49 protein-coding genes and 3 tRNA genes are annotated in these 52,728 nt (G+C 49.3%); 37 read left to right on the forward strand and 15 right to left on the reverse strand.

Annotated features, from left to right (window positions below; all coding sequences use genetic code 11):
• Nucleotides 1-264: 264 nt before the first annotated feature.
• Nucleotides 265-341: transfer RNA gene (locus OGX86_RS01760), tRNA-Asp, on the forward strand.
• A gap of 164 nt (nucleotides 342-505) precedes the next feature.
• Complete coding sequence (gene dkgB, locus OGX86_RS01765) at nucleotides 506-1,309, forward strand: 2,5-didehydrogluconate reductase DkgB (protein ID WP_286639153.1); 804 nt, start codon at nucleotides 506-508, stop codon at nucleotides 1,307-1,309.
• A gap of 21 nt (nucleotides 1,310-1,330) precedes the next feature.
• On the opposite strand, the gene yafC is transcribed toward dkgB, so the two are convergent.
• Entirely contained in the window at nucleotides 1,331-2,245 is a 915-nt protein-coding gene (yafC, locus tag OGX86_RS01770) for a DNA-binding transcriptional regulator YafC (RefSeq protein WP_008783768.1), read from the reverse strand.
• A 104-nt stretch (nucleotides 2,246-2,349) separates the two neighbouring features.
• Here yafC and OGX86_RS01775 point away from each other — a divergent pair, with 104 nt between their 5' ends.
• The 3 genes from OGX86_RS01775 to OGX86_RS01785 all read left to right on the forward strand — a co-directional run bounded on the left by OGX86_RS01775 (nucleotide 2,350) and on the right by OGX86_RS01785 (nucleotide 5,304).
• The gene (locus OGX86_RS01775) at nucleotides 2,350-3,525 is read left to right on the forward strand and encodes an MFS transporter (protein ID WP_003830796.1); all 1,176 of its coding nucleotides are present in this window, start codon (nucleotides 2,350-2,352) and stop codon (nucleotides 3,523-3,525) included.
• Between the two features lie 131 nt (nucleotides 3,526-3,656).
• Nucleotides 3,657-4,457 carry an endonuclease/exonuclease/phosphatase family protein gene (locus OGX86_RS01780; protein ID WP_008783770.1) on the forward strand — a complete coding sequence of 267 codons (801 nt, stop codon included), beginning with the start codon at nucleotides 3,657-3,659 and terminating at the stop codon, nucleotides 4,455-4,457.
• Nucleotides 4,458-4,533: 76 nt separating this feature from the next.
• Nucleotides 4,534-5,304, forward strand: a complete 771-nt coding sequence (locus tag OGX86_RS01785; protein ID WP_168978589.1) for a class I SAM-dependent methyltransferase — start codon at nucleotides 4,534-4,536, stop codon at nucleotides 5,302-5,304.
• A gap of 49 nt (nucleotides 5,305-5,353) precedes the next feature.
• On the opposite strand, the gene mltD is transcribed toward OGX86_RS01785, so the two are convergent.
• Nucleotides 5,354-6,712 carry a murein transglycosylase D gene (gene mltD, locus OGX86_RS01790; protein WP_032942416.1) on the reverse strand — a complete coding sequence of 453 codons (1,359 nt, stop codon included), beginning with the start codon at nucleotides 6,710-6,712 and terminating at the stop codon, nucleotides 5,354-5,356.
• Nucleotides 6,713-6,783: 71 nt separating this feature from the next.
• Complete coding sequence (gloB, locus tag OGX86_RS01795; protein ID WP_008783773.1) at nucleotides 6,784-7,539, reverse strand: hydroxyacylglutathione hydrolase; 756 nt, start codon at nucleotides 7,537-7,539, stop codon at nucleotides 6,784-6,786.
• A 33-nt stretch (nucleotides 7,540-7,572) separates the two neighbouring features.
• Here gloB and OGX86_RS01800 point away from each other — a divergent pair, with 33 nt between their 5' ends.
• The gene (locus OGX86_RS01800) at nucleotides 7,573-8,295 is read left to right on the forward strand and encodes a class I SAM-dependent methyltransferase (protein WP_048214878.1); all 723 of its coding nucleotides are present in this window, start codon (nucleotides 7,573-7,575) and stop codon (nucleotides 8,293-8,295) included.
• On the opposite strand, the gene rnhA is transcribed toward OGX86_RS01800, so the two are convergent.
• Entirely contained in the window at nucleotides 8,292-8,759 is a 468-nt protein-coding gene (gene rnhA, locus OGX86_RS01805) for a ribonuclease HI (protein WP_003838896.1), read from the reverse strand. The two genes, OGX86_RS01800 and rnhA, sit on opposite strands and share 4 nt — an antisense overlap.
• Nucleotides 8,760-8,823: 64 nt before the next feature.
• On the opposite strand from rnhA, the gene dnaQ reads away from it, so the two are divergent.
• Both dnaQ and OGX86_RS01815 read left to right on the forward strand, forming a co-directional pair.
• Nucleotides 8,824-9,552 carry a DNA polymerase III subunit epsilon gene (gene dnaQ, locus OGX86_RS01810; RefSeq protein WP_095533177.1) on the forward strand — a complete coding sequence of 243 codons (729 nt, stop codon included), beginning with the start codon at nucleotides 8,824-8,826 and terminating at the stop codon, nucleotides 9,550-9,552.
• Between the two features lie 133 nt (nucleotides 9,553-9,685).
• A tRNA-Asp gene (locus OGX86_RS01815) sits at nucleotides 9,686-9,762 on the forward strand.
• A 155-nt stretch (nucleotides 9,763-9,917) separates the two neighbouring features.
• On the opposite strand, the gene OGX86_RS01820 is transcribed toward OGX86_RS01815, so the two are convergent.
• On the reverse strand, nucleotides 9,918-10,436 hold the full coding sequence (locus tag OGX86_RS01820; RefSeq protein WP_003830806.1) for a FidL-like protein: 519 nt from the start codon (nucleotides 10,434-10,436) through the stop codon (nucleotides 9,918-9,920).
• A 1-nt stretch (nucleotide 10,437) separates the two neighbouring features.
• Complete coding sequence (locus OGX86_RS01825; protein WP_008783775.1) at nucleotides 10,438-11,121, reverse strand: winged helix-turn-helix domain-containing protein; 684 nt, start codon at nucleotides 11,119-11,121, stop codon at nucleotides 10,438-10,440.
• 750 nt (nucleotides 11,122-11,871) lie between these two features.
• Between OGX86_RS01825 and OGX86_RS01830 the strand changes: the two genes are divergently transcribed.
• From OGX86_RS01830 to OGX86_RS01870, 9 genes are all read left to right on the forward strand, one after another.
• A complete protein-coding gene (locus OGX86_RS01830; RefSeq protein WP_286639158.1) occupies nucleotides 11,872-12,420 on the forward strand; it encodes a fimbrial protein in 549 nt (182 codons plus the stop codon).
• 69 nt (nucleotides 12,421-12,489) lie between these two features.
• Nucleotides 12,490-13,038, forward strand: a complete 549-nt coding sequence (locus OGX86_RS01835; protein ID WP_020996612.1) for a fimbrial protein — start codon at nucleotides 12,490-12,492, stop codon at nucleotides 13,036-13,038.
• A gap of 41 nt (nucleotides 13,039-13,079) precedes the next feature.
• Nucleotides 13,080-15,551 carry a fimbria/pilus outer membrane usher protein gene (locus OGX86_RS01840; protein ID WP_048214876.1) on the forward strand — a complete coding sequence of 824 codons (2,472 nt, stop codon included), beginning with the start codon at nucleotides 13,080-13,082 and terminating at the stop codon, nucleotides 15,549-15,551.
• 26 nt (nucleotides 15,552-15,577) lie between these two features.
• Nucleotides 15,578-16,354, forward strand: coding sequence for a fimbrial biogenesis chaperone (locus OGX86_RS01845; RefSeq protein ID WP_100247262.1), 777 nt, complete (start codon nucleotides 15,578-15,580; stop codon nucleotides 16,352-16,354).
• A gap of 12 nt (nucleotides 16,355-16,366) precedes the next feature.
• Nucleotides 16,367-16,972: a fimbrial protein gene (locus tag OGX86_RS01850; protein WP_048214874.1), complete on the forward strand. Its 606-nt coding sequence runs from the start codon at nucleotides 16,367-16,369 to the stop codon at nucleotides 16,970-16,972.
• Nucleotides 16,969-18,033 (forward strand): fimbrial protein, encoded by a 1,065-nt coding sequence (locus OGX86_RS01855; protein WP_020996610.1) that lies wholly within the window; start codon nucleotides 16,969-16,971, stop codon nucleotides 18,031-18,033. The genes OGX86_RS01850 and OGX86_RS01855 overlap by 4 nt, the downstream gene beginning before the upstream one ends.
• A gap of 9 nt (nucleotides 18,034-18,042) precedes the next feature.
• Complete coding sequence (locus OGX86_RS01860; protein ID WP_003830815.1) at nucleotides 18,043-18,585, forward strand: fimbrial protein; 543 nt, start codon at nucleotides 18,043-18,045, stop codon at nucleotides 18,583-18,585.
• Between the two features lies 1 nt (nucleotide 18,586).
• Nucleotides 18,587-20,254 carry an O-antigen ligase family protein gene (locus OGX86_RS01865; RefSeq protein WP_286639160.1) on the forward strand — a complete coding sequence of 556 codons (1,668 nt, stop codon included), beginning with the start codon at nucleotides 18,587-18,589 and terminating at the stop codon, nucleotides 20,252-20,254.
• A gap of 1 nt (nucleotide 20,255) precedes the next feature.
• Nucleotides 20,256-20,975: an EAL domain-containing protein gene (locus tag OGX86_RS01870; protein ID WP_008783783.1), complete on the forward strand. Its 720-nt coding sequence runs from the start codon at nucleotides 20,256-20,258 to the stop codon at nucleotides 20,973-20,975.
• A 15-nt stretch (nucleotides 20,976-20,990) separates the two neighbouring features.
• On the opposite strand, the gene OGX86_RS01875 is transcribed toward OGX86_RS01870, so the two are convergent.
• The 3 genes from OGX86_RS01875 to fadE form a co-directional block, all read right to left on the reverse strand.
• On the reverse strand, nucleotides 20,991-21,401 hold the full coding sequence (locus OGX86_RS01875) for a Spy/CpxP family protein refolding chaperone (protein ID WP_003830819.1): 411 nt from the start codon (nucleotides 21,399-21,401) through the stop codon (nucleotides 20,991-20,993).
• Between the two features lie 179 nt (nucleotides 21,402-21,580).
• The gene (locus OGX86_RS01880) at nucleotides 21,581-22,348 is read right to left on the reverse strand and encodes an amidohydrolase (protein WP_048214872.1); all 768 of its coding nucleotides are present in this window, start codon (nucleotides 22,346-22,348) and stop codon (nucleotides 21,581-21,583) included.
• Between the two features lie 110 nt (nucleotides 22,349-22,458).
• Nucleotides 22,459-24,903 carry an acyl-CoA dehydrogenase FadE gene (fadE, locus tag OGX86_RS01885; protein WP_003830821.1) on the reverse strand — a complete coding sequence of 815 codons (2,445 nt, stop codon included), beginning with the start codon at nucleotides 24,901-24,903 and terminating at the stop codon, nucleotides 22,459-22,461.
• 239 nt (nucleotides 24,904-25,142) lie between these two features.
• Here fadE and lpcA point away from each other — a divergent pair, with 239 nt between their 5' ends.
• Nucleotides 25,143-25,724: a D-sedoheptulose 7-phosphate isomerase gene (lpcA, locus tag OGX86_RS01890; protein WP_003031390.1), complete on the forward strand. Its 582-nt coding sequence runs from the start codon at nucleotides 25,143-25,145 to the stop codon at nucleotides 25,722-25,724.
• 111 nt (nucleotides 25,725-25,835) lie between these two features.
• Nucleotides 25,836-26,603 carry a class II glutamine amidotransferase gene (locus tag OGX86_RS01895; RefSeq protein WP_003031388.1) on the forward strand — a complete coding sequence of 256 codons (768 nt, stop codon included), beginning with the start codon at nucleotides 25,836-25,838 and terminating at the stop codon, nucleotides 26,601-26,603.
• Here the strand turns inward: OGX86_RS01895 and dpaA are convergent.
• Nucleotides 26,574-27,314 carry a peptidoglycan meso-diaminopimelic acid protein amidase gene (dpaA, locus tag OGX86_RS01900; RefSeq protein WP_003830823.1) on the reverse strand — a complete coding sequence of 247 codons (741 nt, stop codon included), beginning with the start codon at nucleotides 27,312-27,314 and terminating at the stop codon, nucleotides 26,574-26,576. The two genes, OGX86_RS01895 and dpaA, sit on opposite strands and share 30 nt — an antisense overlap.
• A 331-nt stretch (nucleotides 27,315-27,645) precedes the next feature.
• Here dpaA and dinB point away from each other — a divergent pair, with 331 nt between their 5' ends.
• Nucleotides 27,646-28,701 carry a DNA polymerase IV gene (gene dinB / locus OGX86_RS01905; protein ID WP_048226436.1) on the forward strand — a complete coding sequence of 352 codons (1,056 nt, stop codon included), beginning with the start codon at nucleotides 27,646-27,648 and terminating at the stop codon, nucleotides 28,699-28,701.
• Between the two features lie 151 nt (nucleotides 28,702-28,852).
• On the opposite strand, the gene pepD is transcribed toward dinB, so the two are convergent.
• Nucleotides 28,853-30,310, reverse strand: a complete 1,458-nt coding sequence (gene pepD, locus OGX86_RS01910; RefSeq protein WP_008783788.1) for a cytosol nonspecific dipeptidase — start codon at nucleotides 30,308-30,310, stop codon at nucleotides 28,853-28,855.
• A gap of 261 nt (nucleotides 30,311-30,571) precedes the next feature.
• Between pepD and gpt the strand changes: the two genes are divergently transcribed.
• The 3 genes from gpt to crl all read left to right on the forward strand — a co-directional run bounded on the left by gpt (nucleotide 30,572) and on the right by crl (nucleotide 32,834).
• Nucleotides 30,572-31,030: a xanthine phosphoribosyltransferase gene (gene gpt / locus OGX86_RS01915; RefSeq protein ID WP_003031380.1), complete on the forward strand. Its 459-nt coding sequence runs from the start codon at nucleotides 30,572-30,574 to the stop codon at nucleotides 31,028-31,030.
• 100 nt (nucleotides 31,031-31,130) lie between these two features.
• A complete protein-coding gene (gene frsA, locus OGX86_RS01920; RefSeq protein WP_286639162.1) occupies nucleotides 31,131-32,375 on the forward strand; it encodes an esterase FrsA in 1,245 nt (414 codons plus the stop codon).
• A 57-nt stretch (nucleotides 32,376-32,432) separates the two neighbouring features.
• A complete protein-coding gene (crl, locus tag OGX86_RS01925; protein WP_008783790.1) occupies nucleotides 32,433-32,834 on the forward strand; it encodes a sigma factor-binding protein Crl in 402 nt (133 codons plus the stop codon).
• Nucleotides 32,835-32,890: 56 nt separating this feature from the next.
• Here the strand turns inward: crl and phoE are convergent, their stop codons facing one another.
• The gene (gene phoE, locus OGX86_RS01930; protein ID WP_003830831.1) at nucleotides 32,891-33,946 is read right to left on the reverse strand and encodes a phosphoporin PhoE; all 1,056 of its coding nucleotides are present in this window, start codon (nucleotides 33,944-33,946) and stop codon (nucleotides 32,891-32,893) included.
• Between the two features lie 289 nt (nucleotides 33,947-34,235).
• Between phoE and proB the strand changes: the two genes are divergently transcribed.
• The 14 genes from proB (at nucleotide 34,236) to gapS4b (ending at nucleotide 50,687) form a co-directional block, all read left to right on the forward strand.
• Nucleotides 34,236-35,339 carry a glutamate 5-kinase gene (gene proB / locus OGX86_RS01935; RefSeq protein WP_003031373.1) on the forward strand — a complete coding sequence of 368 codons (1,104 nt, stop codon included), beginning with the start codon at nucleotides 34,236-34,238 and terminating at the stop codon, nucleotides 35,337-35,339.
• Between the two features lie 11 nt (nucleotides 35,340-35,350).
• The gene (gene proA, locus OGX86_RS01940) at nucleotides 35,351-36,601 is read left to right on the forward strand and encodes a glutamate-5-semialdehyde dehydrogenase (RefSeq protein WP_286639165.1); all 1,251 of its coding nucleotides are present in this window, start codon (nucleotides 35,351-35,353) and stop codon (nucleotides 36,599-36,601) included.
• A gap of 278 nt (nucleotides 36,602-36,879) precedes the next feature.
• The gene (locus OGX86_RS01945; protein ID WP_048226431.1) at nucleotides 36,880-37,599 is read left to right on the forward strand and encodes a Crp/Fnr family transcriptional regulator; all 720 of its coding nucleotides are present in this window, start codon (nucleotides 36,880-36,882) and stop codon (nucleotides 37,597-37,599) included.
• Nucleotides 37,600-38,197: 598 nt separating this feature from the next.
• Nucleotides 38,198-38,785, forward strand: coding sequence for a common pilus major fimbrillin subunit EcpA (gene ecpA, locus OGX86_RS01950; protein WP_003830835.1), 588 nt, complete (start codon nucleotides 38,198-38,200; stop codon nucleotides 38,783-38,785).
• 52 nt (nucleotides 38,786-38,837) lie between these two features.
• Nucleotides 38,838-39,515, forward strand: a complete 678-nt coding sequence (locus tag OGX86_RS01955) for an EcpB family pilus assembly chaperone (RefSeq protein ID WP_048226429.1) — start codon at nucleotides 38,838-38,840, stop codon at nucleotides 39,513-39,515.
• A 58-nt stretch (nucleotides 39,516-39,573) separates the two neighbouring features.
• A complete protein-coding gene (locus tag OGX86_RS01960) occupies nucleotides 39,574-42,066 on the forward strand; it encodes a CS1-pili formation C-terminal domain-containing protein (RefSeq protein WP_048226427.1) in 2,493 nt (830 codons plus the stop codon).
• Nucleotides 42,067-42,076: 10 nt separating this feature from the next.
• Nucleotides 42,077-43,684: a fimbrial adhesin EcpD family protein gene (locus OGX86_RS01965; protein WP_168978582.1), complete on the forward strand. Its 1,608-nt coding sequence runs from the start codon at nucleotides 42,077-42,079 to the stop codon at nucleotides 43,682-43,684.
• A complete protein-coding gene (locus OGX86_RS01970) occupies nucleotides 43,681-44,376 on the forward strand; it encodes a fimbrial biogenesis chaperone (RefSeq protein ID WP_128317737.1) in 696 nt (231 codons plus the stop codon). Before OGX86_RS01965 ends, OGX86_RS01970 begins: the two co-directional genes overlap by 4 nt.
• Before the next feature lie 517 nt (nucleotides 44,377-44,893).
• On the forward strand, nucleotides 44,894-46,342 hold the full coding sequence (locus OGX86_RS01975; protein WP_168978581.1) for an EAL domain-containing protein: 1,449 nt from the start codon (nucleotides 44,894-44,896) through the stop codon (nucleotides 46,340-46,342).
• A 265-nt stretch (nucleotides 46,343-46,607) separates the two neighbouring features.
• On the forward strand, nucleotides 46,608-47,072 hold the full coding sequence (locus OGX86_RS01980) for a methyltransferase family protein (protein ID WP_048214862.1): 465 nt from the start codon (nucleotides 46,608-46,610) through the stop codon (nucleotides 47,070-47,072).
• A gap of 165 nt (nucleotides 47,073-47,237) precedes the next feature.
• Nucleotides 47,238-47,313 (forward strand) — tRNA-Thr (locus tag OGX86_RS01985).
• Between the two features lie 162 nt (nucleotides 47,314-47,475).
• On the forward strand, nucleotides 47,476-48,651 hold the full coding sequence (locus tag OGX86_RS01990) for a tyrosine-type recombinase/integrase (protein WP_286539752.1): 1,176 nt from the start codon (nucleotides 47,476-47,478) through the stop codon (nucleotides 48,649-48,651).
• A 4-nt stretch (nucleotides 48,652-48,655) separates the two neighbouring features.
• Nucleotides 48,656-49,573 (forward strand): GapS4a family protein, encoded by a 918-nt coding sequence (gene gapS4a / locus OGX86_RS01995; protein ID WP_286639171.1) that lies wholly within the window; start codon nucleotides 48,656-48,658, stop codon nucleotides 49,571-49,573.
• Entirely contained in the window at nucleotides 49,554-50,687 is a 1,134-nt protein-coding gene (gene gapS4b, locus OGX86_RS02000) for a GapS4b family protein (RefSeq protein WP_286539747.1), read from the forward strand. Before gapS4a ends, gapS4b begins: the two co-directional genes overlap by 20 nt.
• A 323-nt stretch (nucleotides 50,688-51,010) precedes the next feature.
• Here gapS4b and OGX86_RS02005 read toward each other — a convergent pair whose 3' ends face one another.
• Genes OGX86_RS02005 through sid form a run of 3 tightly spaced genes read right to left on the reverse strand, consistent with a single transcriptional unit; the run spans nucleotide 51,011 to nucleotide 52,645 of the window.
• Nucleotides 51,011-51,586 (reverse strand): phage polarity suppression protein, encoded by a 576-nt coding sequence (locus OGX86_RS02005; protein ID WP_286639174.1) that lies wholly within the window; start codon nucleotides 51,584-51,586, stop codon nucleotides 51,011-51,013.
• Nucleotides 51,587-51,602: 16 nt separating this feature from the next.
• Nucleotides 51,603-51,845, reverse strand: a complete 243-nt coding sequence (locus tag OGX86_RS02010; protein WP_181595824.1) for an ogr/Delta-like zinc finger family protein — start codon at nucleotides 51,843-51,845, stop codon at nucleotides 51,603-51,605.
• Entirely contained in the window at nucleotides 51,842-52,645 is an 804-nt protein-coding gene (sid, locus tag OGX86_RS02015) for a capsid size-determining scaffold Sid (protein WP_286639180.1), read from the reverse strand. The genes OGX86_RS02010 and sid overlap by 4 nt, the downstream gene beginning before the upstream one ends.
• Nucleotides 52,646-52,728: the final 83 nt, after the last annotated feature.

Consider the following 52,728-nt stretch of genomic DNA (forward strand, 5'->3'; position numbering starts at 1 on the left):
CTCAGAAGTGAAACGCCGTAGCGCCGATGGTAGTGTGGGGTCTCCCCATGCGAGAGTAGGGAACTGCCAGGCATCAAATTAGAAGTATGGCACTGACTTTCGAGGCAGTTCACTACTCGATAGAGAGTAGGACAAAAGCGAAAGCTTTTGAACGTTGCGAAGCAACGGCCCGAAGGGTGAATCACAAAGTGATTCATAAACTGCCAGGCATCAAATTGCAGTAAACCGGGATGAAGAATCCGGGTAGTGACAAAGAAATTCGGTGGAGCGGTAGTTCAGTTGGTTAGAATACCTGCCTGTCACGCAGGGGGTCGCGGGTTCGAGTCCCGTCCGTTCCGCCACTTATTAAGAGCCCTGAGCTAACGCTCAGGGCTTTTTCTTTGTCTGCAATTTAATTATTGCTGAATCCGCAAATATCCTCTGCATTTTTCACTCTTTTTCTATAAAGAGCTAAAGCTCATAATCCTCTCAGTTAACGAACATAGTGATTATAAAGAGGAATTCTATGACTATCCCTGCATTCGGTTTAGGTACTTTCCGCCTGAAAGACGACGTGGTTATCGCTTCTGTTAAAACGGCGCTTGAGCTAGGCTACCATGCTGTCGACACTGCACAAATCTATGATAATGAAGCGGCTGTTGGTCAGGCGATTGCCGAAAGTGGCGTACCGCGTAACGAGCTGTATATCACCACCAAGATCTGGATTGAAAATCTCAGCAAAGAAAAACTGATCCCAAGCCTGAAAGAAAGCCTGAAGAAGTTGCGTACAGATTATGTCGATCTGACGCTGATCCACTGGCCATCTCCAGGTGATGCGGTATCTGTTGAGGAATTCATGCAGGCGCTGCTCGAAGCAAAACAGCAGGGGCTGACTCGTGAAATTGGTATCTCAAACTTCACCATTCCGCTGATGGAAAAAGCCATTGCCGCAGTAGGTGCAGAGAATATCGCGACTAACCAGATTGAGCTTTCTCCGTATCTGCAGAGCCGTAAGGTGGTTGACTGGGCGAAAGCACACGGTATCCACATCACCTCTTACATGACGCTGGCTTACGGTAAAGCGCTGAAAGATGAAGTGATTGCGCACATTGCCGCTAAACATAACGCGACCCCGGCGCAGGTTATTCTGGCATGGGCAATGGGGGAAGGTTACTCCGTAATTCCTTCTTCTACCAAACGTGAAAACCTGGCAAGCAACCTGCTGGCGCTGGAGCTGCATCTGGATGCCGAAGATAAAAAAGCGATCGCGGCACTGGACTGCAACGATCGTCTGGTCAGCCCGGAAGGTCTGGCCCCTGATTGGGATTAATTGCCTGACCCTCTGTACCCATTAACCCTCTTTCACAGCTCCTTCGGGAGCTGTTCTTATATATTCACTTAAAAAGTCGATAAATGCCCGGATGCGCGTACTGACGGCACGATCGCTGTAATAAACTGCGCTAAAAGGCATCTCTACCGGCAGACGTTTATCTGCCAATAACTCCACCAGTTCACCCCGCGCGATCTCTTTATCTATCATATAATCTGAAAGACATGCGATGCCGTTGCCATTCAGGCAAAGCTGTTTTAGCGTTTCTCCACTGTTGGAAGAAATTCCGCACTCAACCTCATGCAGCTGTCCGTCGCTACAGGCAATCGGCCAGGTATTGAGTGAAACCGGTTCGGAAAATCCCAGACACAGATGCTGGTTTAACTCCTCGACGCTCTCTGGCTTGCCAAAACGGGCAATGTAGTCCGGTGAGGCAATAATCTTACGATAGCTGGTAAATAGCGGACGCGCACGTAGACTCGAGTCAGTCAGTGTACCCGCTCGTATAGCAACATCCACTTTTCGTTCAATAAGATTGATGAACGTTTCTGAGGAGACGAGAGACAACGTCATCTCGGGATACCGTTCCCGGAACGGCTTGATTAGCGGCATCAGGAAATGCAACATCACCGGTGTTGCTGCGTCGATGCGCAGCAGGCCGCGCGGAGTATTGCGCGACTCCATGATTTCAGTTTCTGCTGCAGCCATCTCTTGCAGTATCTGCTGCACCCGCCTGAAGTAGCGCTCTCCTTCTTCGGTCAGGCTTAGCTGTCGGGTCGTGCGATTAAGCAAACTGACGCCCAATTTCATCTCCAGCTTTTTTACTGCCCGGCTGACCGCAGAATTGGCTTGTCCAAGCTGTTCTGCCGCCCGGCTAAAGCTGCCGCTTTCCACTACCGCCACAAAAATTGCAAGTTCTTCGGAGGTTGCTTTCATTTTTGCACCTGACGCAAAATTATATTGAGATTTTGAATGTTTTTGTCATTAAAACATCCAGGCATACTGCGTGTCATCTGATTACTGATGTTACGGAGTTATTTATGCCTCTCGCTTTATTTGCACTAACAATAAGTGCCTTCGCTATAGGCACTACTGAGTTTGTGATTGTTGGTCTGGTGCCGACCATCGCTCAACAGCTGGCGATCTCGTTACCTTCAGCCGGGATGCTGGTTTCAATCTATGCGCTGGGTGTGGCAATTGGCGCGCCGGTACTGACCGCTCTGACCGGACGCCTGCCACGTAAACAGTTACTGGTTGCGCTGATGGTTCTGTTTACGGCGGGGAATTTGCTGGCATGGCAGGCACCCGGGTATATGACACTCATTGTTGCTCGTCTGCTGACTGGACTGGCACACGGCGTATTCTTCTCGATTGGTTCTACCATCGCGACAAGTCTGGTGCCAAAAGAGAAAGCGGCTTCCGCCATCGCCATTATGTTTGGTGGCTTAACGGTGGCGCTGGTCACTGGCGTGCCGCTGGGAACATTTATCGGTCAGCACTTTGGCTGGCGTGAGACTTTCCTCGCGGTATCAATGTTAGGCGTGATTGCACTGATCAGCAGCCAGTTACTTATCCCTGCCAACATTCCCGGTCGTGCAGCCGCCAGCATTCGCGACCAGGTGAAGGTACTGACTCATCCCCGTCTGTTGCTGATTTACGCCGTTACGGCACTGGGCTACGGCGGTGTATTCACGGCATTCACCTTCCTTGCACCGATGATGCAGGATCTGGCGGGATTCTCCCCGGCAGCAGTAAGCTGGATCTTACTGGGTTACGGTGTTTCAGTGGCTATCGGTAATATCTGGGGTGGTAAGCTGGCAGATAAGCATGGTGCGGTTCCTGCGCTGAAATTTATTTTCGCCGCGCTGTTTGTTCTGCTGATGGTCTTCCAACTGACGGCCTCCACGCAGTACGCCGCGCTGGCTACCATTCTGGTGATGGGGATCTTTGCCTTTGGTAACGTGCCGGGGTTGCAGGTCTACGTGGTACAGAAAGCGGAGCAATTTACGCCTAATGCTGTAGATGTGGCGTCAGGGTTAAACATTGCGGCGTTTAACATTGGGATTGCGCTGGGGTCAGTGATTGGCGGGCAAACGGTCGAGCATTATGGTTTAGCACAGACGCCGTGGATTGGCGCCCTCATTGTTCTGGTAGCTTTCCTGCTGATGGGTGTCAGCGGTCGTCTTGATAAACCCGTGCGTGTTGCTCTGGGGTAAATCATTGATGTAAGCGCCCACTTACAAAACAAACTGCAATTGTTCGTTGAAAGTGAGTGCTAAAATCCCTATAACAGAAGAACCAGTCCGGCTGCGGACTGGTTGACGTTACAGAGGTTTGAAAGTCTAAAGTGCGAAAAAACACCTATGCCATGCGTTATGTTGCCGGACAACCCGCCGAGCGGATTTTACCGCCGGGGTCGTTTGCGCATATTGGCCAGGCATTACCCGCAGGCGTTCCGTTAAGTAGTGAAGACCGCATTCGCGTGCTGGTATGGAATATTTTTAAACAGCAGCGCGCAGAATGGCAGTCGGTGCTGAAGAATTTTGGCAAAGATGCGCATCTGGTATTATTACAGGAAGCGCAAACCACGCCAGAACTGGTGCAGTTTGCGACCGCTAACTACCTTGCTGCCGATCAGGTTCCTGCCTTTGTGCTGCCTCAGCATCCCTCTGGCGTCATGACGCTCTCTGCTGCTCATCCTGTTTACTGTTGTCCATTGCGCGAGCGTGAGCCTATTTTACGGCTGGCGAAATCGGCTCTGGTAACGGTGTATCCGCTGCCTGACTCTCGATTATTAATGGTGGTGAATATCCACGCGGTTAACTTTAGCCTCGGCGTCGATGTTTATAGTAAGCAGTTACTTCCCATTGGCGATCAGATTGCTCATCACAGCGGTCCGGTTATTATGGCCGGTGATTTTAATGCCTGGAGCCGTCGACGGATGAATGCGCTGTACCGCTTTGCGCGTGAAATGTCGCTGCGCCAGGTACGTTTTACTGACGATCAGCGCCGACGCGCGTTTGGTCGCCCTCTCGATTTTGTGTTCTATCGTGGTCTGAACGTGAGTGAAGCCTCTGTGCTGGTCACCCGTGCATCCGATCACAACCCGCTACTCGTTGAATTCAGTCCCGGCAAACCTGAACAATAACGGTGTGTCAGGTCTGCCGTAGGGCAGGCCTGTGATGGTTGCCCTTCCTATTTCACAACAACCGAAGGACAACACAATGACAACACGCTCTCACCATGACAACGTTGAAAAACAGTTTGGCTCTCAGGCTAATGCCTATTTAACCAGTACGGTGCACGCCTCTGGCCGTGACTTGCAACGTCTGGGGGAAAGGTTATCGGCATTTCCGCAGGCCCGTGTGTTGGATATGGGATGTGGAGCGGGGCATGCCAGCTTTGTAGCCGCGCAACACGTAAAGCAGGTTGTGGCTTATGATTTATCGTCGCAGATGCTTGAGGTGGTCGCTGAGGCGGCAAATGACAGAGGCCTGGAGAATGTCGCCACACGCCAGGGTTATGCCGAAAGTCTGCCATTTGAAGATAGCGAATTTGACGTGGTGATTAGCCGCTATTCTGCGCATCACTGGCATGATGTCGGACGCGCGCTGCGGGAAGTGAACCGCGTTCTGAAGCCCGGTGGTGTATTAATTGTGATGGATGTGATGTCGCCAGGCCACCCAGTACGTGATATCTGGTTGCAAACCGTGGAGGCGTTACGCGATACCTCGCACGTTCGTAACTATTCCAGTGGAGAGTGGCTGTCGTTGATCAACGATGCCAATTTGATTGCCGATACTTTGTTAACCGATCGCCTGCCACTGGAGTTCAGTTCGTGGGTCGCGAGGATGCGCACGCCCGCGGCGTTGAGCGACGCGATTCGTGCATACCAACAAAGTGCTTCTGCAGACGTGAAAGCCTACTTTGCGTTACAGGAAGATGGCTCGTTTACCAGCGACACGATAATGGTTGAGGCACATAAAGCGAGATAAATAAAAAAGGCACTGGGGGGAATCCAGTGCCTTCATTTCTACAATGCTATCAGGAGTCCGGCATACCGTTGTTTTTCACAAACAACGTGAGCTGATCGCCTGGCTGTAGATTGTCCGTATCGCTGTTCCAGCGCATGACATCTTTGATGTTAACCCCGTGACGTTTGGCAATGCTCGACAGCGAGTCGCCTTTACGCACACGATAGGTGATGCTATCGCTGTTGTTCGCCAGACGCTGTGCGCTGGTACCCGCACCCACCGTCAGGTTTTGACCCACTTTCAGGGATGACCCGCGCAGGTTATTCCACTGCTTAAGGTCATTGGTGCTCACGCCAAGGCGTGACGCGACGCCAGAAAGCGTATCGCCAGAGCGAACTTTGTAGCTACGACTGTTCAGCGGCGTGTTATCCGCGACCAGCGTTGACTGCACGGCTGCAATTTCGCCTGAAGCCAGAGACTCACGCAGCTTCTCTGCATGCTTCTTTGGCACCATCACATATTGCGGGCCGCTGGCACCCAACGTGGAGCCTTTCACGCCTGCATTGAAGGTCTTCAGCTTGCTGACGGAAATACCCGCCATATCAGCAACCTGAGCCATCTCAACCGGGCTACTCAGGCGAACACGTGCCAACGCGCGGCTTTCGTCTGTTGTTGGCAGACGCACGCCATAGCGTTTGCTGTTTTTGAGTATATCGCTCAACGCCAGCATTTTAGGCACGTATAGCTTCGTTTCCTGAGGCAATGGCAACGACCAGAAGTCAGTGGGTTTACCACGAGCTTTGTTCGTTTTGATTGCCTTCATGACACGACCTTCACCGCTATTATAAGCAGCAACGGTCAGCAGCCAGTCGCCATCAAACATCTTGTTCAGACGCTGCATCATGTCCAGCGCGGCGGTGGTGGAAGCCACAACGTCGCGACGTGCATCATAACTGCGGGTCTGTTTTAAACCATAATTGCGCCCCGTGCTCGGAATGATCTGCCAAATACCTGCGGCATTGGCGCCAGACGTTGCGTGAGGATCAAAAGCGCTCTCCACTATGGGTAGTAGTACCAGTTCCATAGGCATGTTACGTTTCTTAACCTGCCCGGCTATCCAGTACATATACGGCTCTGCCCGTAAAGTTACATCGTGGAGATAGCTCTTATTGCGTAAATACTTCTGTTTCTGTTCGCGAATCCGGCTGTTTTCCGGAATTCCCATCTTTAGCTCGTCACCAATGAAAGCCCACAAATCTTGATCAGCAGCGATAGATGTTCCGTCGTCCATCCATCGCGCCTGACTTGTAAACTTTCCTGCTTCCCCTTGACCAGCTGCAGAAAGGCTCTGTGCGTGTTGTTGGACGTTACCAGTATTCTGGCACCCAACAAGCAGGACAGAGGCGAGTAATATCGCTTTTGCCTTCATGTGTGTGTCAATAGTTGCTTAAAAGACGACCGATCATAACGGCGAAGTTTTCAAAAGGCAACCCGGAATTGTCAGAACGTATCTTTCTTTGACCTTAACCAGGCAAAACGCTCTTCAGGTTGTTGCAATATTGTTTCTTTGTTGATTTCATTAATTAAATCAATATCTTCCGTTCTCAAAAAAAGATTATTTCGCCGCTCATTTTTCAGAATTACGGGTAGTGTCATTTGTTTTTTTACGCGTAACTCATTAACTTTACGATAATATTCATTTATGAACGAATCGTGCGGGAGAATGCTTAAGGCAAACTTCATGTTTGCTAATGTGTACTCATGTGCGCAACAAATTAATGTATCGTCAGGAAGTTCGTTTATTTTTTTAAGTGATTGATACATTTGAGTTGCTGTACCTTCGAAAAGTCGACCGCAACCGCCAGAAAAGAGCGTGTCACCACAAAATAAGTAAGGGTGGCTAAAGTAACAGATATGTCCTAAAGTGTGACCCGGAGTAGCAATTACCCTAAATTCATGCCCCAAAACGAGTGCAATATCGCCATCTTCAACTACGTGTGTCGTTCCCTTATCTTGCGTTTCAGCCGGTCCGTATACCACTATTTGTGGGAAATGTTGCAGGAGTTCTTTCACTCCACCCACGTGATCCTGATGGTGGTGGGTTAGCAGAATGGCTTCCGGCACCCAGTTATGCTCTGCAATGGCTTTCAAAACAGGAGCCGCTTCACCCGGGTCCACAATCAGACAATGCTGGTCATTATTTGACAGGACCCAGATGTAATTGTCCTGAAATGCAGGAATACTGTTAAGATTCATATATTACCTCTCAATGCGTAACGGAAGGTTGTGATGAAACCGGCAAGGATCCCTCAAACTGTCGTAGCGCCCGTTAGCTGGGATGATTTGCCCTGGGGCGAACACTATCGTGAGGCGCTGGAGCATCAGCTTAACCCGTGGTTTGCAAAAATGTACGGTTTTCATCTGCTTAAGGTTGGTAATTTAAGCGCAGAAATCGATTCTGAAGCGTGCGCGGTTTCTCATCAGGTAAATGTTTCTTTGCAGGGATCTCCCATGCAGGTGACGGCCGATCCTTTGCATCTTCCCTTTGCCGATAAGTCCGTGGATGTCTGTTTATTGGCCCATACGTTACCGTGGTGCTCCGATCCGCATCGCCTACTGCGTGAAGCCGATCGCGTGTTGATTGATGACGGCTGGTTGATTCTGAGCGGTTTTAACCCGGTAAGCTTGATGGGATTGCGTAAACTGGTGCCCGTATTGCGCAAGACATCGCCCTATAACAGTCGGATGTTTACCCTCATGCGTCAACTGGACTGGCTATCATTACTGAATTTTGAAGTGCTGCACTATAGTCGTTTTCATGTTCTGCCCTGGAACAAGAAGGGCGGGAAAATGTTGAGCGCCCATATCCCCGCGCTGGGCTGTTTACAGCTGGTGGTTGCGCGCAAGCGAACCATTCCGCTTACGCTCAACCCGATGAAACAAAATAAAAGCAAAACGCCTATCCGTCATGCCGTTGGCGCGACCCGGCAATACCGTAAACCGGACGCTTAAGCCTCAGTCTGATACCCAATATCATCCTGAGTCGGGCTCATGGCCGCGGTGCGCGCAAGCTCATCGCAGCGTTCGTTTTCCGGATGGCCCGCATGGCCTTTAACCCATTCCCATTTGATTTGATGCGGCCCCAGCGCGGCATCGAGACGTTTCCACAGATCGACGTTCTTCACCGGTTTTTTATCTGCTGTTTTCCAGCCGCGCTTCTTCCAGTTGTGGATCCACTGCGTAATGCCCTGGCGCACATACTGGCTGTCCGTGCTGAGTATCACTTCACACTGTTCTTTCAGGGCTTCCAGCGCAACGATTGCCGCCATTAGCTCCATGCGATTATTAGTGGTGAGGTTGTAGCCCTCGCTAAAGGTTTTTTCGCGCCCGCGATAGCGTAAAATCGCCCCATAACCACCAGGCCCTGGATTTCCCAGGCAAGAACCATCGGTGAAAATTTCTACCTGTTTAAGCATCTCTGGTAGACTTCCTGTTTTAGCAAATCGAAATCAAACGATAAGTCTGACATAAATGACCGTTATGAGCACTGGAATTACACGACAGATCGTCCTCGATACCGAAACCACCGGTATGAACCAGATTGGCGCCCACTATGAAGGCCACAAGATCATTGAGATCGGTGCGGTTGAAGTGGTGAACCGCCGCCTGACCGGCAATAACTTCCACGTTTACCTGAAGCCGGACCGGCTGGTGGACCCGGAAGCGTTCGGCGTACACGGAATCGCAGACGAATTCCTGCTCGATAAACCTACGTTTGCCGATGTAGCCGACGAGTTTCTCGACTACATTCGCGGCGCGGAGCTGGTCATTCATAACGCATCGTTCGATATCGGCTTTATGGATTACGAATTCGCGAAGCTCAAGCGTGATATTCCGAAGACGAATGAATTTTGCAAAATAACCGATAGCCTGGCGCTGGCGAGGAAAATGTTTCCTGGCAAGCGAAACAGCCTTGATGCGTTATGCTCGCGCTATGAGATAGACAACAGTAAACGAACCCTGCACGGCGCATTGCTCGATGCCCAGATTCTGGCCGACGTTTATCTGATGATGACCGGCGGGCAGACCACGATGGCGTTCTCAATGGAAGGCGACAGCCAGCAGCAGAATGACACGGGGATCCAGCGTATTGTGCGACAGTCCAGTAAACTACGCGTTGTTTTCGCCACTGATGAAGAGTTAGCGGCCCATGAGTCACGCCTTGACCTGGTGCAGAAGAAAGGCGGAAGTTGCCTCTGGCGGGCATAGTTTGTACGTTTACCGTATGAAAATGGCTATTCGGGTGATTTTTGCAGCAAACGATTAAAAACGTGAGAAAAAGCGTTGACGAGGCGCGAGGCAATCCGTAATATTCGCTTCGTTCCCAAGCGGAACACAACGCGGAGTGGTAGTTCAGTTGGTTAGAATACCTGCCTGTCACGCAGGGGGTCGCGGGTTCGAGTCCCGTCCATTCCGCCACTATTCAGAAAGCCTGAATCAGAAATGATTCAGGCTTTCGTCGTTTTAGCCCGCCAAAATAATATTCTCATTACCACGCTTTATCGACCGCGCCCGAGCTTTCGGGTGGGCAACACATCAGGTCATCCTTAACCCGACGGATATCCAGAAGGCGATTAACTCGCGAAGTGATTCATCACGCAGGCGAAGCGGGGTGAAAAGTTATCGCCAATAAGAACCGTTTCCTCATTCAGGTGCTTTAGCATATACAGCTTGTCGGCACGTTCGTAAGCGTCGAAGAAGAGATAGTCGACAGCGTCCGTTGCATCATCATCGGGGGATTTTTCCCGACCATCGGGAGTGAGCATAAAAACGCCTGCGGTATGGCCGAGTGGACGGGCATAGCGAAAAAACAGTTTTCGGTTAACAGCGAACTCGCCGTCGTCACTTTTGAGTTTCCCCTGGACTGACAATGAAAGGTGTCCGGAGTTGTAGCTGGTTATCAGCATTATTCCGTGGAGTTCCTTTTTTGTATTCTGGATGTCGAGTATCGACGTGAATTCCGAGGAGCAGGAAAAACTGATTTCTTGTTTTTTCGCATTCCCGGCGATAATAAAAAAAGCGATAGCCGCTAGCCCAAAAATGGCAATCACGACTGACCATAGTAAAGGAGAGTGATCGCTTTCCTGCTTCATATCATTCCTCATGATGGCGATACTGGCTGATGCAATGGTAATAACCGAGGTTTAGCCCGCATTCAGCGGCAAACGACCACTCAACCAGATTATGGTTGCTCGCCCAGGTATTGAGATACAGATCTTTTGGGTACGAACAGTTGGGGTTAATACCCACGGACTTGAAAATATCCAGCGCTTTTTTTTCGGTTATGGTGTCGGTGAGGGCGTTTCCTAATATATGCACACGGCATTGCTCGTAGTCGATAGTCCGCAGGATCGCCGCGTCCGTCATCGCGATTTCATTGGGTATCCATGTTAACCACGCTGTCGCCAGCACGGCGATGCCGGTAATTAACGTTGTTATCGTGACAGGCCACAGGTTTCGTTTCTTTTTCCTGGGCGTCAATGCAACATTGACTATTCTGGTGGGCGCTTGCGATTCCTCCAGTTGCTGAATATTGATACTGGCGTCGCTCATCCGAAATCCTATTCGCGGAATGGTGACGATCAGTTCTGCAGGATGGCCCGTAGACGTTATTGCTTTGCGCAGAAATGAAATGTGCTGATTGAGATTAGCATCCGTCGCTCTGGCGCCATTATGCTGGAAAACATTCCGCAGAATTTCATCGCGCGAGGATATCTCTTTACCATTTTGCAACAGATAGAGCAGTAATTGTGTTGCCACATTATTCAATGTGGCCATTTCACCAGATGCCAGGTCTTTTAGGGTATTTTTATGTGGTCTGAAAACTAAGCCTTCACCAATAATTACGGATTTAATTTTGTTTATTGGTATATGAGAAATCACTGATGTCTCCTTTAAAGCAGGATATCTCGCATTCGAGTGGGGGAAGCAATAGCATAACATAATTCATTTATAAAAAATGATTGCACCATAGATCGCTTTATTAATATTTATATAACAATCTCTTAATATATCTAATAGAATCCTCCAATCTCCTTCCTCTCTTTCACTATCTTATTGTCATTACTCGCTTTTGATGCCCAATTTCATTTTTACAAAACATTCATAAATACATTTTGCCTGTTCCTCTGGCTAAATAAAAAAATAGTTGATAGATAAAAACTCTATAAAAATTATAAATAATAGACATTAACACTGGTATTGGCGTGTTTTTTGGCTATTTTTTAGGTAAACGATCGCTCTACAGACAGTGTTACAACACGATTCCCTGAGTTTGATTAATACCGGATTTTTGCATTGTGTCATTTTTTCGTCGACTTAATATAAGCCCCGAAACAGCGTAAACAACTGTGGGCGGTATTTCGGATGGAATACCAATGAAGTTCAAAATACAGGGTGGCTTGAGATGGATTGTTTGCAAGGAAATGCGCTTCCGCCACCAGCAGATCAGGGTTTCCCTTGCATAAATTGTCTGTGGAAATAGATCGTCGGAATAACCAAAAAACAGATATAAGGTTAAGTAGTAATATGAAAATGAAAAACGTGGTTGTGGCTTGTGCGCTGATGGCGGGAATGACTTTTACTGCATCTTCTGCTTTCGCTGCAAAAAATGTTGAACCGACTAACGGTAAAATTCACTTCACTGGTTCTCTGGTTAATTCCGCATGCGGTCTGGCCCCAGAATCCAGCCCGGTGCAGGTTAATTTTGGTGAGATCCCAACTTCTCAGTTAAAAGACAACCAACGTGCTGGTGTTAAGCATGCCAAAATCGTTCTGCAGGGCTGCGATACAACTGTTGCGAAAACCGCCACAGTAACCTACACCCCGGCAACGATTGATACCGACAACAATGCGCTGGCTGCATTTACCTCGGGTACAGCAAAGGGCGCGGGCATCGGTATGATTGACAGTGGTAATCAGGACGTGAAATGGGGCGAAGCCGCATCTCAGGTCAACATTACCGATGGCGAAACCGACATTGATTTCGTTGCTTACCTGCAGGCCAACAACGCATCCGCAGCCGTAACCCCGGGTGACTTCGAATCTACCGTTAATTTCCAGATCGATTATCAGTAACGATCTGCTGCGGGCGCAATTATGCGCCTGCTTAACCCTTCCTGCGAATAACTGAAAGGAAATGCGGTGATGCCTGGATGGCGTATTTTACTGCTTTTTATCTTCATATCGCCTGCATGGGTTTTGGCTGACACCCATCGTCTTGTCAGTACGCCCGGCAAAATGCGCATGCGGGGAAATATTATTGAGGCTGCCTGTTATGTCGATCCACGCGACCGGTCGCTGCTGGTTGAATTTGATGACCTCTCAGCCAGAGATATTTCCGGAAAACCTGAAAAAGTATCTGCGCATGATTTCAGCATTCATTTGCTGGGATGTTCATTAGGGGATTCTCAACACCCTGGGAATCTGTTCCAACGCGCCAATATTACCTTTTCCGGCGCACCGGATAGTGACAATCCTGATTATCTGAGCGTGCAATCGGAAACTGAAAATTTAGCGATAGAAATATATGACGGCAAAGGCAAGCAAATTCATTTAGGTGAGCCATCACCGGATTATGCGCTTAACCCCGGGAAAAACACGCTCAATTTTACGGCTTATTTGATCTCCCGCGACGGAAGAATGACGTCTGGTGAATTTACTGCAGTCACGCATTTTGTTGTGAATTATCTCTGAGCTGCACAGCAATTCGGGTATCTGAAGGTTTGCGAACGAAAATGATCACGCTGAAAACAGATAAAAAACGTCTGGCGCTTTTAATTGCTCTGGTCTGTGCCTCTTCATGGGCTGAAGCGGATGAGTCTATTGAATTTAATACTGACGTCCTGGATGCCAGTGACAGACAAAATGTCGATTTACAGCGTTTTTCCGAAGGCAACTTTGTGACTCCCGGAGAATATCTGTTGGATGTTCGTATTAACAGCCAGGAGATCCCTCAGCAGTCGATCCGTTATATCGTTGATCCTGCCAACTCGCATAAATCCATGGCGTGCCTGACGCCGCAACAGCTCGAATTACTGGCGCTCAAAGAAGAGGCGCTGACCTATATTCATCCGATTAGCGCGACCTGCTATGACATTTCCCGCCTGCCGGGTGTGGTGCTGAATAATAGCGCAGGCGTACTGGACATTACCGTGCCTCAGGCATGGATGAAATATACCGATCCAGACTGGACGCCGCCGGAGCGCTGGGATAACGGTGTCGCGGGACTGATTTTCGACTACAGCGTTTCGGGCCAGGCCACACATTACGAACAAGGTGGCGATCATTACCGCTCACTGTCTGGTTATGGACAGACGGGCTTTAACCTCGGCGCGTGGCGCTTTCGTGGCCAGTATCAGGCCAATTATGCTTCGGATGAAAATCGTGGGCGTATCGACTGGGATCAGATCTATGCCTATCGCCCGTTACCGATGCAGGCTGCAAAACTGACTGTCGGTGAAATATATCTGAATTCCCAGGTGTTTGATTCAGTGCGATTTACCGGGGCTAACCTCGCCAGCGACGAGCGCATGCTACCACCAAATTTGCAGGGCTACGCGCCCGAAGTGCACGGCATCGCCCGCAGTAATGCGAAGGTCACCGTCAGTCAGCAGGGGCGTGTTATCTATCAAACCACCGTTCCTGCGGGGCCATTTAATATTCAGGATCTACATGGCTCGGTACGCGGCACGCTGGATGTTCGCGTCGAAGAGCAGGATGGCAGTGTACAAACCTTTCAGGTCAATACGGCCGATATCCCTTATCTGACGCGCCCGGGCTATGTTCGTTACAACGCCGCCGTCGGTAAGCCATCGCGTTATAACCACGACGTCCAGGGACCTGCATTTTATAGCGGTGATTTTTCATGGGGGGTCAGCAATGCGTGGTCACTGTACGGTGGCGCGTTACTGACTGGCGATCGCTATAACGCCTGGTCGATGGGGATTGGGCGGGATTTGAGCTGGCTGGGCGCGCTGTCGGCTGATGCGACGCAATCCGTGAGCCGGGTGAAGCATCAGGCTGAACAAAAAGGGATGTCCTTTAAGCTCAGTTATGCCAAAACCTTTGATGAATACAACAGCGCCATCACCTTTGCCGGTTACCGTTTTTCACAGCGTAACTTCCGCACCTTCTCGCAGTTCCTCGACGAGCAGTATGAAAATAACAACAGCGCCGGCAACGAAAAAGAGATGTACACCATCACCGGTAACAAGACCTTTTTTGCTGACGACCCGCAATTAGCGACCACGCTGTACCTGACCTATACCCACCAGAATTACTGGGATCGTGGCTCTCAGGATCGTTACGGGATGTCGATGGGGCACAGCTTTTCGTTCGCAGGCATTCAGGGGATCAGCGCCAACCTTGCCGCTTACCGCTCTGAGTATCAGGGCAAACGGGACGACAGCCTTTCGCTGTCCATTTCGGTGCCATGGAGCGATGGCCGCTCAATGGATTATGAAGTGCAAAACAGCGGCAGCCAGACCAGTCAGATGGTTTCGTATTCCGATAACCGCGACCGTAACAATCCATGGCGACTGCGCGCAGGGGTTTCCGGTGAAGGGCACACCGCGTTTGATGGCTACTACAAGCATCGCAGCATGATGGCGGAACTGGAATCTAACGTCAGCTGGCAGCAATCACGCTATTTCTCCGTTGGCGGCACGATGCGCGGCGGCTTTACCGCAACGCGTCATGGCGCGGCGCTACACAACAGCCAGGCGTCGATGAATACCGCCAGGGTGATGGTTGATACCGACGGTGTGGCGAATGTACCGCTGAACGGCGAACAGGCGCACTCAAACCGCTTCGGTATTGCCGTCGTACCGGACGTCGTCAGCTATCACAGCTTTGATACCCGTATCGATGTGGACGCAATGGACGAGGACATTTCCGCGACCAAAGCCATCGTCACCAACACCCTGACGGAAGGCGCGATTGGTTATCAGCGCTTCGCTGTGGCGCAGGGGCAAAAAATGATGGCGCTGCTGCGCCTGAAAGATGGTTCGGTACCGCCGTTTGGTGCCGAAGTGTTTAACGCCAACGGTGTCAGCGTCGCCATGGTGATGGAAAACGGCATGGCCTGGATTGCGGGTGTGAATCCAGCCGAGCGTCTTTCTGTTGCCTGGGGCGGTCGCGCGCAGTGTCACTTACAGGTGCCGCAACAAATCAACCCGGAAGGTAACGTGCTGTTGCCTTGTGAATAATATCAATAACCTGAATGAATTTTGTCATGAAAAATCAAGCATTTTACTCCGTGCAGCGTTGGCTCAAACCCGTGGTCTGCGGTCTGCTTTTTATTGCAGAGATCAACGCCTCATGGGCGGGCATTGCACTTGACCGTACCCGTCTGATCATCACTGGTGATGCGCGATCTGTCAGCGCGAACTTAACCAACACCAGTCCGAGCATTCCGTTTCTGGCTCAGTCGTGGGTGGAAGACGCTAATGGAACAAAAATTACCTCGCCGTTGATGGTTTTACCGCCGCTGCAACGGATTAACGGCGGGCAAAAGGGCATTGCGCGTGTGACAAAAACCAGCGGTATTAACGCTCTGCCGCAGGATCGCGAAAGTCTGTTCTACCTGAATGTGCGTGAAATTCCGCCCAAGCCGGATAAGCCGAACGTGCTGCAACTGGCGATGCAGTCGCGCATCAAACTGTTCTACCGTCCGACCGCCATCGTGCCGGAAACACCGGGCGCCGTGTGGCAAAACCAACTGGTCTTTCATAAGCAGGGGCAGCGCTGGAGTGTGGATAACCCAACGCCGTACTTCGTTACCTTAATCGGCTTAAGCCGCAAGCCTGAAGCGCAGGGCGGCGACAGGCTGACTGACTTCCCTGGGATTATGGTTTCACCAAAGTCATCTCTCGATTTCAGCGTGGCCGACGGCAGCGTTAGCCAGTTCAGCATGATGTATGTGAACGATTTTGGCGGTCATCCCGAATTGAAATTCAGCTGCACAGGCAATGTGTGTAAAGCATTGCCGATGGAGCAACAGCCCCGGTAACAGGATTCGTAAATGAAAAAGATGCTTTGCGCTCTGCTGATGGCGGGCATGGCCTGCTCGGTTCAGGCCACAAGCGGTCGCCAGGATATGAGCAACGTGTCCGGCGAGTATGGCAACGTCCGCTTTCATGGTCGGGTGTTCGTTTCGCCGTGCGTGCTGGATATGGCCTCCCGCGATCAGACTATCGATCTTGGTGATATTTCCGCCAGCCGATTTCGCCAGGGCGGCGATCGCAGCGATCCGGTATTGGTCACGCTGTATCTGAATGGCTGTTTAAAGGGCTCCGGTCATACCTTAAGGGATTTCCCTGGGCAGACCAGTGAGATGCCTGAGCTTGCGCACAGCACGGTGGAGCGTGGTGTTTCGATGACGCTAATGGCTGAAGGCGCACCGGAAAACAGCGATTTGGGGCGTATTCGTGGCGATGTTCGCGGCGCGGGCATCCGACTACTGACTGAACGTAATCAGTTAATCCACCTGAACCAACCGCAACGCATGTGGATCCTCAAACCGGGCGATAACGCCATTCATTTTCTTGCCGCGCTGGAATCTTTTGGGCGAGAGGTGACCGCCGGAGAATTTAACGGTCTGGTCAGACTTAAGCTGGAGTATCTATGAGCGTATTACGTAAAACGCTGTTGTGGGTGGTGCTGGCTGGCTGTCCGTTGGCCGGGCAGGCATTTACACAGGGAGAAGGTGAGCCGGAAGGTGGGTCGCCGCATCAGTACGATATTGAACTGAGCTCGCTGGATGTCAGCAAAAACCACGTGGGTGGCAGAACGGAGCCGTTCCCATGGAATCTGGGCGGCTGGTATGTGGTGAATTTTTATTGCGAACAGGCTGACATCTCCCGAGCACCAATTTACTACACCACCACAACCACGATGCCGCCTTCAAATCAGGGGGCGAACCGTTTTCGGCTAAACGAGTATCTGGATGTGGAAGTTCAGGTGTGGGTTGCCGGGGGCTATAAAAAATATGTGCAGGCGCCTTTTACCAACGTTTCAAACCGCAACAGCAACAACAGCTGTAAAAAACGTAAGGGCTACACGCGAGCGACTAACGTTGAAAGTGGTTCAAAAGGGAAAGTGACGTTTATTGTCACTAAACCCATTATCAATGGCATCAATATCACTTCCCAGTCGCTGGTGGAGGTGGCCGGGCGCATGGGAAGCGCGGGACCTACGCCAACCACGGCGATTTCTCGCGTGGTGATTAAATCCGGGCTAATTACCGTCCCGGACAAATGCACCTTCAACCGGGGAGACAAAATCAGCATTGAGTTTGGCGATCTGCCTGGATCCGCTGCCCGGCTCAACGGCACTAACTACAGCAAGTCAGTCCCTATACATGTGGTCTGTGAAGGCGGGAGCTTCGATCAGGGTGCGCTGAACATTAATCTTGGTATACAAACGACCACGGCGTCAGGCACGGCGGGGTTTAACGGTAATCTCCTTGGCACGCTGAGCGGCGGACAAAAGCGCGACGATCTCGGCATTATGCTTAAAGACGAGAGTGGTGGCACCGTCGTGCCCAATCAATTCTACAACGTGAAGGGGTTTTACCAGAATCAGGGCGACTGGAATCTCACCGCCGCACCGGTGGCAAAGCCGGGCGTGGGAAGTGTGAAAGAAGGTGAATTTGAAGCCTCTGCCACCGTTGTCGCGCAGTTTCAGTAGGGGGATGTCATGAGATTCTCGGCGTTATTCGCGACCAGTATGTTACTGCTAGGTGGCATGGCGCAGGCCGACACCAAACTGGTCGGCGGCGATATGTATTTTCACGGCACCATCAGAGCCCTGGCCTGCAGCCTTGCACCGGGAGGCGACAAAATCGAGGTCGATTTCAAGCAAATCGCGACACAGGATCTCTATCTCTCGGGGCGCAGTAAGCCGGAAAAATTCAGCATCCAGTTACGCGACTGCAACCCGGAGGTTTTCCGTGGGATCTCGGTTACCTTCAGCGGTCGTGAGGATGCGGAGCTGACCGATCATCTGGCGCTGGATAGCAGTGAACAAGGCGGTGCGTCAGGGATCGGGATTGGGATGAGCGAAGAGGACGGCACGGCAATCCGCCTTGATGAGAGCACGTCAGTCAAAGAGATAACAGAAGGTTCGATGACGCTGAATTTCTTGGCGTGGGTCGCAGCGGAGCCATCGGCGATAAAAAATCAGTCTCTCGAATACGGTCCGTTCAGCGCCAGCGGGACCTGGACGTTGAACTACCAGTAGCATGATGAACGTACTGAATCGCATTGCGCCGCTGCCTGCGCAGAAATTATTGCTCGGTATTAGTCTGTTTTTCTGGTGTGGGGCCATGCATCTCTACTGGCCGAACAACGGCGGCAGCGGCCTGTCGTTGCCGCTTAATATTACGAGCTGGATCTACGCTGTTGTACTGGCTGCAAGCGTATTGATGCTGGTGCCTCGTCAACGCTGGCGCATCACTGTGCCCGCTGCGTGTTTTACAGTCGGGGCGTTCATCCTGACGTTGCTTTGCCTGCTAACGCCTGATGTCTGGCAGGCCGAGGCGCTGCTGGTCGCGGGAGCCTTACTGGGAGGCGTGATCGTCTATCTGGTGGCGGTGCAAATTCCGCTTGCGGCACGCTCCCTGACGGCACTGCTGGCCCTGCTATGGGGTGCAAGCGCCATCGAATGTCTGGCGTTTGTGTACCAGTACTGGCATTTGCCGGGCGTTGAGTACTGGGAGTTTGCCTGGCGACGCGGCACGCGGCCCTACGGGATTTTTCAGCAGGTCAATCTGCTGGCCAGCTTCACGGCCTGCGGCGTGCTGCTGTCAGTACTGCTCTTTTTACGGCTACGCGACGGGTATCGAATTGTCATTGGGATGGGCCTGGTAATGATGGGATTTGTACTGCATGAATCCCAGTCGCAAACCGGTTATCTGTCTGTGGCGGTCGGTGAAGCGCTGCTGCTGCTGGTTTTCCCGGCGCAGCGCCGTACGCTGCTGCTACTTCTCCTGCCGTTAGCGTTAGGTATGGCGACAGGCGCAGCCGCTCGCCATTTTTTGTCCGTTGCCACGGTAGATCATTTAACGACTTCTCAAGTGCGCTGGACGGTGCTGAAAACGTCACTGGCATTATTTGCCGAACGCCCGTGGACGGGGTGGGGCGTGGGCAGTTTTGCTGCTGTATTTCTCGAATGCGCGGGGCCATTGGGGCTGGGCAGCATTTCGCATCCGCACAACGAACTGGTGCTGTGGCTGGTGGAGGGCGGTCTGGTTGGGCTGGCGGGGGCACTCTGTTTTATAGCGGGAGGTTTATGGCTCTGGCTGCACGGTAATTGCTGGCGTCGTGCCTGCCTGGTGGCGGCACTGCCGGTAGTTATTCATATGTTGACGGAATACCCCGTCAGGCAGTCAACGCCACACTGGCTGCTGTTGATCCTGCTGCTTAGATGTGCAGACAACGCGCGAACGGGAATACGCCTGGCGCTTACGTCGACGTCGCTGATTCGCGCGGCAGGGTTTATCTCGTTACTGACCGTCGCGCCATTGCTGCATCTCACGCTGCACACGCAACAGCAATTGACGCTGGCGGAGAGGCAGTCAACGCAGTGGCAACTTGCCGAACCGCTCCCTGTCGGAGGCTGGCTTCTTACCAGTCGCTATCGGTTTGATGTCCAGATGGGGTATCTGCAACGGTATCAGCGTTCCCGGGACGCACGTTGGCTGGAGGAGGTTCGCCGCTGGGCGCCTGACTATGTGCGCGTTCACCCAGACCCTAATGTCTCCTTCACGCAAATCTTACTGGCGTTGCAACAGCGCGACCTGGTCGAGGCGCATCGTCTGGCGACGCGCTTTTGCCTGATATACCCAAACGATCGCCGTATCCCGTGGCTGCAGGATGCACGACGTCCTTTTAATAAAATAATGGAATGATATGAACAGATTCAGTGAACAGGCCCGTTATGTGCCAGAACTTCCCCGCAACGCCGAACTGCTGCGGATCACCGGGATCCGTTTGCAGCGCATTCATTTTTTTGATGACGCATCGCTGGATGTCTGTGAGGTGTTAAGCCAGGTACGCACACCGCTCCCACTGGATTTGTTTTTCAAGCACCTTTCCATCACGGCAAAACAGCAGCTTTTTCTATGGCAAATGCAGCGGGTGCTGGCCCTCTCTGGAAGCTATTCGCTGAATTTATCCGTCAGGATGCTGACTAGTCTGTCATGGATCACGCGTCTCACAAAGCAGGTGCATCAGGGGAGGATTGTTATTGAAATTCAGGATCCGGGCTCCATGATGCGCCTGGATAAGGCAGAGCAGCAGGCCGTATGCATTGCCGTAAAAACGCTGGTGCGTCACGGGTTTCGCGTGTGGCTGGATGATGTTTCGCCTGAGCTATTTTTTGTCTGGCGGCTGTCGGGCATCCGTTTCGATGCCATCAAAATTGAAAGTGGAATGTTTCATCAGTTCAGAACATCGGAGTGGCAGTTGAGGGTTCTGGTCAATCAATTTCGTGGGCTGGGTGAGCGGGTTGTCATTGAGGGAGTAGAAACGCCACAGGATTATGCCATTTGCCGTATGAGTGGCGCAGATGCTGTGCAGGGCTTTCTGTTTGAGCAGGAAATTTTACCGAAAAGCCTGAATCATTGCTGACTCAGGCTCTGACAATTACTCGCTCAGCGTCTGTGCGATATCTTTTTGCACCTGCTGGCGCTGTTCTGGGGTCAGCACTTTGTTCAGGTCAAAATAGTATTTTACGCGATAATAACGCGCCTGCTGTTCGATGTTGCTGAACGCAGAAAGCTGTTTCTGAACGGCAGCTTCATCCCATTTCCCGGACTTGATGACGTCAATCAACGCGCCGTCTTTAACATCTTTCACCGAAATCTGGCTTACGTTGGTTTCAAGCTGCTGGTGCAGTTTTTTAATCTGCGCCACCTGGTCGTTGGTCAGCTTAAGATGCTGAACGACCGGGTCCTGAGCTGGAGCAGGAACATTGGATACGTTTGCTGCAAGCGTACTAAAAGAAGCGCCCGCTAAGGTAGCCGCCAGCAAAGTCATGCGTAAGAAGTTCTTCATTATTGAAATCCTGATAAGGAAATTATCGACATTGTCTGCCACCCGCTGGTTACGAGTGATTATCCTTTGCAGAATACGATGCTCACCGCATGTCGCCACGCGAATTTGTTTTGCGGTTGGTTACGGAGTGAAACAATCCCGCCACAAGAAACGTAGTGCAGCGGGAGTGAAGGCGATAGTTATAGCGTAAACGGGTCGGCGTCCTGCCAGGCGGGAAACTTCTCGCGATACTCGCGCAGCGCTGAGAGTGACAGCTCGGCGTCAATGCGTGTGGCCTGATGCGGCTCGGCGGTGGCAATAATCTCACCCTGCGGATTAATCACCCGGCTGTCACCGCGATAATGGTGGCCGTTACCGTCTGTGCCCACGCGGTTACATCCTGCTACATAAGCCTGGTTCTCAATCGCCCGTGCGGCAAGCAGAAGCTGCCAGTGCAGCGAACGCGGCGCAGGCCAATTGGCAACATACAACGCCAGGTCGTAATCGTTGCGATTGCGCGACCATACCGGAAAACGCAGGTCATAACAGACCAACGGCAGAATGCGCCAGCCGCGCCATTCAACAATAACGCGCGCGTCACCCGCCTGGTAATGCTGATGCTCATCCGCCATGCGGAACAGATGGCGCTTGTCGTAGAAATGCACATTACCTTCGGGCTCAACCAGAAAAAAGCGGTTTACCGGGCCGCGTTCAGACTGGATAGCAGCGCTGCCAGCGATCAGGGAGTTAGTCTGTTGCGCCTTGGCGCGCATCCAACTGACGACCTCTTCCTGCGGCAACGATTTATTTGCCGCTTCCATGGCAAATCCACTGGTAAACATCTCGGGCAACACGATGACATCACGTCCGGCGACGGTTTCCAGTTGTCGGTCAAAATGGCGCAGGTTGGCCGGGCCATCCATCCAGATCAAGGGTTGTTGCAGCAGAGTAATTTTCAAACCAGGCACGATCGAGGCTCCTCGTTGAACAACATTTTGACACTGTAGCATGAGCATTAATGAAAATGTGGCAATAAAAAGCCCCGCATTAAGCGGGGCTAAACGTTGTGCGTATATCGTTATGCGGCTTCGACTTTACGCACTTTCTCTGGCAGCTTTACCGGCTGAGTCGCCAGCTCCTCGGGTTCAAAGTCATCCACGTTGATACTGCGCAGGCGGCTCGCTTCGGCTTTCACCAGAATCGCGGCTTCATCTTTATCAATCAGCCCTTTCGCCAGCGCATTGTGCGCCAGTTCGTCGAGACGGGTAAATGGCAGGTTTTTACCCAACTCTTTACAGATCCGCTGGTGGATAGGGTCGGCTGCAATGACATCCAGCAGCGCCTCTTCCAGCAAACCAACCGGGTTATGCTCGCTTGGCGTCAGATATTGACCGCGACCAATACGAGAACGAGTAGCACTCGGAACCTGCAAAATCTTCGCGACTTTATGGTCCAGCTTGTCAGACGGCGCGTCGTAGTGGCGACCGGTCGGGAAGATAACCACGTTCAGCAAGCCCGCGACCAGACGGTTCGGGAAGTTTTTCAGCAGATCGTCCATCGCCTGTTCCGCTTTGTACAACGCATCCTGAACGCCCCAGTGAACCAACGGCAGGTCCGCTTCATTACGGCCTTCATCGTCATAACGTTTCAGTACCGCAGAGGCCAGATACAGCTGGCTTAACACATCGCCCAGACGCGCGGAGATACGTTCACGGCGCTTCAGACTACCGCCCAGTACGGCCATGGACACATCTGAAAGCAGGGCCAGGTTGGCGCTCAAACGGTTCAGGTGCTGGTAGTAACGTTTGGTCGCATCGCCGGTTGGCGTGCTGCTGGTTAAGCCACGTGTTAGGCCAAGCCAGAAGCTGCGCACTTTGTTACTGCCAACGTGACCGATGTGTTTGAACAGCAGCTTGTCGAACGCATTCACATCGTTACTCTGTGCCGCAGCCATCTCTTCCAGAACATACGGATGGCAGCGAATCGCACCCTGACCGAAGATCATCATGCTACGGGTCAGAATGTTGGCACCTTCAACGGTAATGGCGATTGGCGCACCTTGATAAGCGCGGGCGAGGAAGTTGCTTTCGCCAAGCATAATGCCTTTACCACCAGTGATATCCATCGCATCGATGATTGACTGCTGCCCACGGTGGGTACAGTGATATTTCACGATAGCCGACAGCACCGCCGGTTTTTCACCCAGCATAATGCCGTAGGTAATCAGTGATGCCGCAGCGTCCATCACGTAGGCGTTACCGGCAATACGTGCCAACGGTTCTTCAATACCTTCCATCTTGCCGATGGAGATTTTGAACTGGCGACGAATGTGCGCATATGCGCCGGTGGCCATTGCGACTGATTTCACGCCGCCCGTCGAGTTAGACGGCAGGGTAATACCACGTCCCACAGACAGACATTCCACCAGCATGCGCCAGCCCTGACCGGCCATTTTCGGACCACCGATGATGTAATCAATCGGTACAAACACATCTTTACCGAGGGTCGGACCGTTCTGGAACGGCACGTTCAGCGGGAAGTGACGACGCCCAATTTGTACGCCCGGCGTTGAGGTTGGGATCAGCGCACAGGTAATGCCGAGATCTTCTTCACCACCCAGCAGTTTTTCCGGGTCAGAGAGTTTAAATGCCAGACCCAGTACCGTGGCGATAGGCGCCAGCGTAATATAACGTTTGTTCCAGGTCAGGCGCATACCCAGCACCTGTTGGCCCTGCCAGTCGCCCATACAAACCACGCCGGTATCAGGGATCGCCCCTGCGTCGGAGCCTGCTTCCGGGCTGGTCAGAGCAAAGCATGGGATCTCCTGACCGCGAGCCAGACGCGGCAGGTAATGATTTTTCTGCTCTTCGGTGCCGTAGTGTTGCAGCAGTTCGCCTGGGCCTAATGAGTTAGGTACGCCAACGGTGATCGCCAGGATCCCGGAAACGCCGGAGAGTTTCTGCAGAACGCGAGCCTGAGCATATGCTGAGAATTCCAGCCCGCCGTACTCTTTCTTAATGATCATCGCGAAGAAGCGGTGTTCTTTCAGATATGCCCACAGTTCCGGCGGCAGATCCGCGAGTTCGTGAGTGATCTGAAAATCGTTCGCCATGCGGCACGCTTCTTCCACTGGACCATCAATAAACGCCTGTTCTTCAGCGGTCAGATGCGGTTGAGGATAGTTATGCAGTTTTTTCCAGTCAGGCTTGCCCTGGAACAGGTCTCCTTCCCACCAGGTTGTACCGGCATCAATCGCTTCTTTCTCAGTACGCGACATCGGTGGCATGACTTTACGGAAGCCGCGGAACACCGGCGCAGAGATCATGGATTTGCGCATCGGCGTAAAGTTAAACGGCACGAGGATAATGGCCAGAGGAACCAGCAGCCAGACTGACCACAGGCCAGCCACGCCAAGCGCAGCCGTCCAGGCGAGCAAAATTAAGCTGCTGAGGAATAAGCTCACGCGGTGATAAAACAGAACGCTGAGCAGAACAACCGTAGCGATAATACTCAAAATCATCATAACGAAAAGCTCCCTTGCTTGTAGGAGGTCTGACCACTTGTGATGATATGTTTGTAGTGGATGTAAATTCTTTTAGCAATGTGTTTACAAAATAATTACAACAAAGCTCACATTGTTGCTGTTTTAACCGGCACAAAAAATCAAAAGCCGCCGCCATTCCTGTGGCTTGTACTTCTCGCTGGTAGCGCTATCCGGTACACTGCATCTTGTCATTTACATTCATGCTGAAGGATATCCTCATGTACCAGGATCTTATTCGTAACGAACTGAGCGAAGCGGCGGAAACGCTGGCTAATTTTCTTAAAGATGACGCCAATATTCACGCCATTCAGCGCGCGGCGGTCCTGTTGGCAGACAGCTTTAAAGCGGGCGGTAAGGTACTTTCTTGCGGTAACGGCGGTTCCCATTGCGACGCGATGCACTTTGCCGAAGAGCTGACCGGACGCTATCGTGAAAACCGTCCTGGTTACCCTGCTATCGCTATCTCTGACGTCAGCCATATCTCCTGCGTCAGCAACGATTTTGGTTACGATTATGTGTTCTCTCGCTACGTAGAAGCCGTGGGTCGTGAAGGTGATGTCCTGCTAGGCATCTCTACTTCGGGTAATTCCGGTAACGTAATTAAAGCGATTGCCGCAGCGCGTGAGAAAGGGATGAAAGTGATCACCCTGACCGGTAAAGATGGCGGAAAAATGGCGGGTAGCGCGGATATCGAAATTCGCGTGCCGCACTTTGGCTACGCTGACCGTATTCAGGAAATTCATATCAAAGTGATCCATATCCTGATCCAGCTGATCGAAAAAGAGATGGTTAAACCATAAGAAGACGATTGCCGGATGGTGGCTGAAGCCTTATCCGGCCTACATGAGCGCCACGTAGGCCTGATAAGCGCAGCGCCATCAGGCAGTTCACGGTTTTAAGGTAGGTGATGTATGTGCGAACTGCTCGGGATGAGCGCCAATGTGCCAACCGATATCTGCTTTAGCTTCACCGGACTGGTTCAGCGCGGCGGAGGGACCGGGCCGCACAAAGACGGCTGGGGTATTACGTTTTATGAAGGTAAGGGCTGCCGTACGTTTAAAGATCCGCAACCCAGCTTTAATTCGCCTATTGCCAAACTGGTACAAGACTACCCCATCAAATCCTGTTCCGTGATTGCCCATATTCGTCAGGCGAACCGTGGCGAAGTGGCGTTGGAAAATACCCATCCCTTTACCCGCGAATTGTGGGGACGCAACTGGACCTATGCTCATAATGGACAGCTCAGTGGCTATAAATCGCTGGAAACCGGAAATTTCCGTCCGGTCGGGGAAACCGACAGCGAAAAAGCTTTCTGCTGGCTGCTCCATAAGCTGACGGAGCGTTATCCGCGCACGCCTGGCAATATGACGGCAGTGTTTAAATACATCGCAATGCTGGCAGGAGAGCTGCGGGAGAAAGGCGTCTTCAACATGCTGTTGTCTGACGGACGCTATGTGATGGCCTTCTGTTCGACCAACCTGTTTTGGATCACGCGTCGTGCGCCGTTTGGCGTGGCGACATTGCTGGATCAGGACGTGGAAATCGATTTTAGCTCAGAGACCACACCCAATGATGTGGTCACCGTGATTGCCACTCAACCGTTAACCGGCAATGAAACCTGGCAAAAGATTATGCCAGGCGAGTGGGCATTATTTTGTCTCGGGGAGCGTGTAGTTTGATGCCAGTTGCGGCTGAACCACTTCGTGACTCAACGGCTTGCTGACGACGTAACGACCATCGACGACGGAAACGGTCGGTGGTTTACGTGTTTGTTCAAAGTAATCGTATCCCGGCTTTAACTGGGCCCAGAAATCTTTGTAATACGAGAACTTATGGCGTTGCATGTTGGCATCGGTCATGCGGAACGGGTAAATGCTAACCTGTACGCTGGACTGCCCGAACACCAGAGCACCGGTCACAAACTGGAAAATCTCATCAATGCCGTTGTCGGTCATTGCGTAGCAGCCGACGGAAACACAGGCACCGTGGATCATCAGGTACTTACCTTCATAACCGTGTGCGCGGTCGTAGGCGTTAGGGAAACCAATGTTAATCGCTTTATAGAAGCGGCTATCCGGTTTCAGCTGTCCACGCTGTACGCTGTAAAATCCTTCCGGACTTTTGAAATCACCCTGACGCTGTTTCGGCCCTAAGCCGCCGGAATAATTACAGATCTTATAACTGTCGAGCAATTGATACTGTTCGCCCATCTTGACGTACAGATCCAAGGTTCGCTCTTCTTTGAAGATCTGGATATAAACGGGGGAGCCCATTAATTGCTGCTTATATTCTTTGCTGACAGGCGTAGTCGGGCTGCTGCTGCTCAGCAAACCGGCAAATGAAACGCACGGCAATAAAAGCATCGCAAGAAAAAATGCGATTTTACGCATACTGCTTATTCCTTGATAAAACGATCACACACGCCAGGACGGCAAAAAGAATCCCCAAATCGGATAAATCTGGATCTGGAGCGCTCACATTAGCACCAAGAGAGTTTTTCGCAAGTCTCTCGTGCGGCGTTTACACTTTAGTTTTTCTTTATACGGAAAATTGCGCTTAAAGGCAGTCAGACACTGGCGTATTTTGCTGGTTACTGCGCTTCATTGGGTCTTATTCGTGCTGGATGGATAATGGGTCAGGAACGGCCCAGCATTAGGTACAACCATACTTCTCACAACATAAAAATACTGTATACTTAAACAGTGATGTGGGAGACAAACGATGCGTAAAATCATACATGTCGATATGGACTGCTTTTTCGCGGCGGTGGAAATGCGCGACAACCCCGCCCTGCGTGATATTCCCATTGCTATTGGTGGCAGTCGAGAACGTCGGGGGGTCATCAGCACGGCCAATTACCCGGCGCGCAAATTTGGCGTGCGTAGCGCAATGCCAACTGGGATGGCATTAAAGCTGTGTCCGCATCTCACTTTATTACCTGGTCGTTACGAGGCCTATAAAGAAGCCTCCCGCCAGATTCAGGCTATTTTCTCCCGCTATACCTCACTGATAGAACCACTTTCGCTGGATGAAGCCTATCTGGATGTGACCGACAGCACCCACTGCCACGGCTCAGCTACGCTGATCGCTCAGGAAATCCGCCAGACAATTTTTAACGAGTTACAGTTAACCGCCTCTGCCGGAATTGCGCCGGTAAAATTTCTGGCAAAAATAGCTTCCGATCTCAACAAACCCAATGGGCAATATGTGATTACCCCTGCCGATGTTCCTGAATTTCTCAGAACATTGCCGTTAGGCAAAATTCCCGGCGTTGGCAAAGTCTCCGCCGCTAAGCTGGAATCAATGGGATTACGTACCTGCGAAGATGTTCAAAAATACGACCTGGCAATGCTGCTCAAACGCTTCGGCAAGTTTGGTCGCGTGCTGTGGGAGCGCAGTCAGGGGATTGACGAACGGGACGTCAACAACGACAGGCTGCGTAAATCCGTCGGCGTCGAGCGTACGCTGGCGGAAGATATTCACGAGTGGTCGGAGTGTGAGGCGATAATTGAACGGCTCTATCCTGAGCTGGAACGGCGTCTGGCAAAGGTAAAGCCGGATCTGCTGATCGCTCGCCAGGGGATAAAACTCAAGTTTAATGATTTTCAGCAGACTACGCAGGAGCACGTCTGGCCGCGCTTAAATAAAGATGACTTAATTACGACAGCGCGCAAGACCTGGGACGAGCGTAGGGGAGGGCGAGGCGTCAGGCTGGTGGGATTACACGTCACGCTGCTGGATCCTCAATTGGAAAGACAGCTACTGTTGGGTCTGTGACTCAGAACAATTACCGGATGTCGGCGTAAACGCCTTATCCGGTCTACAAACCAGCGTGCAGGCCAGATGGCTGCGTAACAACTTTATCCGGCCTACAAACCAGCATGTAGGCCAGATAAACGTAGCGTCATCCGGCATTTAGCGCAGAATCTTACTTCGCCGGAATAGACTTCAGCAGTTCAGTCAGCAGCGTCCAGTAATGGCCGACGCTTTCGATATGAACCTGCTCATCCGGGGAGTGCGGACCGGTGATAGTTGGCCCGATGGAAACCATGTCCATATCTGGATACGGTTTCTTGAACAGACCACATTCCAGACCAGCGTGGATGATCTGGATATTCGGCGTTTTGTTGAACAGACGCTGATAAGTTTCACGAACCAGGTGCATAACCGGAGAGTTAGCATCCGGCTGCCAGCCTGGGTATCCGCCTTTTGCCTGGGTTTTCGCGCCAGCAAGTTTACCCAGTGAATCCAGCATGCTCACCACGTAGTCTTTACCGCTGTCGATCAGGGAACGGATCAGGCAGTGAATTTCAACGTTGTCGTCAGTCATGGTGACAACGCCGACGTTCAGAGAGGTCTCAACCACGCCTTTGGCGACGTCAGAGTTGCGGATTACGCCGTTCGGGGTGGCGTTCAGCAGACGCACAAAGCTGTCGCGAGACTGAGCGGTCAGCGCGGCTTTGTCTTGAGTTACGGCATCCAGCAGCAGAGCCAGGTTCTTCTCTTTGGCTTCCAGTTCGTTTTTCAGGATTTCCTGATAGGTGTTGACCAGCGCTTTTAACGCATCAACTTTATCTGCAGCCACGGCGAGGGTGGCAAAGGCTTCACGCGGAATCGCGTTACGCAGCGTACCGCCGTTGAAATCAACCAGACGCAGATCCAGCTCTTCAGCGTGGCCCGCCAGGAAGCGTACCAGCAGTTTGTTCGCGTTACCGAGACCCACGTGGATTTCGCCGCCGGAGTGACCGCCTTTCAGGCCTTTTAACGTCAGCTTAAAGCTCTGGAATCCGGCCGGGATTGCTTCACGGGACAGCGGCAGGTTAGAGGTAAAGTCGATACCGCCTGCGCAACCCATGTAGATCTCACCTTCTTCTTCTGAGTCGGTGTTGATCAGGATATCTGCCTGCAGCCAGTTAGCCTGCAGACCAAACGCGCCATCCATACCCGCTTCTTCGGTCATGGTCAGCAGCACTTCCAGCGGACCGTGTACCACGCTGTCATCAGCCAGAACGGCCAGCGCAGACGCCATACCGATGCCGTTATCCGCACCCAGCGTGGTGCCACGGGCTTTCACCCATTCGCCGTCAATATAAGGCTGGATAGGATCTTTAGTGAAGTCGTGCACGGTGTCGTTGTTTTTCTGAGGGACCATATCCAGGTGCGCCTGCAGAACGACCGGCTTGCGGTTTTCCATACCTGCGGTTGCGGGTTTGCGAATCAGGATATTACCGACTTGATCGCGCTCGACGTGGAAACCTTTCTCTTGGGCCCAGCTCAGAATGTGTTCAGCGAGCTGCTCTTCATGATAGGACGGATGAGGAATAGAACAGATTTTGGCAAAAATATCCCATAGCGGTTGCGGGGATAATTGAGACAGTTCAGACACGTTGAGTCTCCTTGGCGATGTCCTACAAAACTTGCTTGCAGGCCACGGGGTTAGCAGAATTAAAAACACCACAAGCCAGGCTTGCGCGATGCGATTGAGAATACCACTTTCTCCGCTGACGGCTAGCATAAAGCATGCAAAAAGAGGCGCGGATTCCGCGAAACACTGGTTTTTAGTGCGTCAGATCTCTATAATCTCGCGCAACCTATTTCCCCCTCGAACACTTTTTAAGCCGTAGATAAACAGGCTGGGACACTTCACATGAGCGAAAAATACGTCGTCACCTGGGACATGTTGCAGATCCATGCACGTAAACTGGCAAGCCGCCTGATGCCTTCTGAACAATGGAAAGGCATTATTGCCGTTAGCCGTGGTGGTCTGGTGCCGGGCGCATTGCTGGCGCGTGAATTGGGTATTCGTCATGTCGATACCGTATGCATCTCCAGCTACGATCACGACAACCAGCGCGAACTGAAAGTGCTGAAGCGTGCCGAAGGCGACGGTGAAGGTTTCATCGTAATCGATGACCTGGTTGACACCGGTGGTACCGCCGTTGCGATCCGCGAAATGTATCCTAAAGCGCATTTCGTCACTATCTTCGCTAAGCCGGCTGGTCGCCCGCTGGTGAATGATTATGTTGTTGATATCCCTCAGGATACCTGGATTGAGCAGCCGTGGGATATGGGCGTAGTGTTCGTCCCGCCGATCTCTGGTCGCTAATCTAAAAAGTTTTCAACGCCTGGCAACTGCCGGGCGTTGTTCTTTTTGTGCTGTGTCAGGTTACACTATGCCTTAGTGAGTACTCATGGAGGCTGCAATCATGTCACAGGCTAACCTCAGCGAAGTCCTGTTTAAACCCCGCTTCAAACACCCTGAAACGTCAACACTGGTTCGTCGTTTTAATCACGGCGCGCAGCCGCCCGTACAATCTGCCCTGGATGGCAAAACCATTCCGCACTGGTATCGCATGGTGAATCGCCTGATGTGGATCTGGCGCGGCGTCGACCCGCGCGAAATCCTTGAGGTGCAGGCACGTATCGTGATGAGCGAAGCCGAGCGTACAGATAAAGAACTCTACGATACGGTTATCGGCTATCGCGGTGGGAACTGGATCTATGAGTGGGCGAAGCAGGCGATGGACTGGCAACAGAAAGCGTCTATGGAAGAGGATCCGCAGGTGAGCGGACGCCACTGGCTGCATGCGTCTACGTTGTACAACATTGCCGCTTACCCACACCTGAAAGGCGATGAGCTGGCAGAGCAGGCACAGGCTTTGGCGAATCGCGCCTATGAAGAGGCCGCACAGCGATTGCCGGGCACGCTGCGTGAGATGGAGTTTCCCATCGCTGGCGGTGCGCCGATCACCGGCTTCTTACATATGCCAAAAGGTGACGGTCCGTTCCCGACGGTGCTGATGTGCGGTGGTCTCGATTCCATGCAAACGGATTACTACACCCTGTATGAGCGCTATTTTGCCCCACGGGGTATAGCCATGCTGACGCTGGATATGCCGTCGGTTGGTTTCTCGTCAAAATGGAAACTGACTCAGGATTCCAGCCTGCTGCATCAGCATGTATTAAAAGCGCTGCCTAATGTTCCCTGGGTGGATCACACCCGCGTGGCGGCCTTCGGTTTCCGCTTTGGCGCTAACGTAGCGGTACGTCTGGCGTATCTGGAATCATCGCGTCTGAAGGCGGTGGCCTGTCTGGGGCCAGTGGTTCATGCGCTGCTTAGCGACCCGCAGCGTCAGGCGAGCGTCCCGGAAATGTACCTTGATGTACTGGCTAGCCGCCTGGGGATGCATGACGCCTCCGATGAAGCGCTGCGCGTTGAGCTTAATCGCTATTCATTAAAAGTGCAGGGCCTGCTGGGGCGACGCTGCCCGACGCCAATGCTCTCGGGATTCTGGAAGAACGATCCGTTTAGCCCGGAAGAAGAGTCACGTTTAATCACATCTTCATCTTCAGACGGTAAGCTACTGGAGATCCCCTTCAACCCGGTGTATCGCAATTTTGACAAAGGGTTGCAGGAAATAACCAGTTGGATCAATCAGAGATTGTGTTAAAAGTTTGCTAAATTTTAGCGATTTGGTAAAACAGGTGCTTCACCTAAGGAGATCGTAATGACGTTACCGAGTGGGCATCCGAAAAGTAGATTGATCAAGAAATTCACCGCGCTTGGCCCGTATATCCGGGAAGGGCAGTGCGAAGATAATCGATTTTTTTTCGATTGTCTGGCTGTTTGCGTCAACGTGAAACCCGCCCCTGAGAAACGCGAGTTCTGGGGCTGGTGGATGGAACTGGAGGCGCAGGAAAAACGTTTCACGTACAGCTATCAGTTTGGTTTGTTTGATAAAGACGGTAACTGGACGGCGGTGCCGGTGAAAGAGACTGAAGTGGTAGAGCGACTGGAATACACCTTACGTGAATTCCATGAAAAATTACGTGGCTTGTTAACGACGCTGAATCTGGCGCTGGAACCTGCTGACGACTTTAAGGATGAACCGGTTAAGTTAACGGCATAATGAACAGTAAAATGCCGGATGGCGGCGCAACCCCATCCGGCATTTTTTATGCTATATCAGAACTGGTAGACCATACCGACAGCAACGATGTCATCATCGTTGATGCCCAGTTTATTATCGCTATCCAACTGGTTGATTTTATAATCAACAAACGCGGACATATTTTTGTTGAAATAATACGTTGCGCCCACGTCGATATAATTCACCAGGTCTTCATTGCCGACGCCTTCAATATCTTTCCCTTTAGAAAGCACATAACCCAGTGACGGACGCAGACCAAAGTCAAACTGGTACTGAACAACCGCTTCGAAGTTCTGTGTTTTATTGGCGAAGCCGCCGGAAATTGGCGTCATATTGCGTGTTTCAGAATAGAACGTCGCAATATAAATATCGTTAGCATCATATTTTAAGCCGGTTGCCCAGGCTTCAGCTTTATCACCCGTACCGCGAGTTTGCAGATTCTGCTGGTTGGTTCGATCGGAGTTGGTATAAGCGCCGCTCACCGCGAAATCGCTGCCGCCAAAGTCATAAGTAACAGAAGTACCAAAACCGTCGCCGTTCTGTTTTTTCACATCGCGATCCTGGTTTTTACCCTGGTATTGCAGGGTCAGATCCAGGCCATCCACGACGCCGAAGAAGTCGGTGTTACGGTAAGTTGCCAGACCGCTGGCGCGTTTGGTCATAAAGTTATCGGTCTGTGCGGAGGAGTCGCCACCAAATTCCGGGAACATATCGGTCCAGGCTTCCACGTCATACAGCGCGCCCAGGTTACGACCATAATCAAACGAGCCAAAATCTTTTAATTTCACACCGGCGAAGGCCAGACGTGTTTTTTGTTGGTTAGAGTCGCTTTCAGCTTTATTGCCGGCAAACTCTGCTTCCCAACGACCATAACCGGTTAGTTGATCGTTAATTTGCGTTTCGCCTTTAAAACCTAAACGGATATAGCTTTGGTCACCATCTTTGCTGTCATAATCCGTCATGTAATGCATGGCTTTTACTTTGCCGTACAAGTCCAGCTTATTACCATTCTTGTTATACACTTCCGCTGCCTGTACGGATGCTGATGCAACAATTCCCATCACCACTAATGCCAGAGTGCTCTTTTTCATTTTCATTCCTGATTAAAAGTACGCGCTAATATTCACTGGGTGTGATCCCCGTTAAAAGACAGGAGGGTTTTTAACGTCTGGCAATGAACGTTTTATGACAAAGTAAGAATATTTTTAAAAAAGGATGTTTTTTTGTTTCTGTAATAAATGCGTCAAAATCTGCCGCTACGCTTGCTGATCCTGCGCAATAAAATTTCATGCTTTGTGCGCTGGTTGTTGGCAACCGGGGCCAGTCCTGCTAAAACGTTCGTTTGATATCATTTTCCCCAATTTTGAATGGCAGAGAATCATGAGTGACAGCCAGACGCTGGTGGTAAAACTTGGCACCAGTGTGTTAACGGGCGGATCCCGCCGCCTGAACCGCGCCCACATCGTAGAGCTGGTTCGCCAGTGCGCGCAGCTCCATGCCGCAGGGCATCGTATTGTTATCGTTACCTCAGGCGCGATTGCCGCCGGACGTGAGCATCTTGGTTACCCGGAGCTCCCGGCAACGATAGCTTCGAAACAGCTGTTGGCGGCGGTCGGGCAGAGCCGACTGATTCAACTGTGGGAACAGCTGTTCTCGATTTACGGTATTCATATCGGGCAGATGCTGCTGACGCGTGCAGATATGGAAGACAGAGAGCGCTTCCTCAATGCCCGCGATACGCTCCGCGCGCTGCTGGATAACAACATTGTTCCTGTCATTAATGAGAATGACGCCGTAGCGACCGCTGAGATTAAAGTCGGCGATAACGACAACCTCTCCGCGCTGGCGGCAATTCTGGCCGGTGCCGATAAGCTGCTGTTGTTGACCGATCAGCAGGGGCTGTTCACCGCCGATCCACGCACTAACCCGCAGGCTGAGCTGATTAAAGACGTACACGGTATTGATGATGCGCTGCGCGCCATTGCCGGGGATAGCGTCTCGGGTCTGGGAACCGGCGGCATGGGAACAAAACTGCAGGCAGCCGATGTCGCGTGCCGCGCCGGGATCGACACCATTATTGCCGCAGGCAGCAAGCCGGGCGTAATTGGCGACGTGATGGAAGGCGTTTCCGTTGGGACGCGTTTTCATGCTCAAGCCTCTCCGCTGGAGAACCGTAAACGCTGGATCTTTGGCGCGCCGCCTGCCGGGGAGATTACCGTCGATGAGGGCGCGACCGCAGCAATTCTGGAACGCGGCAGCTCATTACTGCCAAAAGGCATTAAAAGCGTGACAGGTAACTTTTCTCGTGGTGAAGTGATCCGCATCTGCAATCTCGAAGGGCGCGATATTGCCCACGGCGTCACCCGCTATAACAGCGATGCGCTGCGCCGTATTGCCGGACATCACTCACAACAGATCGACACTATCCTGGGCTACGAATACGGTCCGGTTGCTGTCCATCGCGACGACATGATCACCCGTTAAGGAACAAGCATATGCTGGAACAAATGGGCATTGCTGCCAAAGCCGCGTCATACAAGCTGGCGCTGCTCTCCAGTCGCGAAAAAAATCGCGTACTGGAAACCATTGCTGATGAGCTGGAAGCGCAAACGGAAAGCATCCTCAGCGCGAACATACAAGATGTTGAGCAGGCGCGAGCCAACGGCCTGAGCGAAGCGATGCTCGACCGCCTGGCGCTGACGCCGGCGCGTCTGAAAGCGATTGCTGACGATGTGCGCCAGGTCTGTAATCTTGCCGACCCGGTAGGGCAGGTGATTGACGGCGGCCTGCTGGATAGCGGTCTGCGTCTGGAGCGTCGTCGCGTCCCGCTGGGCGTGATTGGCGTGATTTATGAAGCGCGTCCAAACGTCACCGTTGATGTTGCCTCACTGTGCCTGAAAACCGGCAATGCGGTGATTCTGCGCGGTGGGAAAGAGACCTACCGGACCAACGCCGCCACCGTGGCGGTTATCCAAAAGGCGCTGGAAGCCTGCGGTTTACCCGCGGCTGTCGTACAGTCAATTGATAACCCGGACCGCGCGCTGGTCGCCGAAATGCTGCGAATGGATAAGTACATCGATATGCTGATCCCTCGCGGTGGCGCGGGTCTGCATAAGCTGTGCCGTGAACAGTCGACCATCCCGGTCATCACCGGCGGTATTGGCGTATGCCATATTTATGTTGATGATACCGCGGAGATCGCCCCGGCCCTGAAGATTATCGTTAACGCTAAAACCCAGCGTCCAAGCACCTGTAACACTGTAGAAACTCTGCTGGTGCATCAGGATATTGCTGAGCGTTTCCTGCCTGCGTTAAGCCAAAAGATGGCGGATAGCGGTGTTACGCTGCACGGTGATGAAATCGTGATGCAGGTTCTGCATGGCCCTGCCAAACTGGTGCCACTAAAACCGGAAGAGCTGGATAACGAGTTTCTGTCTCTGGATCTGAACGTTGTGGTGGTCGAAAATATGGATGGTGCTATCGCCCATATTCGCGAACACGGTACCCAGCACTCGGACGCCATACTGACGCGCACGCTCAGCAACGCCAACCGTTTCGTGAATGAAGTGGACTCTTCTGCCGTGTATGTAAACGCCTCTACTCGTTTTACCGATGGCGGCCAGTTCGGACTGGGTGCGGAAGTGGCGGTGAGCACGCAAAAACTGCATGCACGTGGCCCAATGGGACTGGAAGCACTGACCACATATAAGTGGATTGGCTTCGGTGACGACACGGTTCGTGCGTAATTGAAACTGGGTGATGCAATAATAGCCATCTGATTTAAACAGCTATTAAGGCATCACCCAGTTAATTCTAACCTTCACCCCGCTGCCGCATTTTTTATCCTGCGTTTTTAACATCATCCGCACCAGTCTGGTTCTGACCTATGCATTCTCTGACGCCAGAAAGGCGGCGTATCACAGAATTTTCCCTGCCTGCATGAATTTTCCTGGTCTTCGTTTCACATATTGTTCCCATGGCCCGATCTATTAGAATCAATCTCATTTTTATGAGGAGTTGTTGCGTGAAATCGGATATTCACAAACTAAGCATTCCTGTTGTGCCGCTTGGCAACCCGTTTCCTCCCCGTCATTGTTCGCTGTGCCCAAAGGGAGCGGCGATTGATCGTGATAATCAATACAAATTAATAGACAAAAGAAGGCGGTTTAAAGCTGGGGAGATACTCGCTCGGCAGGATGAAACCGCGGATATGCTTTTTGTTATCCATGAGGGGTACTGCAAGTCCAGCGTGGAATGTGGCGATAACGTTTTTATCAGCCGCTTTTATGTTCCGGGAGATATCATGGCGCTGGATGCTGTCGAAGGGGGGAAGTACCTGACAACTATCCAGGCCGCAACGGCTGCAGAGGTTTGCCACATTGATATTGCGCGGTTGTTCAAGGTAGCAGAGAAGGAGCCTTCGGTAGCTGCCGCAGTCATCAAGTTTCTCTGCAGGGACAATGGATTCATTGTTGAAAAACTGCGGCGCTATGCGAATAAACATGCTGAGGCCAGGATCGCGGCTTTCCTGGTGGAATTTTACGAGATGCATTTACGCATCGGCAGGCCAGAAACGACGCTTCGCTTGCCATTTTCTCGGGAGGAAATTGCCAGTTATCTCGATCTTAAAATTGAAACCGTTAGCCGCTCATTAAAATCACTTGAACAGCAGAATTTGATTACCTTACATAGGGTACGTACCGTAACAATTAATAGTTATCTTGGTTTAAAACGTTTTATCTAATTTTCTATTTAACGATAATCATTATCTCTTCTGATAAGCCAGGAATATTCATTTTATATGGAAAATTCCTGGTTTTAATTTTGTCAAATAATTATCAATTAGAATGTAGTTTCTGTAGGTGAATGATTTATTTATAAGAATATTCCCGTGCAAATGGATATATCATGAGAATTTTCTTGCGGCGTTAAAAATTTAGCATAATTGCAACAAATAATAAGCATTATAGAGAAACTATGAAGGTGTTAATTATCTTTATGTTTTGTAAGGGTTTTACTCTCGTGGTATTTGTATGATCTTTTTGATATTTATCAAAAACATAAAAAAGATGAATTGTTTGATTTGTCTTATTTATTTGGGTGATAGTTCTGAGTCATGGTGTTATTTAAGTAAATTAAACTTAGGAAACTTCTTATATTATCGTTTTAGTGGGAAAATTCTTAGTCTTTTTGTAATTTTTGCGTTTCAGGGTTTGTTGAGATGTTACTTAATTCAAATGATAATTTTTGGGCGCGGCAATTATGGCTCGCAATTAATGGAACCGCTGGAGTGACTTAATAATAAGACTCGGTGGTGAGTTTGTTCTTAGGAGAAGATAAAAATGAAAAAATTATTATTAGTGACCTCTCTGGCGTCTGTATTTGTTGCGGCAAATGCAATGGCAGATGTCACTGCTTCTGCAACGGCCTCGTGGGACGCGACGGCAACAAAAGATACCACCAGCATGTTGGTCGTCACTCCGCTAAACTCTTTGACTTTCCAGTATGCGGAAGGTCTGAATGGCTTCAACTCCCAGGATGGCGCGTTTGATGTGACTATTCAGGGCCAGGAAACGGCAACTGATTTTGAACTGACCGCTCAGATTATTAGCAATACTCTGACCAACGCCAGTGGCGATGCGTCTACCCTGAACGTAGGGGTGGCATGGAATGGCACCGCGTTGACTAATTCATCAGATACTGTCCTGGTAAATTCCAGCTCGACTTCTGGTCTTGAAAGCCTGATGGCTGATGGCGCTTACAACGGTGCTGACCGCGTCAGCGATCAATCCAACTTCAAATTCACCATTGCGTCTGCGACTTCTGATGGAAGCACGCCGGTAACGGATTACTCTGCACTGCCAGACGGCTATTGGACTGGTGATGTAAAAGTACAGTTCAATGCAACCTGGACGACTCCGTCCGCCTAAGAAATAAAATTTCGGGAGGAGAAATTCTCCCGAATTTATCAGGAATGGTGTCATGAATAAATATTTACCGGCAGCAATGTTGGTAGGGTTGGTAATCTCTTTTTCCAGCTGGGCAATTAACGTTGGTGATATCACGTCGATAATGACTTCTTCTGAGAGTTCATTATCGAAAGAAATTACTAATACGACAGACTCGGCTCGTTATGTCAGCGTATCGGTAAAAAAACTGTCATCACCTTTAGCGGGCGGAGTCGAAATAAAACCCGTTAATTCCGGGGAATTACTCTCTACGCCTGCCAATCTAATTCTGCCTGGTCAGGCAAAGGATGTTTTTCGCTTCTTTTATAAAGGGCCAGTTGATGATATCGAGCGTTATTATCGTCTGCAATGGATAGATGAGCCGGTCACCGAGAGCGCGGAAACCAGGGCCAATAAATTGGCTGTTGCGACAGCGTCAGCAGAAATTGGCACAATATTGGTCGTTGCGCCGCGAAAAGAGCGTTTTGAATATAACCGTAATGGTGATGTTATTAGCAATACTGGCAATGTTTCATTTCGAGTAATCGCCTATGGGGCTTGCAAAGATAATGCTCGCGATCAGGGGCGGGGCTGTCGTGAACGTTATTACATTATGCCAGGTACAAAAATAAAACTGCAGTTCACCGACATTAGTAATAGCCGCTCACGCATCGGTATCTGGCACGGTAAGCAGTTTATTACAGTGAAGTGATGGTCAATAGCAGCCATCTGTACGGGATAAATAAAAATACCGGATTGTAAGGATGCATATGACAACAACATATATTGTTGGCGGTAGCATTTGTCTTTTTCTTGCGCTGACACCAGGAACTTCACATGCAGCCCCAGTAAAAGTGGGTAATTACGTTATTCCCAGCGCTTTCGCCCGTTCACTGGAGCAGGGAATGACGGTGCCGGTATATATACGTTACAACGAGACTGATGAGAAAAGTCAGCAAAAAATTGCCGATGCGGTGATTTCGCTTGTTGATGGCAATATTACAGTTAAAGCACTGACTCTTGCTGAATTGCCCAATAATGCTGTGTTATCCGAGAAAACCCGCGCGTTAGTGGAAAAAATCCGTGATGTAAAGTTTCACGATAATACGAATATTGAACTGTCAGATGATGCTCGACTGCAACTTAATGTCTCATCATTTCACCTGGAGATGATTGTCAGCAAAGATGCGTTAACTGAAGCGATTGTCGCGCGTAGTAGCTTGCTTGGACCTTCCAGCGTTGAAACTCTGTCTAACGTCCTGAACTACAACTTTGGTACCTACTACAACGATTACCGAAATGGCAGCAGTACCCGCAGCTATCTGACGATGGACAATACAACATCGCTGCGGGAGCACCACATTAATGTTAACGGTTCGTTTTACGGCATCGGTGACAGCAATGGTACCAGTAAACTTTATCGTGCGATGTATGAGCGCGATTATGAAGGGTATCGACTGGCGCTGGGGATGCTTGATACATGGAATGTCCAGTCTATTGCCAGCCTGAATGCGCTGAATGGTGGGAAAATTTACGGTGTGAGCTACGGGAACAAAGGAAGTACGGTTGTTGAGAATACCGCACTTTCACTCACGCCGATTACCGTATTTTTGCCAGCCGCTGGTGAGGTTCATGTCTTCCGCGATGGACGTTTGCTCAGCGTGCAGAACTTTAATATGGGCAGCTATGAAATTGATACCAGTCGCTTTCCGTATGGTGTTTACGACGTCACGGTAGATATCGTGGTCAATGGGCGGACAATTAATAGTCGTGTCAGCCGGGTTAATAAGATCTTTGCTCGCCAACAAGCTGCCGGCATTCATCAGCTCTCATGGCAGTTTTTTGGTGGTTCGCTGGATTATGATCGGGTGAGCTATAAGCGTAACCACTATCAGGATTTGGGTAATGAGCAGACCTGGATTGCCGGGGGGGCGGCATCGGTGACGCTGACGATATTGTCGGGGCTGGGCCTGAAATCAACGATCTACGGTTTTGACAACAATGCGGTTAATGAAACGGATGTCACGCTGAATGTGAATGAATACGTCAGTATTGGCAATCAGATGTTGGTAGCGAACGATTCATCATGGCGAAACATCAGTAACATTAATCTCAATGTCCCTGAGGGATATGGTTCCCTTTGGGCATCTCGCGAAGACAGTAAAATTGGCGATCGCTTGCCTATGCAGGAGCGTGATAACTATTCCATTGGCGGAACTCTTAACCTCGGAAAGTTTATTCCTCATGGTGGTTCACTCACCGTTAGTCAGACGGAGAATCGTTACTCAGGCAATAAATACCGTAATCTGGATTACAACACGACTCTCTATTCGGGAAGGTATGCCACGATTGGGTTACGTGCAGGAATTCAGCGTTATTACTACAACAACCGAAATGACGATGGGCGACAGGAACGTTATGTCAGCCTGGACTTATCGTTGCCGTTGGCGACCTGGTTGAGCATGGGCGTCTCCCGAGATCGCTATGGCAGCACCCAGGGTAATCTCAGTGCACGAAAACAGTATGCTGAAGGGCCGATTAAATCGGTCGGATTATCGGCATCAACGCGTCTGAGTGGTGAACAGTATTACGACAATAATTATTCGGTAAACGGCAATCTAAGTTATGACACGAAATATAACGCTGGCACCGTATCGGTAACACGTTCTGCTGACAACTCCACCAATATGAACTTCTCTTCCCAAGGTTCTCTGGCATGGGCAGGTAAAGACTTCGGTCTGAGTAAAGAGAGACAGCGTTCTGGCGTTATCGTAAAAACAGATTTGACCGGCGAGGGGAAACTGGCTGCGAAGATTAATAACCGCAATTATCTTCTCAGCGGTAAATCAAATTTTATTGCGTTGCCGCCTTATGCTCAGTACAAGCTGGAGATCCTTAATGATAAAAATTCTGAAGACAGCTTCGATATTGTTTCAGGGCGCAAACAGGAACTGACGCTTTATCCGGGCAACGTTGGCGTTATCAACCCTGAAGTGAAAAGCATGGTCACCGTATTCGGTCGCATTCGTTATCCCGATGGACAGTTGGCTGCAAATACCGATATTCATAACCACATCGGTAAAACACGTACGGATGCAAAAGGTGAGTTTGCTATCGATATTGATAAAAAGTATCCGGTTATTACGTTAATTTCTGCCAATGGCGGGGTATGTGAAGCCGATCTGGATCTGGAAAAAGCACGCGGCGCGGCGTGGGTTGGCGATGTGAAATGTGCAACGCAAACCACGATGGCACAACGATAAGGTATTAATAATGAATAAATCTCTATCTCTTATTTTTGGGTGTGCCTTTGCCGTGTTATCCCCATCTGCCTGGGCGCTCTCGGCATCCACTCAGGCAGCAGTCAATAACAATTATTTGTTTATAGAAAACAATGTTGATAACGAATACTTTATTACCCCGTCCTCCCTCGATCCTCGAATTAGTGGGTCGAACACCTGGGTAAAATATGGAAACGACCAGGATAGCCTGGGATACATAGGTATCGTTGGCTGGGTGGCCAATACCACATATTACAAGGATATGTGGATTGATAATTCGCCAATCAGTGAACCATTTCGGGGGATTCGTTGTACCACTGGTGCTAATTGCCCTGCATCTGGCTACATTGCTGCCGAGCTAACCGATCAATTTGGTTTTTATCACACTAAAGCAACCGGATCCGGGATCGCCGGTGGATACTATGGTTTTGCATCGCTGACAGACTCGGCGTATGAATACTTCCGCAATATGTCGGTCGGAAGCGCAGAGACATATAACCTTAATTTTTGTCGAACCACGATTGACTATGATTATGCGGCTGGACAGCGTTGTAAAGACCAGAGCAGCGGTAATTGGTACATCAGACCTTATACATTAAATAAAATAGGTCATTTGTCTTTGGTTTCTACCAATGCATTTCAGGAGTTATGGGTTGCCAGTGATGGTACGCCGAGCATCACTAAAGACAGTGGTTATTGTGAGCTGGGTGTGGTCAGTCGTGAAGATGGCGTTATCTGTAAGATGATTTCATACAATTTAAATCAAACCAGCAACCTGACGGCTTCACTACGTATTCGTATGTATGCGGATAGCGGTTTGCTTGGTTTTACACCGGCAGCTGCCACAATTAAATATTCTGGTGATGGTCAATCCTGGACTAATTTTAGCTCGACGTCGATTTATTATAATGTTTTTAGTAATGGTGGCGAGTATGTCTATGTCTTTTTGTCGAAAACATTCCTGAAAAATATGGTGGACAGTGGCGTCAGTATCACCAACAGCCAACCATTTACATTTGCTTTTACAAATAGCGTGACGCCAGAGTCGGGGTATTACCAGTTTACTCCTTCGCTACAGCTCAATATTGTGCCAAAGGAATATGGGATCAGTATTATCTCATCGGATAACAGCACCTCGGCAAGCGGCAGCGGCACAATTGGCGAGACCGCTCCGATTGAAATGGATTACACCGTGACGGTCTCGGGGCCTCGTCAGGCTGATAGCATTACCGCACAAGTTATTGGGGAAAGTACGACGATAAACAATGTGCCTTACTGCCTGTTTACGTCTGCGCAAGGCGGGCTGTCCGTCCCAATTCCCGCCTTTCTGCAATACAACAGTGAGTCGGGGGGCGTGGTGCAAAAACGAAATAGCTGCAGTGAAGCGGCAATCAGCATGAGAGATGCGCAATGGCAACAGACGCCCTGGGACGCAAATAATACAGATGATGGAAGCTATTTTGCGACTGATTTGAAATTGCTTTTCCCAATGAATGATTCGCGTTCGATGTTGACCGTTTCTGGGGCGGATTGGGAAGGTATTGTCAGTGCCAGCGGAGAGATCAAAGTGACGGCGAATTGGGTGGGAGTCACGCCATGAATCGCTGCCATTTGGCACTTAGATGGGCATTTGTCTTTCTTTTTGGGCTGACTGCATGCTCCGCACAGGCCGTCTATCTGGAGTCGACTATTTATGAGATGCCATCGGATAAATCATTTATCAGTAAACGAATCTATAACGATAGCCAGAAACAGAACGTGTACAGTATTAGCGCAGTTAAAATAGATAAACCGGGACCGGGAGGTGAAAACAGAAGTGCTATTGCCGAAGGCGAACTTTTGTTTACTCCGCTCCGTTTTTCACTGGCACCGCAGGCAAGTGAGTTTTTTAAGATTTTCTATCGTGGCCCGCAGGATGATAAAGAACGCTATTACCGAATACTGTTTCGTGAAATGCCGATAACGCTGTTTACCGAGCGTAATCAAGGGAAAGGCGGACAGGCTCTCCCGGTGATCGCTATGGATACCATATTGGTCGTTCGTCCGAGGAAAATGAACCTGGCCTACACCATTGATGAGATAAACGGGACGTTGAAAAACACAGGGAATACTTTTTTCAAAATTATCGTACACCAGGGGTGTCACTCAACTGATGATGAAGCCACCATGCGTTATGTGTTACCGGGGGAAACCTGGCATAGTAGTGAGTTGAAAACAAAAAACCGGAAATTTATCGTAGCGTTGCAGAAATACCTACCCGTGGGTCAGGGTTGCTTAAAGCTTAATCATTAAGGGTGTTGGGTCTGAACCAATATGCCCTGATTATATATTGAACCTATACTGTCACTCGCTATAGAAAATGTAGCAATAAATTTAGAGTCGATGAAACAATATGTCGTGCATATTGCCGGAAATGTTTATGAATACAAGATCTACGACATCCTCTCTTAGTTTGCCGGTCAGTATAAACTACGGTAGTATGTTATTCTGTTGGTCACTGTAGTTATATGTTTTGTAAATTTTGTATTTATAGTTTTTTGTTTTGTAATGAAGTGAAAGTGAGTAAAGGGATTTGTACTGATTAAGAAATGGAGATTTTTCTTTTTCAATTTTTAAATGGAACTTACGGTGTGATGAGAATACTCATATGGATAACTGTGATTATAAATTCTGAATTTACGTGATATGGCTTATGGATAAAGTTATATCACGAATCGCCTTATGATTATTGGAGGTCGAAGGTGTTGTATATTCTCTCGTGAATAGAGCGAGGGACCTGCTATGCCATAAATTTAAGTTGGTGATAACTATGAATACGAAAAAAATTTTTCTGCTCAGTTATGATACTTTCCTTTTTTCAGGAATAAAAGCATGGTTACCAAATCTGGTATTGATCGATGCACGGACATTTATTTCTGGCACGCAGTCAGTTATGTCGCAATATCCGTCCTGCTTGCTGGTGATCGATAACCGGTTGCCATTATTATTGGTCAAAAAATGGCTTCAGAGAAACAGTACACAGTTCATCAACATACACTGTATTGTTCTGCGGATGTGCGAAACCCTGCCTGTTAATCGGGGATATGAAGAATATTCCTTTATCAATGGGGGGGAATTGTCGGAGCAGTTGATCGCTCAATTAAAAGAGAGTCTATTGGCACCTAACAAAGTTGTGGAAGTCAATAAAGATTCACCGATGTTTACTTTTAACTTGACTGAATTTGAAGAAGAAATGCTGTATTCATCATTCACAAAAGAAAAACTGCATGATTTCTGTATTGCTAATTCGCTAACAATTAAGTCAGTGTATCGATATCGGGATAAAATTACTGCTCGCCTCGGCTTTTCCAATTTTAATGAAACTGTTATCTTTTTAACCCGAAATAATTTATTAAATGAAAGCTCTATAATCAATAATAATGTGAATGGGGATGCAGTTTACACTGACGCATATGATGTTTCGGATACTAGTAGACTGAGTATGGCAATAAGGAATGAGGAGATCATTCCTTATTTTCAGCCCATCGTGAATATCAGGGGCGATGTTTGTGGTGTTGAGGTCTTGGCTCGTTGGCCACAGGGACATAACTATGCTATTTCTCAGCGAGAGTTTATTCCATTGGCTGAAAAAACTGGCTTAATCAATGAGTTAACTAGCTATTTAATGACCGCTGTTGCGCGCAATCTGGTCTCTGGAGGCGCAAGCATTAATAAAACTCTGTTCGTTTCTTTTAATGTCAGTCCGTCAGGTTTAAATAATCCCGTATTCTATTGGGAATGCCTTAATTTTATGGAGATAACGCAAGGTCTGCCGATAAAATTGATGATAGAGATAACAGAGAACCAGACGTTCACGATCACTCCTGCAATCAAAGAACTTATTCGTTCGTTACGAAATAAAGGTGTGTTGTTTGCTTTGGATGATTTTGGTACTGGATACGCTAATCTCTGCTATCTCAATGAGTTAGACCTGGATGTAATCAAAATTGATAAAAGCTTCATTAAGGAAATTAAAGAGGTTGATCAATATATCCCTATGCTCGAGTCAATTACTCACCTTTCAGGACTTCTGGGGTTACGTACGGTGGCCGAGGGCGTTGAAAATGACTATCAGCAACAATGGCTGGGAAAAAATAATGTTGACTATCTGCAGGGGTATCAGTTTCTACCGCCAGTGACATTTAATGATTTTATCCGGTATTACCAGCAGTCTGTAGATTTGTTTGAATCAGCGTCAGATTCACCTTTATCTACGTAATTCATTTTTGACACGGTTTTTACATATGAAGGGTAAAACCTTTAAACGAGTATGTGCTCTGAGCTGACATGACCTGCAGCATGATTTTTTCCTGAACACCAGGGGCAGACGCCTCTGGTATTGGCGTCTTTGCATCGCTGCCTGTCTGTCTGGTTAAGTAAAAAGTCCTACAGTGAAGTATGCACCGTTTGTTTATGTATCTTAAACGGGGTATTTATAGTGATATCAGCGTTAATCAAACAGGTACTGAGGTTAGCCCGTAGCCATGCGTCCTTTCCTGACAAAATTAAGAGTCTGGCTTCCACCACCACTCATCCTATTATTATTCCTCATCGCGGATGCGTTGACGGCGATCCCGCGTTTCACATTTGGCGCGGTGACTATCGTAATAAGTGCATTGTTGGCTAGCGTCAGTCTGGCGATGATACTGCATACCGCGTGGCAGATGCGGAAGAAACGTACGACGCTAAACCCACTGCATGCAGAGAAATCCACCACACTTGTTACTGGCGGATGTTATGCCTGGAGCCGCAATCCAATCTATCTTGGAATGAGTGGACTCCAGTTAGCTTTTGCTCTTTACGTCGGTAGCCTGATTGGAATATTGGCTGCACCGCTGTTTATGCTAGTGGTTGCCAGATTGCATATTGATTTTGAAGAGGAACAACTGCGAAAACATTTCGGGCTGGAATGGAAACGCTATGAGCAGCGTGTTCGCCGCTGGTTATAGAATTCCCTTGCCGCGTACAAGGAAGCCAGTGACGACACGATTCGTGCGTAATTGAATCCGGATGATGCAAAAATAGGCGTTTGATTCGCAAGGCCATTGACGCATCGCCCGGTTAGTTTTAACCTTCTACCCCGTGTTCACATTCGTGGGCATGTCCTTATCAGGGCCGATATAGCTCAGTTGGTAGAGCAGCGCATTCGTAATGCGAAGGTCGTAGGTTCGACTCCTATTATCGGCACCATCTCAACTTCCTCAAACGTCCGTATTAGTCCATAACTCATCTGATTTATAACGTTTTTTCTTCTTATAAGTCCATAGTAGTCCGTAACCATCCAGTAGAATCCGGTACTGAATGTGTATAGGATTGTGTATATGTTCCTGTTCGGTCCGGATTCCTATACACATGCCTTTAAACGATATGCAGATTCGCCACGCTAAGCCTGAAGCTAAAGCCTATACACTCGGAGATGGGCAAGGGCTGTCTTTGCTTATAGAACCTAATGGAAGCAAGAGCTGGCGGTTCCGTTATCGTTTTGCCGGTAAACCCAAAATGATCTCGCTTGGTGTTTATCCAACAATCACTCTTGCCGATGCGCGTTCCCGTCGTGACGATGCCCGAAAACTGGTCGCGGAAGGAAAAAATCCGAGTGAGGTTAGAAAAGAGCAGAAAATTGCTTTGCAAACGGAGTCCGAGAGCGCGTTTGAAAAGATAGCCACAGAGTGGCACCAAATGAAGTCTGCTAAATGGTCGGAAGGATATGCCTCTGACATCATGGAAGCGTTTCAGAACGATATTTTTCCTTACGTGGGTACGAGAGCAGTAGGCGAAATCAAACCGCTAGAACTGCTTAACGTGCTACGTAAAATCGAAAAGCGCGGTGCATTAGAAAAAATGCGCAAAGTTCGGCAGCGATGTTCAGAGGTTTTTCGCTATGCCATTGCTACAGGAAGGGCTGAGTTTAACCCAGCAGCGGATCTTTCTAGTGCCCTCGATGTACACCAATCAAATCACTTCCCGTTCCTAAAAGCTGATGAGATACCCGATTTTCTGCGCGCTTTGGATGGTTACACCGGAAGTCGGCTTGTCCTTATTGCTACGAAATTACTGATGATTACAGGTGTAAGAACCATCGAATTACGTGCGGCATTATGGTCAGAATTTGATCTAGATAACGCTATTTGGGAAATTCCAGCAGAAAGGATGAAAATGCGTAGGGCACACCTTGTGCCATTGTCTACTCAAGCGTTAGATTTACTCAATGAACTAAAGATCATGACAGGGAACTATTGCTATGTTTTTCCAGGGCGGAACGATCCGAACAAACCTATGAGCGAAGCTAGTATAAATCAGGTAATCAAACGTATCGGCTTTTCTGGCAAGCTCACAGGACATGGTTTCCGACACACGCTTTCGACTATTTTGCATGAAAAGGGGTATGAGTCCCAATGGATTGAAATGCAATTAGCTCATGTAGATAAAAATTGTATTCGAGGGACTTATAATCATGCTCAATATATAGAAAAACGTCGTTCAATGCTTCAATGGTACTCAAATTTTTTATTTAACTTAAAAGGATGATTTCATGGGTGAGTTTTCTAAGCTAGTGGGAGATTATGGTGAGGATATTGTGTCTCACTTCCTTAACATATTCGGATGGGAAAATCATGCGACAAATAAGTATGTTGACTGTCGCACCCGAAAACATGGAAAAAACACACATGGTATTGATGCATTATTCGTATATGACTCACCATTGGAATCAAAAACAATAGAGAATGTAATTGTATCATCAAAATATTCATCAAACCCGTACGCTAAAGTGAATTCAACATTCAAAGCTCATTTTGAAGATATTGCCACAGCTATTGAGTGTTATGCAAAATCTCAGCTAAAGAAAGATGTAAATCAACAGATTATATCTGCCGGGCGGTACAATGGATATAATAAAAATGATACGGGTGTTTTATTTTATATTAATAATGACACTAACCCAGAAAAACAAGATGTGATCAGTTTGATTAAATCATCACAAATTAGTAATGACATTAAATATAGAACCATCCATGTTGTCGACAATAAAAAAGCAGCCTTTTTATTTGAAAGTATTCATTATATAAAAAACAAATTTGGCGAAGATAAAGTCAATTTTTTTTACCCACCAACATCTCTAAATCTTACTATCAATACCAAGAGGTATTTTGGTAAGGTTTTTCCCGTGGAATATGTTTCTTCCCCGATAATTCCTTTTGTAATAACTAGGGGGAGTCAAGAGCAACCAATTATATGTATGGTTTCATCTGAGCCGTTTTCTGCAGACAGTTTGGAACATTTAATATCATGCACACGAAATCTAGTATCAGATATATCTAAAAACTTATTATTTGTTTTCAATAGTTACAATAAACTTAATGCTAAAGAGGATTTAGATAGAATAAAAATGTCTCTTGATAGAGATATAAATATAGAAATTGACTCTTATAATGCTGATTTTAGAGGGTGATAAAATGGACTCTATGATTCTGCCAAGTGGCGACAATTTGAAAACACTCTTATCTCAATCAAAGATAAGTAAAAGTGAAGTGAAGTCTATCCTACGCGGAAGGGGAGTATTTTGTTCCAGTGATGAGAAGAGTAATACAGTCCCTTTATTAATTAAAACACTTGTCAGTCCGTCAGAATATAATTTCCTACAAGAACGGATTAAAACTAAAGAACACAGTACGAAGATCAATATGAGGACTTTGAAATGGGACTCAGAAGAGTCATTGATTGATGCCGTAGGTGAAGAATTTAACTTATCTGATTTGATTGATGATCCTTTTTGTAATTACGAGATTACTGACATCTCTGACTTTTATGTAAAGGAACACGATGATTCCATCGCTTTAGACTTCACTATAAGGCGTATTGACCTCATGAGTGCTTGGCATGAAGCAGAACAGTATTTCTCAGGAAGGATAGAGTTAGAAAAAAATGGTGAAAAAGATGATGATGTCGAAGTTAATATCTCTCTTAATCATACATCTCAAGAAACAAAATTAATTGCAGATAAAATCTTGAGAAGGTTGAATGATCATTTAAAATCAGAAGGGCATATTAAGCAGGATTCTGAAATACTAAAAATTCAGTTTAATCATTTCAATAACGCCAAAAGAATACAGTTTCTTGAGAACATTTCAAAATCTCATGTTCAAAATGAATTCTTTTTCCAAAAAATTATAGATGTCGATTTCTACCCTGATGATACAACTGACTTTCCTGCTGATCTGAAATGGTTAGAAAAGAATATTGAAGAATTTAAACTTAAGGGTACTTTAGGCGAGTCAATATTTTTCAGAAATAAAAGTCTACATGCAAATCTGAAAATATCTAAACTTGTAGCAAGCTACACAATGCAAGATATTGGATACGATGCCGAGTGTAAGATATCGTATGAGTTTCCTGAATACTCTACAAAGAAAATAGAAACTGCAGAGCTTGTTATTGATTTTAAGGCTTTTAATGGAAAAGGTGCTACAGCATCCCAAATTAATCAAATAAAATCTAATATTATGAAAACCATTGAGGCTATAAAAGTTAAAGCCTATAGTTTATATAAGAATGTTGATGAGTAAGTCGATGTTTATTTAAAGTTAAATATTAAAGCCACTTTAAATGTGGCTTTGATTCATAGATGTTATATAAAAAGTAGTGTTTATACATTCCTTAGGAGATGTCTAAATTAATATACATTTAATCTCAATGCTAGCGCGCAATGCTCTCCCCGCCACGCCTGCCCGCTTCCTGGGGCGCTTTTAATGCAGGTGCATGAAGGGACTCAGGCCGCGCCAGTGCTGGTGCGGCGGGGTGTGGAAAATTCAGGGTTTTGCATGCAAAGCCATGCAGCGTAGGCATGCATGGCTATTTTTATTAAAAAGACGGGTATTTTCGGGTCGTTTTATGCGGATTTTTTGCGGGTCTGCGCGGCCTGTCTGCGCATGAAAATCTGACTCTGTTCAGGTGTATATTTTGCCCGGTTGTCGTCTCTCGATGCTCTGTCAGGCCGGAAACCGATGGTTGTCAGAATGTCGCGATCTTCCTCTGCATAATCAATATTTCCTCCGCGGGTTACATGAACGGACAGCGCCTCGCGAACACTGGCGGCCGCCCGGTCGAGAGCCCGTTCTCTGACGATGTCAGGTTGTTCGCAGAGATGCATTAATTCCGGTGCCAGAGCGGCGGCCAGCGCCTCGCCGCTTACCTGCATAAAGGCGTGGAGCTGACGACGGATACTGATACGCTGCACGACCTCATGTGACCGGATGTACTGCCCGGCCGACTGATTTACCGCCCATTTTTTCAGGTCAACATCATCACGCAGCGCCTGTGCCGCCTCCGGTTCATAACGGGTACAGGTCAGCTCCAGCTCTTTCAGCGCCATTTCAGCCCGCGCCAGTGCTGACTTGCTGTTCATCCAGTCCGATTTATTCTTCTGACAGGTTTCAAAGGCCTGTTCCAGTGGTGCTCGTGCCATTGTCTTTTCTCCTGAATCAGTGGCGCAGCGATGAGCGGGCGCAGTCCAGAATTCGGGGTGGTGTTTCTGGTGCTGTCTGTGGCGGTTCGGGTTTTTCTTCTGCCGGTGGGCGTATCACCTCGTCAATAGACTCGATGGTGCGAAAGGTCGTGGAGCAAAAGACATTCACGCACTGGAGGTAGCTCTGTTTGACGTTATCCGACAGGTAACGGCTGGTACGGACATGGGCTGCCTGTTTGCAGTACGGGCAGCGCATCATGGCTTATCCCCCTGCGTTTTTTTCTTCTGTGCCAGCTCTTTAGCCCGTGCCATTCTGAGAGCAGGGCTTTTGTAGAGTTTCATATCCACGCCGGTGAGTGCCGGACGGTAAAGCCCAATTTGTGAAATCACCGGCTCCTGCGCCATGTTGAATGTGTAGAACCTGCTTTGCGCCAGTACATTCTCACCCAACTCTTGAATGAGAACGTTGTGAGGGTGTTCTTCTCCCTTAATTTCGAGTTCACGCAGGCGTAACGCAAAAGCGCGTACCAGCGCCGGGGGAATCTCTTTCATGACCGCCGACCACTCATTCCGGGCATGGGCAGAAAGCGCCTCTGAATGGGCGCTGACGTATTCTTTTCCTGATGTACAGGCGGCCAGCATGGTACTGGCTTTATCATCGTTGAGCTCATCAATCATGGCGGTGAATTCCTCCGCCAGCTCCCGACCGGCCACTCGCTGACTGTGTTCGGCTTTCAGTTCCGGGGTCATCATGCCGCGCAGTTCGCGAAAACGGGTACGCCAGTTCTGTTCGGCTTCGGCACTTTCATTCAGGGCGTTCTGACGCTCTTTCTCGCTGCGGGTAATAGCCGCATCAATATCATTCAGTTTCAGCATGTTTTCCGTGTGCGCGGATTTGGCCTTGCTAAACGCATCAAGCGCATTATTTATCGTGGCTTCTGCGTTCTGGTTTGCTTTCTCGTTAAGGCTGTCCAGTGCGCTGTCAATGGCCGTACGGATGTTCTCATCCTGCGTGCTGCCGATGGTTTTCATTACTGCGGTAAACAAATCTGGTTTCATCGTCGGGTTCTCTCTGTGTTTTCAACCTGACGCCATTCTGCCGTCCCTCAGACAACAACTCGATTCATTGCCGTTGTAGCAGA

This window comes from Citrobacter sp. Cpo040 (assembly GCF_030332915.1).
Lineage (GTDB): Bacteria > Pseudomonadota > Gammaproteobacteria > Enterobacterales > Enterobacteriaceae > Citrobacter > Citrobacter portucalensis.

What these genes read in the sequence shown, in the direction of transcription:
- gapS4b (WP_286539747.1), top strand. Translation starts at nt 49,554, where the DNA reads ATGCTGATTTTAGAGGGTGATAAAATGGACTCTATGATTCTGCCAAGT.
- OGX86_RS01825 (WP_008783775.1), bottom strand. Translation starts at nt 11,121, where the DNA reads ATGGCCACATTGAATAATGTGGCAACACAATTACTGCTCTATCTGTTG.
- OGX86_RS01785 (WP_168978589.1), top strand. Translation starts at nt 4,534, where the DNA reads ATGACAACACGCTCTCACCATGACAACGTTGAAAAACAGTTTGGCTCT.
- OGX86_RS01965 (WP_168978582.1), top strand. Translation starts at nt 42,077, where the DNA reads ATGAATAAATCTCTATCTCTTATTTTTGGGTGTGCCTTTGCCGTGTTA.
- proB (WP_003031373.1), top strand. Translation starts at nt 34,236, where the DNA reads ATGAGTGACAGCCAGACGCTGGTGGTAAAACTTGGCACCAGTGTGTTA.
- lpcA (WP_003031390.1), top strand. Translation starts at nt 25,143, where the DNA reads ATGTACCAGGATCTTATTCGTAACGAACTGAGCGAAGCGGCGGAAACG.
- OGX86_RS01980 (WP_048214862.1), top strand. Translation starts at nt 46,608, where the DNA reads ATGCGTCCTTTCCTGACAAAATTAAGAGTCTGGCTTCCACCACCACTC.
- yafC (WP_008783768.1), bottom strand. Translation starts at nt 2,245, where the DNA reads ATGAAAGCAACCTCCGAAGAACTTGCAATTTTTGTGGCGGTAGTGGAA.
- OGX86_RS01820 (WP_003830806.1), bottom strand. Translation starts at nt 10,436, where the DNA reads ATGAAGCAGGAAAGCGATCACTCTCCTTTACTATGGTCAGTCGTGATT.
- OGX86_RS01855 (WP_020996610.1), top strand. Translation starts at nt 16,969, where the DNA reads ATGAGCGTATTACGTAAAACGCTGTTGTGGGTGGTGCTGGCTGGCTGT.
- OGX86_RS01960 (WP_048226427.1), top strand. Translation starts at nt 39,574, where the DNA reads ATGACAACAACATATATTGTTGGCGGTAGCATTTGTCTTTTTCTTGCG.
- OGX86_RS01870 (WP_008783783.1), top strand. Translation starts at nt 20,256, where the DNA reads ATGAACAGATTCAGTGAACAGGCCCGTTATGTGCCAGAACTTCCCCGC.
- mltD (WP_032942416.1), bottom strand. Translation starts at nt 6,712, where the DNA reads ATGAAGGCAAAAGCGATATTACTCGCCTCTGTCCTGCTTGTTGGGTGC.
- crl (WP_008783790.1), top strand. Translation starts at nt 32,433, where the DNA reads ATGACGTTACCGAGTGGGCATCCGAAAAGTAGATTGATCAAGAAATTC.
- rnhA (WP_003838896.1), bottom strand. Translation starts at nt 8,759, where the DNA reads ATGCTTAAACAGGTAGAAATTTTCACCGATGGTTCTTGCCTGGGAAAT.
- OGX86_RS01860 (WP_003830815.1), top strand. Translation starts at nt 18,043, where the DNA reads ATGAGATTCTCGGCGTTATTCGCGACCAGTATGTTACTGCTAGGTGGC.
- OGX86_RS01775 (WP_003830796.1), top strand. Translation starts at nt 2,350, where the DNA reads ATGCCTCTCGCTTTATTTGCACTAACAATAAGTGCCTTCGCTATAGGC.
- OGX86_RS01875 (WP_003830819.1), bottom strand. Translation starts at nt 21,401, where the DNA reads ATGAAGAACTTCTTACGCATGACTTTGCTGGCGGCTACCTTAGCGGGC.
- OGX86_RS01990 (WP_286539752.1), top strand. Translation starts at nt 47,476, where the DNA reads ATGCCTTTAAACGATATGCAGATTCGCCACGCTAAGCCTGAAGCTAAA.
- ecpA (WP_003830835.1), top strand. Translation starts at nt 38,198, where the DNA reads ATGAAAAAATTATTATTAGTGACCTCTCTGGCGTCTGTATTTGTTGCG.
- OGX86_RS01850 (WP_048214874.1), top strand. Translation starts at nt 16,367, where the DNA reads ATGAAAAAGATGCTTTGCGCTCTGCTGATGGCGGGCATGGCCTGCTCG.
- dkgB (WP_286639153.1), top strand. Translation starts at nt 506, where the DNA reads ATGACTATCCCTGCATTCGGTTTAGGTACTTTCCGCCTGAAAGACGAC.
- OGX86_RS01865 (WP_286639160.1), top strand. Translation starts at nt 18,587, where the DNA reads ATGATGAACGTACTGAATCGCATTGCGCCGCTGCCTGCGCAGAAATTA.
- OGX86_RS01840 (WP_048214876.1), top strand. Translation starts at nt 13,080, where the DNA reads ATGATCACGCTGAAAACAGATAAAAAACGTCTGGCGCTTTTAATTGCT.
- gpt (WP_003031380.1), top strand. Translation starts at nt 30,572, where the DNA reads ATGAGCGAAAAATACGTCGTCACCTGGGACATGTTGCAGATCCATGCA.
- OGX86_RS02005 (WP_286639174.1), bottom strand. Translation starts at nt 51,586, where the DNA reads ATGGCACGAGCACCACTGGAACAGGCCTTTGAAACCTGTCAGAAGAAT.
- phoE (WP_003830831.1), bottom strand. Translation starts at nt 33,946, where the DNA reads ATGAAAAAGAGCACTCTGGCATTAGTGGTGATGGGAATTGTTGCATCA.
- OGX86_RS01835 (WP_020996612.1), top strand. Translation starts at nt 12,490, where the DNA reads ATGCCTGGATGGCGTATTTTACTGCTTTTTATCTTCATATCGCCTGCA.
- OGX86_RS01970 (WP_128317737.1), top strand. Translation starts at nt 43,681, where the DNA reads ATGAATCGCTGCCATTTGGCACTTAGATGGGCATTTGTCTTTCTTTTT.
- OGX86_RS02010 (WP_181595824.1), bottom strand. Translation starts at nt 51,845, where the DNA reads ATGATGCGCTGCCCGTACTGCAAACAGGCAGCCCATGTCCGTACCAGC.
- gloB (WP_008783773.1), bottom strand. Translation starts at nt 7,539, where the DNA reads ATGAATCTTAACAGTATTCCTGCATTTCAGGACAATTACATCTGGGTC.
- dnaQ (WP_095533177.1), top strand. Translation starts at nt 8,824, where the DNA reads ATGAGCACTGGAATTACACGACAGATCGTCCTCGATACCGAAACCACC.
- OGX86_RS01845 (WP_100247262.1), top strand. Translation starts at nt 15,578, where the DNA reads ATGAAAAATCAAGCATTTTACTCCGTGCAGCGTTGGCTCAAACCCGTG.
- gapS4a (WP_286639171.1), top strand. Translation starts at nt 48,656, where the DNA reads ATGGGTGAGTTTTCTAAGCTAGTGGGAGATTATGGTGAGGATATTGTG.
- OGX86_RS01800 (WP_048214878.1), top strand. Translation starts at nt 7,573, where the DNA reads ATGAAACCGGCAAGGATCCCTCAAACTGTCGTAGCGCCCGTTAGCTGG.
- dpaA (WP_003830823.1), bottom strand. Translation starts at nt 27,314, where the DNA reads ATGCGTAAAATCGCATTTTTTCTTGCGATGCTTTTATTGCCGTGCGTT.
- dinB (WP_048226436.1), top strand. Translation starts at nt 27,646, where the DNA reads ATGCGTAAAATCATACATGTCGATATGGACTGCTTTTTCGCGGCGGTG.
- OGX86_RS01975 (WP_168978581.1), top strand. Translation starts at nt 44,894, where the DNA reads ATGAATACGAAAAAAATTTTTCTGCTCAGTTATGATACTTTCCTTTTT.
- fadE (WP_003830821.1), bottom strand. Translation starts at nt 24,903, where the DNA reads ATGATGATTTTGAGTATTATCGCTACGGTTGTTCTGCTCAGCGTTCTG.
- frsA (WP_286639162.1), top strand. Translation starts at nt 31,131, where the DNA reads ATGTCACAGGCTAACCTCAGCGAAGTCCTGTTTAAACCCCGCTTCAAA.
- OGX86_RS01955 (WP_048226429.1), top strand. Translation starts at nt 38,838, where the DNA reads ATGAATAAATATTTACCGGCAGCAATGTTGGTAGGGTTGGTAATCTCT.
- proA (WP_286639165.1), top strand. Translation starts at nt 35,351, where the DNA reads ATGCTGGAACAAATGGGCATTGCTGCCAAAGCCGCGTCATACAAGCTG.
- OGX86_RS01895 (WP_003031388.1), top strand. Translation starts at nt 25,836, where the DNA reads ATGTGCGAACTGCTCGGGATGAGCGCCAATGTGCCAACCGATATCTGC.
- OGX86_RS01830 (WP_286639158.1), top strand. Translation starts at nt 11,872, where the DNA reads ATGAAAATGAAAAACGTGGTTGTGGCTTGTGCGCTGATGGCGGGAATG.
- sid (WP_286639180.1), bottom strand. Translation starts at nt 52,645, where the DNA reads ATGAAACCAGATTTGTTTACCGCAGTAATGAAAACCATCGGCAGCACG.